Here is a 57,671-nt window from a genome sequence, read left to right as displayed (position 1 = left end):
GCTTCAACTCTCTGACCAAGCACTTGGCCAAGAAGTTCACGTAAGTCATTAGGAGCAACTCCTCCAGCTTGAATAAATGGATCCAGCACCTTTGCAATTTCTACAGGGTCGTGAAAATCCGCTGCTTTAACGGATAACCTTACGTATTTAAATCTTAACGGTTCAAGGAATAACGTATTAAGCGCTCTTGCCAGGGCTTTTCTTTCAGGTTGAAACACTTGCTCTTCCGTAACCTTTCTAGCTGTGTCGGCTGTCGCTCTGTTAAAGTCCTGGGATTCTCCTGTATAAAGTGGAGGTAATCGGAAAGACGACCTTATTTTTTGTCGTGTTTTCTCGTCATATTCTAGAAAAAGGGCATCCTGCTGCAAGATTTCTGCTAACGATTTGATTTCAACCTTTGCAGGCGTTATTTTTTCATCGCCATTAATGATTTTTTCCTCTGTAATCCCTTCCGCTTCTAACAGAAGAAATTTATGAGCGTTTTCAGTACCTGTTAAGTCATTCATGTAATCTTGCAAGGCTTCATAGGACGTGTCATCAAGCTTCCCATTCGATACAGTTATTGCAGCTGGAATATGTCGGCCATTCGTAAAATACGTTAAGTTTAATTCTTCGGCTTTCCTAGCACCGTACAAACTAATGAGATTACCGATCCATCTCGGCTTTCCATAGGTACCAGAACCAATCTTCATATGATATATCTCGGTAGCTCTTAAATTTTCTGGTGTACTATCATCGAATTTGCCTGTTGCTGAATTCATTATTCTTGGATCTCCATATTCTTTAAAGTAAACTTTTTTATTATCGACCATCTGAACATACTTCCTGAATCTTTTCCAGCGTGTTACTTTTTTCTCTTGGCCATTTTCCAACATAATGTATTCAACTTCTTCGGGAACAGTCTTTTTACATACCCTCATGTATTGTGTGTCGGCATATTCAATGCCAACAGGTCGCCCTATTCCATCTCGAATGATTTCAAGATAACCATTGCCTGTCTTTTCACGATCATCAAGAGCGTAACCGATAATAACTTCTGGTGATTCGTCCATATTTAAGTAACGAATAAATTCATCAAGCCTCGTCCACTCCGATTGCGCTTGCTCTTTGATTTCCTTTTGAATTTCATCCGAGTTAATATCAATCTTGTAATCCGCTTCAATGCCAAATTCAACAATATTCGTTTTGTAAGCATCCACACATTGCTGAAGAATGGATGAATACTCACCAATCATCTTTAACTCTTTTAAATTAAATGGCGGCGGTAATATTTCACCGTATAAATTAAAAAAGTCGTCTTTATAAAGCTGTTGAGTGTTCGGCGAAACGGAAGCCTTGAACACTTTCGCTCTTACAGTTGTTTCTGACAAGCTTATCTCCTCCTTCCTCTAGGTCTTTGTCTAGTTGATCTCGATTGGTTTTGTGCTTCATCTTTTAGATCAGTTACTTCATAACCATCAAGCCCGTACCATGCGGCACTAAATGTATGAGGATCAATCGCGAATTCATCCGGGATGATATTTCCGTTTTTATCCTTGGCATAAACAAGGTTTTCCAACTCGTGTATGGTATTCTCGCAAGCATCAGAACAAATGATTTTCTTAAACCGCTTCATCTTCTTAGTGTTTGCAAGGCGTGAACCTTGGTACTTGGTAGCTCCATACATATTGAATCCTTGTTGCCTGTAATATTGAATTGCTTTTGCTTCAGCAGAATCAGCAATTATCCGCTCTCCGCTTTCCTTGAATTCCTTCAACTCTTGGGCAGTTTTATCGTCCGTCATTCCCTTTTTATAATACTCCCAATATACATACAGGTATTGTTTTTCCATATCCACAACCATTCTTAGGATGGCGTTATAGGAATCAACAAACCCAAAGTCCATACCGACTCGAAATAATGGTTTCTTAATAAGGTTAATTGCCTTCATAACTTTCCTGTGTTCCATCGTTTCAAACTGAGGAAGTACTCGGACACCATTAATACCAAATCGACCTTTTCTTGCAATACGATAAAGGTCTGGATCGTATTCTTTCATCTCTTCCAACTGTTCAATATAGCTATTTGGAAGGAACAAGTTGTCATCAGCTACGGAATGATGATAATAAGTATCTCCAATAACCATAGTTCGTTTTTGGTACAGTTCTCTATCATCCAGTACAAAGCGTTTACTCAATTTGTCTTGGAAGAAGTGCAAATAAACCCAGTTATCTTCTCCTACTGGGTTAGTCGATAAAATCATATGAAGTTTTAGTTTCGGGTGACGTAATCGACCTAGTAACTCTTTAAATCCTGCATACTTGATCTCTGAGCATTCCTCTAACCAAATAAGCGAAATGTTATTAATAGACTTTAATTTTGCAGGTTTATCCATCCCTTTAAAGATGATTTTACTGCCATTCGGAAAGCGTATTTGCATAGGGGAACTGACACAACGTATTTTATCAGCCAAACCCATATCCTCAATAATTTCTTCAAAGAGAGAAAATGTAGAATCTCTATGGGTATCATATACTTCACGTACCACAAGCGCTGTTCTTTTTTCCTGCAATAGCTTTAATATAATCTTTAAAGCGATATGGTAACTTTTACTCGAACCATAACCACCCACAAGAACTTGAAACTTCTGTTTCCAATCAAAGAGAAAGTTTTCGAAGTGAGGATTCACTTCTTTCTCTATTCGAATTGCTGGCGCAGCACTCATGAGTTGTCACCTTTTCTTGTGATAACAATTTCAATTGGACCATCACCTTGTGAGTCAGACAGCTTCTCTACTTCTGCCTCGGCTTTTTTAATATCCATTTTCAACTTTTCTTCTTTTAGGCGCCTCTGATTATTTTCGGATAAGAGGTCAAAGTATTTCGTTAGCATATCTAGTGCTTTCATCTTATCTGCTAACTTAACAGATATGCCTTCTCGACCTTGCTTTACTTCTGTAAGTATCGTTCCATCTACTTTTTCCGAGTCAACAAGGTCAACATAAGAAACGTAGTCCATCATAGGTTCACCATTTTCATTAGTTAAAAGCTCACCAGTATCAGAGTCTTTTTGGGCAATCTCCCTCCTGCCAAATGTCACGTAATCCGTTATATCTGCAAAAGCTATGTCGATGTACTTCTGTAGCACGTCTCGAACATTGAGCTTTAGCTCATTAGTTTGTTCCGCCTTCAATTGGTCTATATGTGCTGAAATCTTAGTATTTCTTAGTAGCCCATGACCATTTACCATTGCTGTTGAATAAGCACATTCATACGCCTTCTGATAAGCTTTAGTAGCATTGAAGTATTTAATGTAATAAATACAAAAAAGCCTTTGTTTATCAGTGAGTTCTTCACCTTCAACAATAGACTCATATCGTTCTTTCTTTTTGGTTTCATTCAATTGTTTTTGGGTTGCAACCTTTTCTATTTTGGTTGCATCCTTTTGCGTCGGATCTCTACTCCACTTTTCTCGGCTCTTTCTGCTTTTCAAAGTACCTAGCTTTACGTCATGTTTAGCAGCAAGGTCTTTCAATGTAATCTTTGTTGTTTCCCATTCATTCTTTATTTCATCCCAGTTAGGCATCGTTACATCACCGCCACCTCCGAATTTCAGATATAAAAAAAGCACCTCACCTATGAGTGCTTTTTAGATTCATTAATTTGTTTAATTTGTATTAATAAGCTTCTAAAGTAAACAGCAGTTGCACGTATTCGTCTCTCTTTCTTCATTTTAACAAGTAATGATATGGAAAGGATTGTAGCTAAAACAAATACTATTACTTTGTTGAATATTTTTCCATAAATTCCAAACATTAGCACTACTATAGCGAGTAAGGAAGGAAAAGATTTTGATATATCATAATCAGTTTCAATTTGATCCATTCGAGCTATTCCAAGAATTAATATATCACCTTTTAACTTTTTTAAAGTATTAAAATGGTTCATAATATCGCTAGCTGATTGATTTTTTCCGAAGTGCTTATTAACAAATTCTTTTATTTCTTTATTACTACTTTTCAATATAGCATTATTGATTTCTTTAACTTTCATCATTACACCCCAACAATAATATCGGTTGGAGATACGATCTTCTAAAGGAATAAATATTCAACGAGTTTCGCCTGCCCGTCCTGCCATCCATTTTATCATGCAGAATTTTTATCCAACAAATCATGCAAGAAGTGGCACTTTTGGCATATTTGGCACAGCATATCATCTTTCATATCACGTATTTTATTACGATTAACCCCAAGATGATCAGCGATAGAACGATAACTCATACCCTCCATCATGCAATCTAAAATGATTTGATACTGCACATCTTCCAAGTAGTCAACAATTTTCTCGATAGCTTCAACAATATCGTCAAACTCTTTATATCTTTTATAAAGACGTTCTTCTCGAGCATCCATTGCATCTATTTCAGCTGAGCTTTTTATTGATGTATTAGGTTTAGGTAGTGTAGCTTCAATGCCATATTGTGAAACCATACCAAACGAAGGCATTGAGATTGAACCGCCAAATAGTATATTAAAAATCCTATCTAACTCTCTTTTTCTCCAGTGATATTGATAAATCAGATTTTCCACTTGTTTTTTATTCATATTAGAGCCCCCGCTCGTCATATTTAAAATAAAAAAAGACACCAAACAACGCTTATTGCGTTACTTGATGTCCTCCAGATGGCTGGTAGAACTATCTACTATTAAAGTTCTTCACTTCTGCAAAATTAAAGTCTTGAATTTTGTGCATATACTTTTCAAAAAAGTTGGCTTCAAGGCCTAACAACTCTGACACCTTTGTTATATTTAGATTAAAGGCGTCTGTTAATTCACTTAGTTGAATTGAACCATTATCAAGAACATGTTTAATTAAACTTCTTATTTTTCCTTGACTATGAAATTTCAGTTCATCATCCAGTGGTTCTTGTTTCACAAAATTATATCTTCTTAAGAGTGCATTAAAATGTCTGTATTGCTGATAAGACATTTTATTAAGAGAGTAGACTCTTCTTCCCATTGCTGCTATAGAAACATTCCATTTCTTTTTTAAATCTATATAAGATTTTGGATTAGATATTTTATCTATATGCTTTAAATCATTTAAAAAATCTTCTTTTGGTAATAGAAAACAAGAGGCAAAAGTATGAGCTTCTTTTTCTTTTATATTATAGCTTTTTTTATCTAAAATTAAGAAGTCTTCGTTATAGTGCAATAATAAATGCCCTAGTTCATGCGCTAAATCAAAATTTCTTCTCACAGCTGTTTTCCTGTTTCCATTTAAAACAATATATGGTCTATTATATGTTGTCCATGTACTGTAACCATCTATTTCTACGGACATATTCTTTTCTAGTACGAATGCTCCGCTTTTTTCAACAAGGAACAATAAATTATTGTTATTATTAGGTTCCAGACCAATACTTTCTCTAGCTTTTTTTGCAATTAACTCAATGGTAGTACCTTTATCACACTCAAAATCATTCTTAGCTTTTACATTCAATGCTTTTTCTCTTAAAGATAACAATTGATTAGGCGGAAGTTTAACCGACCTTTCTAATAGAACTAGTATCGCCTCGATTTGTTCCAGGAATAGCTTTTCTGCTAATACTTTCTGTGCTGTGTTTTTATTTAATGATCTATAAGCTATATTTCTTTCTTCGATAACGTTATAAAAAATATTCTCTTTATAAAAGTATTTAGTTTTCACATCGAAAAGCCTTGATAGCTTTAGAATCACTTCTAATTTTGGAGAGGTATATGAATTTTCATATTGCCATACAGCTTGTTCTGTGATGTTTAATTCTTTTGCCAAATCTGCTCTTGACATTTCATGCATATGACGAATGTTGCTTAGCTGCTTTCCTATAAACATCTTTTTTGCCCCCTTATTCTTTACCCTTCTCCTCTCGTAAATCTTCTATCCCATAATCATAAAGTGATTGATTTGGTAGTAGAGGTTCTTTTTCTCCTTTAACAGTTTGTAATTCGTCATTCTCAATTTTTATTGGAGATGAATCAATATATTTAGACCAACTAGCTGATCTGTAAACTACCATTTCATGAGGGTTAGGTAATAACAAATCGATACTAGCGATCATTTTGCTTTCATCAATTGTGTATGACACTATAAAAAAACGATCAAATTTGCTAGTGCTCTCAGTTATCTCTTTCTCTAAATTTTCATCATCAATCGGGAAATCATCAAATGACATTTGTTCACTAACAATATCCTCGCCTTTAGCAGGTGTGAAATCTGCGTTTCTGTTAATCTGAGCTAACTTGGATAAATAATTATTTTCCATATTGTTTTTACGATTGGAAGGGAGTTTCGATCCGCTTTTCATACCATTCTTAATAATAAACAGGATCTTCTCATCATTATATGTAAACTGCAAATATCCCCATGCATATCCTGCTTTTGATATGTTAGTTTTTACTCCAAACTCTTTAATATTTCTTGCAATTGAATCGTCTATATGATTTCCTTTTACCCAAGCATAGGCAGAGCTAATTTTAAGTTCTTCTTTTTTTTCCCTGCGAACAGCCAAATATTCTTTATAACCTAATAGTATTCCATCTACAATTCCTTGAGCTAACTCTTCATCAAATTGAAAATATCTCATACATCTTCCCCCTATTATTATAATAATGACTCTCGATAATTATACATAACAAGAGGTTTTTTTTAAAGTTTTTCTGCAAATACTTATATTTTTTTAAAGTTAAGTCTTAAAATTCTTCCCCCTCATCAAATTTAACCCTCTTAACCTTACCTTGATGTGTGACGATTTTCGTTTCTCCGTGGACTGGTAACTCAGTGAGTTTAGCCTTCCCTTCACATACAACAACTACGAAGTTCTCTTTTTGTTTAAGTAGATCTATTTCCAAAGTCATAGTTTCAGGATTTATTTGAATATCTTTTAATCTCACAAGGATTCCTCCTATGTTATAATAAGTATGTGCTGGACAGGAGGAATCCTGTCTTTTTTATTTTTAAGTCTCTCTAGCTTTTAATTCTTCTTGAATGGCTTCGATTATCGATTCTTGCTTCTTAATATAAACAGGATCCGGATCTCCACCTAAAGAATTAGAACCAATTCTATTAGTTGCATCTTGGTAGAGAATTAACAGATCTTCCTCAGGTAATTTTTTAATACTACCCTTTATTAAATCCATTATTCAGCCACTTCTTTCATTAGGTGCTGGTTTAAATTCCAATTTTCATCATGCAGCAATGCGTTTTCTTCCTGCAGCATTTCTATTTTCTTTTCTTGTTCCTCGACGGTCCTACTTAACTGCTGATATTTAACAACTGAAACAATCAGTAATGCTATTAGACATACAAAAGCAAAACTTCCTGCAATATACCTTCCTTTTGTCAAAGGCTTCACTCCTATTTATTATCTAGTGTTTTCACATCTACTGAAGGCAGCCCTATTCGCTCTCTATTTGTATTTATTCTCTCTTTACCCTTTTGACAATATTCACTTTCTATTTCGAATCCAATCCAGTTGCGATTCGCATTATCTGCTGCAATTGCAGTTGTGCAAGAACCCATGCAATTGTCCAGCACAATTTCATCTTCATTTGTGTAAGTTTTAATCAAGTACTCAAATAAATCTTCCGGCTTTTGAGTAGGATGGAATGTCCTTTTATCACGTGGAAAGGACACAACTGATTTAGGGTAATTCTTATATCTAACCACATGAAATTTATTTAAAGTATCGTTTCTATCCCCTAAAGCTTGCATGGTTGGTTTTCTTTCCCCTCTCGATATGATAATATATTTAAGGGGAACGTTTGTTCTCATTAGTATGGAAGAGGCTTTTTTAAGCCTCTTTTCGTGTTGTTATAACCTGACGTGCCATTTCTCCATAACCTCATCAATAGTTAATTGTTTCTTTTCAAATTCTTTATCCGAGAGAGCTTTTAAATGTTTTTTATAACAAACAGGACCATATCCTCTATCAATGCTTTTGCTATCTTTCAAACGTCTACCGCATGTAACACACATATGCATAGCGATCACTCCTATTTTTTATTAGATTGAGACCTCACGCCGTTTCTGCAGCTATTAATTTATCGACAACACTCAGGTAATCCAACGGCACACCGTTTTCTGAATTGACCAGTTGCGCATATACTTCCAAATCACGAATTGGAATGGACTTTCTGCCGCCTTGATTGGCTTCTTCTGTATACTTTCGAAGCATATTACTCGGAACAAGGAAAACCTCTCCTAACGCCCTCATATCCACGATAAGGAATGATATGGCTCCGAGTTTTTCAGCGTCCGCCAGATATTTAACTTGGTGATCCGATATGATGGACAACGGCAACCGTTTCTCTTTAGTAGACTTGGCTTCAAAAACAATGGATTTACCCTTGTATACACCGTCATAATCGACCGTGCTCTTTTCTTCGTAGAAGCCTTTAAGTACCCTTGTACCTTTTGATTTCAGCACTTTTACTGGCGTAGGTCGTTTATTGATGATGGCTCGTCCTTGATTAAGATATATCTGATTCGTGTAATTTAGTGTGTTTTCAAACGCCATACCTCGTTTTCCTGTGTAAACCACGTTTATTCTCCTTCCTTTGCTTGTCTTGCTTCGAACTGCGGAACTACTCAACGAAACAGCCACAGCCTCCTATATCGAACATATCAATTTGATCTGTTTTTTTGCACTCAACCTCTTCCCTAAGCTGTCTTAGTGTCAAATTGATCTTTTCACCATTCCTGGTACGTCTCAGAATCGATACATCTTTATCTAGAAACTCTCTCATTTCTTGCTCTTTGATTTCGTGATGTTTATATAAATCTGACAATTCTTTGAGCAGGTGAGCAAAATGTCCTTGTCCTGCCCTTACACAAAAACCTCCGCAATTATTATGAGCGAATCCCTTTTTATAAAGCCTTGGTTGCTCAATCCCCAACTCCTCTAATTCGGATATTAGATCACTTTTTGTTCTGAACGGCTCCTCACACATTGGAAACTCAACTCTATAAGATGCGTAATTCCTCAAAGGTGCTTTAGTTCGATGTGATTCAGACCAATCAATCCCCAAATAAAGGATGCAATCTTCTGGTTTAAAATGAGTCTTTATCCAGTCGTTAGCAGGCTTTTGTTTTAAAAGGTGTGAACATTGCGCAATCCTTGAGTTTCCAAGATAACGAACATCTTTGAATACCTCCCAAGGAGTGCGCCCATCTTCTAACCAAATTAAATCTACATCCATCTCCCTCACAGTTTCGTCTATAAATCTATATAAATCGTGGTCTTCAATTAGGGTATCTGTAAAAAGAAGAACTACATTTTCTTTACCTTGTCTGGCAATCACTCTTTTTGCAGTTGCCCAACTACCAATTCCACCACTGTAAAAGACAATATGTTTCACTTGACTGCCCCCTTGCAGCTTATTCAACCAATTTAATTGCTATAGATCTTTGGCTATTCCTGTGTTCTAGCAATAGTTTTCTCGCTTCGAACCAAGAACAATTATGAGTAGCCTGTACTGCCATAACCCATTCTCTCCAACGCATCTGTTGTTTCTTGAATTCCTTCGACTTTACGCTTTTAGAGGATTCTAACGGAGAAATGACATCTTCGGGAATAACTACTGCTTTATTTTCTTTTTGATCAAATAAGCTTAATTGCTCCATTTCTCCACCTACCCACTAGAATATTGTTTAAGCAATTGCTCGAGTTCCTTTTGCTCGTTTGCATCACCGATATTACTCGACTGGCTATCTTTCTGAGCTTTCTGCTGTTGCTTTTGTTGTCTAAACCATTCAGGCACTGGAGCTCCTGGTGCTTGCGTTTGTGGCTTAGAATATCTTTGATGCTTAGCCATCTTTTGGCTTTGGAATTCTATATCTTCCGCCTTTGCTTGCTTAACCGTTTTTATGTTTTTATTCATCCAAGATCTAAGAATTCGTTCTGCATATCCCCAGTTTCTTTTGTTTTGCTTTAATGCTCTTTTCATTGCTTCGATTACTAAATCTTTTCCGACATCATCAACCCAATAACAAATCGATTCTTGCACATAAGAACCAGCTCCCCCAAAGTTCTCTTGATAAAAATTGGCCACTTCTTCCACAGCAGTAGTAGAAGTAGTAGTATATAATTCTTTAATTCTTAAATTCTTTAATTCTTGATCTTGTTCGGACTTCGTTCGGACATCGTTCGGAGTTAGTTCGGCATTAGTTCGGACTTTCTCGTTTAATGTGTTCTTACTTTCTTTTCCTGTGTCCTCTAACTCCTGATATTTCGCATAGTTTACAATGGTGAACAGTGTTCCTAGTTCCGTTTCCTTAACGTTCACCCTTTCAGCCTTAATGAGTTTATTAACACAAGCTTTAACTGTGCTAAGTGAGTATTTTTTATACCCTCTTCCTTCTTTGTAAGCTAGTGCATCTCTTAGCTTTCTGTAGGAACTTACATACTGACCTTCGTTTAAAATCATGCCTTTATATTTAAAGCCGTCTCTATGACTTGCTTTGCCAATCAAAAATATAAAAAGCCGAAATGTGGTGACGTCGTGCCATATATCAGAGTCAAATACTTCCCTGTATAGCTTTATCCATCCATCTCTCATCGTGTCACCTCCTAAGCTATATAGACTACTTTTCCAGTTAACTCTTGAATTTCTTGCTTAAATCGACTTTCATGACTATTGCTATCTGACAAATGAAGTAGGTGAATTTCTTTCACATTCGATAGATCATTAGATTTCAAAAATTCTTTAACATTTTCTAGACTAAAGTGTGACTTTATTAACCTTCTTTTCATCACCTCTGGAATAAGCCCAGATGCAATGTTTTGTTCCAAAATATCCATGCTATAGTTACACTCAATTAATAGGTGTGTTAAGCCGTTGAATCTATAGCGAATGTAATAGGTGTCTGTAGCAAATAGAAGCTTGTCACCGTCCTTATTTTGAAGCAAGAACCCCATTGGTTCTGATACATCATGCTCTACATCAAATGGCAGTATGGACCACGTACCTATATCAAATTTCTTTTTGGACACCACCGTTGTTATACGGTGATTTTTAATACCGATCGCTTCCTTTGTACCCTCTGACATGTAGATATTTAATCCTCGATTGGCCACTTCTTTTACAGCCTTACAATGATCTTTGTGCTCGTGAGTTACTAATACCCCTGCAATATCTGTTGTGTTGAAATCAAGCGCTATTTGAATGTTTCTGTAACTAATACCGCACTCTAGGAGTAAGGGAGTGCTACCGTCAGATATCCAGTAACAATTCCCCTTACTTCCAGATGCGAGAGTTTTAATCTCTATCATATCGATCACCAAGAAGGCATATCATTAATTGTTTGTTGTTGCGACTCTTGTTGCACTTGTGATTGGGTTTCCGCCTGTTTACTATGTTCTGTTTTTTCTTTTGGAGCATCGATAATTTCTTGTTCCGACTCCTCTTTTTGAACATCAGCAAAATCAATTTCTTCAGAGTTTGCATGTTGCTCTATCTGCTGTTGTGCATCTTCAACTGGAGTAACGTCTTTCCGTTCATTTTCATACTCGTTTTCCGTGGATCTATTAATCGCATCAACTAATAAATCACTATCATCACTGGTATTAATAAAAGCTTTCGCAGCTCGGTTAATAACAGTTCGCTTTGCCATTTCTTGAGGGAATTTATTATGCACTGCTTGTCCTTTTGATTTCGACTGACCCCAAGCTGCATGGATTTCTTTCTTCGTCATAACGGTTAGTATTTCCTCGTCATCACTGGTCTTAACGACTGCATAAGCACCTAAGATATCGTTATCCCTGTTTTGGAATTTTGTTTCATGTTTTAATAGCTTTTCACGACCACCATCAATTTCATAGTCAAAAACATCACCATCAAAAATGACATTTGCCCATATATCCTTCACATTCATAAGTCGCTTCAGTACAGCCTGTGTGCCAAAATAAGAACGATTAAGTTGTAGTTGATTACCATAAACGATAAAGTAACATTGCGTTTTGGCAGGACTCAAACCTTGAACAACCATATCTAACAAAGAGTTGGCTACCGATTCCCTCGTACACACTTCCAATGCTGGTTTTCCGTTTTTATCCTTGATTTCTCGTAGTTTAAAAAACGCACTTTTTAAAGCATTACTAGCGTTATAATTTACTGGGAGTTGTAATCCATCATCTTGCAACCTTGTTAAGCTTTTATTTACATCATCTGTAATGTCTTTTTGGATAATTGCTACCTGATTTTTGTTCGTCATGCATTATTCCTCCTTAATTAATCACAATAACTTCTATTACAATGTGGACATCCAGTAACTAATTCACTTCCAGCCTTTTCCACGGTTATACCAGTTATTAATCTTGCTTCTTTTTTAGTAGAAACAGGTACTTTTCTTCCATTTTCAATTTTCCAATAGTGCTGTTCGTATATATTAAGTCCACAATTCCAACAACGGCCGGAAGCCGGAGGAAAGTCAGGACTTCCCGTTCTTTCCAGATATTCTTTTTGTGCTCTTATACTTTCAGATATATCGTATTTAGACATTTAAGCCACCTCTGATTCTTCTTTTGGTTTTGTTTCAACACGTAATTCCTTGTCCTTCTCAGACGCATACATAGCAATCATTTGTGCTACTGGTTCCACTAAGAATTTTGTAACTTGTTCAGCGTTATCAAAGAATATAGGTGCCTGAATACCGAAATGTTTGGACAACACATTGATAATGTCTATACCTACAGAAACCTTCGCTCCGTCATTTAAACCTTCAGAGAATGGAACCCCTTTATAAGTCGGTTCACATCGATCATCTAGACCACCATTGACTTGCTTCTCGAACATTTTGAACCTAGTAATCTCGAAATATTTACTTACTTTTTCATCAATTAATTGAACCTTTTTGTTTGTAAATTCATTAATTAAATAATCCTCATGCTCCATTGATTCGTACTGTTCTGCCAAGTCTTTTTGTTCATTTTCTAAAGCGTTTATTCTCTCCTGAATCTGTTTCGATTGGGATATTTTAGATAGATCAACTTGGAGCTTACCTTGTTCTTCTTTTATACTTTTAATTTCTTCTCGAACTCCGTTAACAGATTCATATACCGACTGTTGCAATTGTTCAATCTGTTGTTCTATCAATTCTTTTTGTTTCACTAATGTTTTATATTCCTGGGTTTCTTCAATCGGGGTTACAGTAGACTCCGCTTTTTTGATTTTTTCTTCCAACTTCTCAATATCTTCCTTTTTCTTACTTCCCTGTTCCGTTATCTTGTCAATGTCAGCTTGTACAACATCGTTTTCTTTCTTTATCTCCTCAACTTTTTTGGCAAGTTCAGGACCTTTTTTATTCAAATCCTCAATACGTCCTTGAATTTTTTCCAAAAGATTTGATTTGTTACGGTTAAAGTTGGCCACTGCCTCTTCAATTTTTTCTTCTGGAAGATCCTGTTCGCAAGTAGGACAAACACAATTACTTTCATGGTCAAAAGTGAGTTCATTCTGCAACCTGTACTGTTCCTGACTTTCTTTATATTGCTCCCGTAGTTCAACCAGTTGGCGTTCGATGTCTTTTATACGTTCATCGTTCGCAGATTTTTGTTGCATCTTCCCTTTGACGTCACCTTGTAAAATAGAAAGATTGGACTTTTCTTCTTGGAGTCTTGCCTGCAACTTAAACACTTCTTGCTTTTCATTCTGAGCATGTTCGTTTCGGATATTGTTTATTTCATAGTCAATATTGCTGATTTGTTTTTTCAAATCGTTGATTTCAGCACCATTTTTAAGTGCGGAAATACGATCATTTTTCAGATCTATTTCACTGGATAATTTATCAATCTGTTTATGAATCTTTTGTTCATCCAACCCATTTAAATCAGGTATGTTAAGGTGATTTTCATTAATTAACTCTGGAATAACTTTTAAGCGATCATTTATTTCTTTTTTCCTACTGGCGATAACTAACTTATGATCTTCAATGCTGTTTCCATTCAATGCGTTCTTCAATTTTTCAAACATAGTTTCACTATCTAAGATTTCCTCATCTGATATATCACCTGTAATTTCCAACAGCAGCTCACGACGCTCCTTCCAGTGCAGACCATCTACAAAGAAATTAGGGACTGTCAATAATTTGAATACATTTTCTACCTTCATTTTCTTGTAACGTTTTAAGAATGAATCTACTTGATCTGTGCCAATAATCTCTTTTATTAGATCGTCATACTCTTTTTTGCTAATAGGAACGTCTCTACTAAAATACTTGGTTGTGTGGCCTGTGAATTCTTTGGTGGCAGAACCTTTTTTCTGTGTCCATTTTTCTTTGAATACTTTTTTCAACTTATACTCTTTTCCATCAACATCAAGCACTGCTTCAACTTCATGATTCAAGTTATGGACTACTTCACCATTACTAATAGTTTTGATGCCAAAATCCTGATTATCTTTGCTCCCTTTGTTGAAAAGTAACCATGTAAATGCATCAAATATTGTTGTCTTTCCGCCCTCATTCTGAGCATAAATATTAAGGTCTTGCCCGTTAGTTGGTAATTGAAATTCCTTAATTCCTTTGAAATTGACTAATTTTAAATGTAACAACTTAATTACTTTCACTTTTTAACCCTCCATTGAGGCCGATTATATAAATGTGGTATAATCGGCTTATAATTGATTTGTTATTCAACTGACACGTTGGCAGACGTGTCTTTTTCTTTAGGTGAACTTAATTCTCTGACACGTTCAATAATAATTTCGTGTACTTTTTTAAACGCCATCCATTTTCCTTCAGCTATTCCAGATTCATAGGTACGATTATCTGGATAATGAACAAGATCTGCTTCCGCAAGAACCTCCTTGCTCAGTTTCAACAACTCTGTAGCAACAGCTTTATCTATTTCATTCATGATTTCCCTCCTAACTAGTAATCACAATTGATACATAAAGAAACACCATCATGACTATAAAAGCGACCCATATCTTAATTACATGTGCTTTATCGCTCATTTGTATTGCCTCTGTATCGCTTCGACGTTAATTTTTCGGCTAGCCAAATCTTGTACAGTTGCATAAAACTTATCTTGGTTGTATTTATGACTGCTCATTTCATTGAGCACTCCAACTGACTTTAAGAAATCCTTGGCTAGCATTTCTGCATCATCGTATTTTGCGTTACACATTGCATTTACAGTTCTTTCTGCAAGATCAATTGCACACATGTATTCCTTACTTGCATGACTAATATCTTTTGGCAGAAAGTGTTCTTCTAAGTTCATGTGATCCCTCCTATAACTTTTCAAATACAAGAAACAAACATAGTAAAATTCCGAATAGAGCAATATAATTATCGTTTGCTTTCATATGAGACCTCCGAATCTTAATACAGTGCCAGTTATTAATTGGGATAATTGCTGTACTGCACTTACTGCATCCGTGTTATAAATAAAAGCTATTAATAAATCATGAGCCTGTGTTTGTTTACACCAATTAATTAAATCTGCAGCTTTTAACTCAAGTTTGTTGCTTTCTAGCCTAGACACATTACTGCGAGACATGTGAAGTCTTTCAGCCATATCTTCTTGACTAAAACCAGCACCTTTCCGCATCTTTTTTAAAACAGCTCCAAATTGCAATTATTTCACCCCCCTTTTTGTGCAAGTAATGCACATGTGCGTGGGTTGCACAGTAATATGATTTTGTGTGTTTTATAATGAAATTACCGACCCCCACTCGGTGTTTAAATAATTCGATAAGGATACCTCAAACCTACCTCCGATTGATTAGCACTCTCGTTTACCCAGTCAAAGAATAATTTAGTTACCACCCGTGGATGACCAAATTCTCTTGTGACTGGGAAGTCCTCTCTATTGAACAACTCATTGCATTTAGTAGAACCTATATCAACAAGCTCCATGAATTGTTTTCTAGTAAGTAACGGAGGTAATTGTTTTTGCTCTAGTTCTTTGATTAAAACTGGCACCAATTGCTTTTTAATCTCGCTGACAAATGATTGAATCTCTTCTTCCGAAAAGGTTGTAACTGGCATTAGATCACCTCCTGCATTGTTTGTTGATTATTAGAATTTTTAATTTCTAACAGAAGCGTTGTGCTTGGTTGCCAAAGTTCTATAAATCGTATTCCTTGGTCAAATTGCTTCTTAGGTAAGTCCCCGTAGCGTGGAATAGTAAAATGATCTTTAAAGTCACGCCAGAAGTTCGAAAATACTTTTCTGTTTAGCTCCTTATATGCTGGCGATTCTTTACCGCCTAAGACTTTCATTATTTTTCTGTTAGCATTTTTTCGGATTCGAAATTCTTCCGAGCCGTCAATACGCATTGTTTCTTCAAGATTAGTAAGTCGTTTGTCGTGTTTCTCAATAGCTTCATTAGCTTCAAGTGTTAGTTTTACTGAAGCCATTAACTGTTCTTTATCCGTTAGAACTCTCGGTTGTTGCAACTTTTCTTTCATAGCTTTGAACTCGCTTAAAAACTTAACTTTCATTTTCATAGCTTCCGGTGTTATATAAGACATTGCTATAATTGCGAAAGCATCTTCAGTTAAATCAAATTTTGTGTACCACTGTTTATTTTGCAAGTGCTGATATTGGGTCTCGCCAAAGTTGGCGGTACTCCATTTTTGCTCACCAGCTTCATGCAACTTAGTGATTTGCACTTTGACATCCCTAACAACTTTGTCGTGAGGTTTAGCAAAAACTTCTGCTACCGTTAAAGTGTCAGTCACTACTTTGTCGTTTTGAATAAAAACTAATTGTTTCATTTGATTACCTCCTAAACGATTTGTTTTTGTAAATCTTGTATAACATTATCAACAAAAAAAATTTCTCGTGGGTCTTTATTTAGAGCCTGCGCTATAGAAAGCATAAGAAAGCCAGAAGGTTCTTGCCCGTGAAGTTCTATATTAGTTATTGTCTGTCGAGACGCTTGAGTTCTTCTTGCTAGTTCAGATAAAGACATTCCAACTTCTACCCGCACCTCTCTTAATCTGTTATTCATGTTTAACACCTCCCGCTTGTAATGTAACGCAAGTATAACAATAATGTCAACAATGATTTACAAAAACACTATTTCTTTTTTTGATTACATATTGTAAAGTAGGTATTACAGGAGTGAATAAAATGTCTGATATTGGGAAGTTGCTAAAAGAATTAAGAGGTAATGAATCTTTAAGAGAAGCCAGTAAGCGAATTGGTATTAGTCATACGTATTTAGATACAATTGAAAAGGGGTTCGACAAACGATCTGGAAAACATGTTAATCCTTCTCCAGATACTTTGCGTTTAATTTCAAAAGCGTACAAATATCCTTATATAAAATTGCTCCGCTTAGCTGGTTACATCGATGAAGCTAACGAAGAAGAGGAATTCGAATCTTTTATAAATGATCCTGAACTTGAACGTTGGTACAGAGAGCTTCCCAAGAACAATGAAGAGGACATTCGCCGATTAAAGAAGATATGGGAAACTTTAAAAGAGTTTGATGATAGGTAATCTCTATGTACTACATAGCTTACAAATATAAATAAAGGGGAGTCTTAAATGGCTGAAAAAGTAAAAAAGCCTTTTTACAAGAAATGGTGGGTATGGTTAATAGCAATTATTATCATAGGTTTTATAGCAATACCTGTGGAAGATGATTCAGCATCTGACGAGCCGAAAAAAGTTGAGGGCGAAACAGAAGAAAAATCTGATGAAAAAGAAGAGAAGAGTAAAGAAGAAGAAGTGGAAAACAAAAAATTTGGCGTCGGAGAAAAAGTAGAATTAGACGGACAGATTGTGGAAGTTACAAAAGTAGAAAAATCAGATGGCAACGACTTTGATAAACCGAGCGAAGGTAACGAATATGTTATTGTGCACGTTTCCATTGAAAATAAAGGTGATGAAAACATCACATACAATCCTTTTAACTTCAAAATGAAAAACAGTGATGGTCAAATTGTAGATCAAGGAATGATAACAGTTGACTCCGATACTTCTTTAGAATCTGGTGAGCTAGCACCAGATGGAAATGTCACTGGAACTATTCCTTTTGAACAACCAAAAGGGGATAAAAGTTTGCAATTAATTTTTGAACCTAGCTTCTGGGAAACTGACCAAATAATATTTAACTTGCAATAGTTATTATTTAGGGCGCGTAATCAATTACGCGCCTTCCCTTAAACCTAAAAACAGAACGTACATTCGAAAAGAGGGTATTCATGTATTACTATTCAAGAACAGAGGATTTCATCAAAGATATGCTTTTAAGCATTAATATCAAGCATCCACACCAATTAAGTATTACAAATATCTCTAAAGCATTAAGAATTCCAGTCCGGTATTGGGAATTTAAAAGTGAGTCCATTAGACATAGTGATAGACAAATCATTTTTTTAAACTTTTATCAAACAACAGAAGAACAGTGGCGAGACTTTGCTCATGAGTTAACTCACGCTCTATGGCATGCTGGTAGACAAGAGTTTTTGCCACCACTGTTTACCGAACTACAAGAGTGGCAAGCAGAACATTTTTGTTACCACTGTTGTATTCCAACATTTATGTTGGACAAGCTATACAACTATAAAATATATGACATTATGCAACTATTTAATGTAGATTATGATTTTGCTTACACAAGATTAGAAATGTACAAAAATAAAATGCTAACAGGAGGTTATTTTAATGAAGCTACAAAAGATTACCTTAAAATCGGGGCAAACTAGATGGGAATGTGTGGCTGACGGACCACCAAATCCAGTTACCGGAAAGAGAAATCAAATTAAAAGACGAGGGAAAACACAAAAAGAAGCCAAAAAGAAAGTATTAAATGAGATAGATAAACAATCAAACACTGGCGTGGATCATAAAGTTACAAAAAAAGTTACATTTGACGAACTGGCAATGAAGTGGCTGGACATGTACAAGCTTACAGGAAAAAAAGACAACACCATTGAAACTAGATTAATACAACTCGACATATTAAATAAACGAATAGCAAAAATCCCAATTGATAAAATCACACACCTTTATTATCAAAATATCATTAATGATATGTCAAAAGAATACGAAAGAAACTCCTTACTTGCCATTCACAGTTGCGCAAGCTTGATTTTTAAATTTGGAGTTAAGTATAAACTTATGATAGAAAATCCTGCTAAAGATATTGTAATACCAAAAAAAGTAAAAACAGTAGAGGAACTACAAAAAGACAGTACAGAGAAAAAATATTGGGAACGAGAAGAATTAGAAGCTTTTTTGGAAGCCACATTGAAATATGGACTTAGATTAGATAAAGAGAGTTTTTTTACATTAGCTTTTTCTGGAATGCGAGTCAGTGAATTGTGCGCCTTGCAGAAAAACGATTTGGATTTTGAAAACAATACAATAAGCATAACCAAAACACTGACTGGTCAAAGCGAAAATATGAGATCCTACAAGATAGGGACACCTAAAAACGGAACTGCCCGTAAAATTGATATGGAAGAGCCAATTATGGACATGCTACGAGAGCTTGTAAGGAAAAATGATGAACATAAAATGCAATATCGTACATTAATAGAGGACTTTCACGACAAAGATTTTGTCTTTTGTAGGAAAAACGGTTACCCTTATTCTCGTGGCTATGTAAACAGCCGAATAAAGCGTATTTTGAAATTAGCTAAAATAGAACGACATGCAACATCACATATTTTTAGACACACGCATGTAAGTATGTTGACAGAAGCGGAAGTAGACTTACCAACGATTATGCACCGAGTCGGACACACTGACCCTAAAACAACATTGGAAATATATACACATGTCACTAAAAAAATGAAAGAAAATGCTTCTTATAAAATTAAAGGTAAGTTTGATAAATTGCTCCAAAAAATAGCTTTTTAAAAAAACGTGACTTTTTCGTGACATTTCTTATTAAAACCTTTTTTCCGGAGCTTATAAAAGCTTATAAATCAATAATCTTTATGATTATTCAACCATATCATGTCAATATGCCAAATTCCATCTTCTAAATAAGCAGGTGACATTTGCTTGAAACCAAATGATTGGTAAAACGCTGATAAATGCTGCTGAGCTTGAATTTTGATATTACTTTTAAGCTGGTTAGCTGTATAATGGATAGCTTGTTTCATTAATTGCTTTCCATATCCTTTTCCACGATAATTATTTGTTACCAACACTCGCCCAATAGACACTTCTTGATATTTACTATTAGCAGGAAGAATCCGAGCATAAGCTACCATTTTTTGATTATCATGCAACCAAATATGTGTAGCTTGCAAATCGAATTCATCTATTTCTGGATAAGCACATTGCTGTTCAACAACAAACACATCTACTCTTGCTTTGAATAGTGCGTATATTTCCATTTGATGCAGTTCATGGAACGATTTATGTAGCCATTCCATATAAAAGCCCCCGTTTCTTTTTTGTTTAGTATAACAGGACTTTCTATCCTTTTGTCGAATGAACATAATATACAGGTTCAAGAAAGGAGGATGTTATTTGCTTACAAAAGATACTCGAATTGGATTTATAGGAACTGGCGTCATGGGGTCCAGTATGGTAAAGCGAATCATGCATGCAGGCTATAGCGTGTACATTTATACACGAACAAAACAAAAAGCCGAAGCTTTACTTAACGCTGGCGCCGTTTGGGAAGATTCTATTGCTGATTTGGCCAAAAAATGTACCGTCATTATTACGATGGTTGGGTACCCAAGTGATGTGGAAGAAGTTTATTTCAGTGATCAAGGCATTTTAAAAAATGCTACCAATGGATCTTATTTTATTGATATGACGACATCTAAGCCTAAGCTAGCAATACGAATAGCGAAAGAAGCTGAAAAAAAAGGTTGCCTTGCATTAGATGCACCTGTTTCTGGTGGAGATATTGGAGCTAAAAATGGCAAGCTCACCATTATGGTTGGTGGTCATGAGCAAGCATTTTATCATGTGCTCGAATTATTTCAAATCATGGGAAATAACATCATTTTACAAGGGGAAGCTGGCGCTGGACAACATACGAAATTAGCAAACCAAATCACCATTGCATCCAATATGATTGGCGTCTGTGAAGCTATTGCCTATGCCAAAAAGACGGGTCTTGACCCTGAGCGTGTGCTAGATAGTATCACCACTGGAGCAGCTGGGAGTTGGTCTCTTTCCAATCTGGCACCACGGATGATTCAAGGGGACTACGCACCTGGATTTTACGTCAAACATTTTATTAAAGATATGAAAATCGCATTGGAATCAGCTGAGGAGATCGGCCTTTCCACACCAGGATTAGCATTATCTTTAAGGCTTTACCAAGAACTGGAAGCAAACGGAGAAGCCGACAGTGGCACGCAAGCATTAATCAAACTGATTTCTACCTAGCAATAGTGCGGAACGAAGACATTTCAAATGAGAAGGGATAATACATGATAGTATGTGTTGCTCTTCTTTTTTGATAACCTATTTTTTAAAAAATTTTAAAAATATATAGCAATCCATTTTAAAGGATGCTACGATTGCAATGTGCAACAAAAAAGAGAGGAAGAAGGAACATGAATAAAATGAAATCAAAAATTGAAATTATCCCTAGTTTACGTATTGCTTTTATGCGACGAATTGGTCCATATGGTCCGGAAAACATCAAAGTCATGGAAAGGTTAAAAAAATGGGCTGCTGAAAAGAAAATCCTTCAATCGGCAACTATTTTTGCTATTCCTCAGGATAACCCAGACATAACTTCACCTGAAAACTGTCGATTTGATGCTTGTATTGTAATCTCTGATGAATACCAAATAATGGACGAATCCATTAACGAACGTAAACTTTCTGGCGGGAAATACGTTGTTTATGAAATCAAACATACAGCTGCACATATTGCAACAGCGTACACGACGATTTTTCCGGACTTAAAAGCGAAGGGATATCAAATAGAAAATAGACCCATTTTGGAAAGATATACTGGTGATATGTTTAGCAATCCGCATTGCGAAATATGTGTGCCCATAAAGTGAATCTTCACTAGCAGGGATTTTCGTTCATCCCCCACTGATTGATTATTAATACCATAATGATATGACCTAAAGGCCGCTTACGAAATAGGGCTGTTTAGGTGCTGTTATCTCTCACTTCGACTTGTCTCGCTGGAACAGTGGTAGTTTTACAGCGTTTTATATACGTGATAAAATAATACGCTTCTTAAGCAGTTTTTATTAACACCAAAAAGTAATAAGTTATCCGTGCAGATAACCTATTACTTGCAAACGTCGTCTATTTATGTGAGCTTTTTTTAAAATTCTCGGCTTCCTCTTGTATGGTAAACGCTAAATCGTCGTTACCAAATAACTGTAGCACTTGAAGAACCGTTTCTGTTGCAATAAAATCGGCTTCTTCTTTCGCAACTGTCTGCTCCATCATTTCTTCCAGCACCTTGTTTTGCTGTTGATAGGGATAGGCTTTGTAATAAACCGCTAACGGGTCTAACTCATTATTTACACACCACTGGGCAAATACAAGAATCATCATTTTTTCATTTTGCTGGTAATGGTCAATGATTATTTTATCTTTGTTATTCATAAAACCTAACCACCATTCCTTAACATAAATATCCATGAAAAAGATACCGCTTGTTGTAATTCAAGCGATAAACGCTCATACATGTTTTTGGTTACACCTTGCTTAAGCACACCATATCCATCCACATACTCTAAATTCAACTCTTTACATAACTGTTGCAATTCCCAAGGCATCATCGTATTACAAATCACTTTTTTTCCATGTAAACGTGGATAGCTATTTACACGCGGACCAGCAGTAGGTCCTAAAATTCCTACACATAAATAGCCGCCTGTTTTTACGACTCGCTTCCATTCTTGTAAGACCTGCTTAGGTTTTTCCGTCCATTCTAAAACATTAATCGCCATTACTGCTTCAAATGCATTAGTAGAAAATGGAAGTTGCAGTGCATCTCCTTGCATAACCATTATATCATTAGGAAGCTGTTGTTTTGCATATTGAACCATTACAGAGGAAATATCCAGCGCAGTCACTTGGTAACCTTGTTCATATAATTTAAAAGTTCCATAGCCATCGCCACAACCAATGTCCAATATATGATCATTCTGACTCATATATTGGCTTACAAAAGGGATAATGCCACTCCTACTACCTGACTCCCACATGTTTTTACTGCGTTCATTCCAAGATTCTGCCCGCTCATCCCATTGTTTTTCCGCTTCCCTACTCCACTTGAAACTCATTATAATTCCCCCCATTGCTCATTCTGATGATTCTATTATGCACTTAATCCACGTCATTTTACAGTATTATCATTCACTTTTTGGTAGCCAACGCGATGCATAGTTATAGATATAATTTGAAGGATAACTTGATATAAAATGAACCTTCATTCCGTAAGAACTTTCTTCCACCTCCTACTGAACTTAGAGGGGTGTGACCTAAAGGCAGCTAAACGAATCGGGCATTTAGGTGCTGTTTTCTCCCACTTAGCCCCTTTTATTTCAACTAAAAATTTTGAAGTGGGAGTCTTACGGCACCTTACATGCAGGGTAAATTCCGATGAGAAGTTGACAGTGCCTCTTTCCAGTGCAATAATTGCTTACAATCAAGGAAACAACAGAAATTATATATGTCGGCATTTATTTTGCGTATTTTAAAAAGGATTGCTGCCCTCGAATTTAAAATTTCAGCAGGTTAGTTACCCTACGTTTGTATTTGTGAAATTAACTGGTATATACATAATAAATGGAAAATAACGTTTTACTCATGTTAACTAAAGGAATATGTCGTAAATAATAAATGTTATTAAGCAATGAAAGGAGAGAGGATTTGGAAGAATTTCTAATTATCTTAAAAGATGTTATCTTGCCTGTTTTTATGATTATGGGGATAGGCTTTTTCTTGCAGCGAAAATTCGATCTTGATTTACAAACGCTCGCAAGACTAAATATTTATTTTCTTGTACCTGGGTTTATCTTTGTTAAACTGTATAATACCGCTTTTTCAGGACAGCTTTTACTACAAATTTTGGTGTTTTTTATTCTATTAATCATTATACTCTATATAATAGCAACCATTACCGCACAGCTTATCGGTTTCGATAAAGGGAGAGCCACTACTTTTTCCAACAGCATCCTTTTCTTTAATTCTGGCAATTATGGTGTCCCTGTGAATGATTTAGTTTTTAAAAGTGATCCACTGGCGATGTCCATTCAAGTTATTATCTTAACTTTGCAAAATATCCTCTTGTTTTCTTATGGCATTTTTTCATTACAATCGATTAAAATTGGTAAACTCCAAGCATTTCTAAGCTATTTTAAAATGCCTGTACTATATGCCATGGTAGCAGGTATTTTGTTAAATATTACAGAAGTTTCCATTCCAACTTTTATATGGGTTCCGGCTAATTATATTGCTGATGCGATGGTGGCCATGGCATTACTCACTTTGGGTGCTCAAGTAGCCCAGCTTCGTCTGAGCTCTAGTCTGCCAACCGTTTATGTAAGCTTAGCTCTCCGCCTCGTTCTTGGGCCACTTGTCGCTCTAGGGATTATATTTTTACTGCAAATGGACGGGCTTGTAGCACAAGCTCTATTTATTGCATCCGCAATGCCCACAGCAGTAAACAGTTCTGTTATTGCACAAGAATACGATAATCACCCAACCTTTGCCGCACAAATTGTTTTATTTTCTACTGTATTTAGTACCATTACTGTAACAGCAGTTATTTATTTATCACGTCTGTTATTTTAATATTAACCAAAGAGGCGTTAGTCCGTCGCTACTGAGAAGAATTTTGTAAAATACGCAGCTAAAATAAGCAGAAGAACACTAATCAACCAGCTAAATAATCCCATGAATCCAAAGAAATATGCCAATATGTTCACAAATACTATCAAAAAGAAACAAATTGGTGTAAGTGCACTTTTAAATCCCGTTACCCCCGCCAGCTTTCTTTTTCTAATGGTAAGAAATACGGCGATAATTAGTATAATCCCTAAGCTACCCCACATTATATCTGCAAACAATAAAAGGATCCTCCCTATAAAGTTAGTTTGATATTTTTTGTAAAGATTGGTATCAGTAAACGACACTATGAAAATAAGCCATACACTATTCGCTACATTGTAACCTAATTTTTATTACAACAACAGGATAATGAGCCGATTTTCACTAGTATAGGTACTATGATAGAGTAGAAGATAACTATAACTGTACTACCACGGTCTATCATCAACCTAAAATTCCCTTTTACTATACCTAAAAATGACAGGGTTCTACTCTAATAGCGTACAATTATACATACTTTACCCGAATCGGACCATAGAGTCTATATATTAGGTTGAAAAGATTTTTCAAGACTGGTTATTGAAGATAGAATTAGGACATTTGTTATCAGATAGACGATGTTTATATTTAAAGAGAATCTTTTGTGTTTATAAACACAAATACCCTTCTTTAATATAAATTTAGTAAATCGTAGACTTCTTGCAATTTTCCGCCTACTCCCTTGCACTTTATTGAAGTATAATACTAGTTCCTATCTCGCTACTTTGATAAAGCGCATCGATCATTTTCGTTACCTTTAACGCTTCTTCAGGCTTAACGACCAATTCATCTGTTCCTAAGCAGGTATCTATAAAATTTTCAGCCTGATGCATCCCAGCTTTAATTAGATCAGCTTTGGCCTCAGAAATGCTATTCATCAGAGTTCCAAGTTTAGGTTGGTACAATTCAAAAGGAAAAACACTTAACCCACCGTGATCACCACTAATACTTAGATGCTTTACATCCTCCTTTATATTTGCTGCCCAAGAGCACTCAAATAATAAGGAGAGGTTGTTTTCAAATGTAATATAGCCCGATACGTGATCATCTACATCGAAAGTTTCGTGATCAAATGGTCCCCAATCATTTATTTGATGTGGTGTTTTACTTAAACGATTATATGTTTTCCCCATTACTTCGATCGGCTTAGGATTACCTAATAGCCAAATAGCTAAATCTAAAAAATGACAACCGAAATCAATTAAACTCCCTCCACCCTGTAATTCTCTGTTCGTAAATACTCCCCAGCCCGGGACCTTTCTTCTTCGCATTGCCTGGATTCTAGTTACTAATGGTTCACCAATTTCATATTGCAGCACAGCTTGTTTAGCAAGCTGTGCTACCTCTGTAAAACGATACTGGTATGCTATTGCAAGCAATCTATCTGCTTTTTGTGCGGCTTGCAGCATTCGTTGGGCCTTTTCATATGTTATTGCCATTGGCTTTTCACAAAGTACATGAACATTCGCTTCTAGTGCTGAAATCGCTATTTCATGGTGGAATTTATTAGGTGTACAAACTACAACTGCATCCACATTTGGAAATAAATCATCATATTGATAGTACACATATGGAATACCAAATTGTTTTGCCACCTCTTGTGCCCGTGTTACATTCACATCGTGCACACCTACTATTTCCACTTTCTCCTTTAAAGCTTGAAATGATGGAATATGTCTACTTTGCGCGATATCACCTACACCAATAAAACCGAGTTTTACTTTTTTCATAGTTAATTTTCACCTACACTTACTATTTGAGTATAATTCGCTTCCCTTTTTATTCCATAGCAGCAATATACCTTGCTCATGCTCGCTAAGGGTAGAGTTTCAATGAACACCAGATATTCTTCACAATGACATGGCGGAATGGACGCTTACAAAATAAGGTATTTAAGTGCCGTTTTCTCCCACTTAGACTTGAAGCTGTACAGATTATCTACTTGCGAAGTGGGAGTCTTACGGCACCTTACATGCGGGATAAATTTATCGTTTCTTGTTTACGATTTGATTCATAAGCAGCAAGCGCGACCTCCATTGCTTTTAAGCCATCCATGCCCGTAATAGATGGACTGCGATTCATTTTTACACAATCCACAAAATCGTTTATTAAAGCATAATCCATGTTATTTCCATAAAAAGCTTGTCGCAACGGCTTGTCCCCATGTTGATACAAGCGAACATGTTCTTGCAGAGCATCTACTTTTACTGTTTTCTTCGTTCCAATAACTTCTATTGTTACATCTCCCCATGTAGGATATTCGGGGAATCTTGACCAACTTGGGTCATGGGAGGCAATAATTCCGTTTTTGAATCCAATTGTTAATAAACCCATGTCATCAATATCGATATCATGAAAAGAAGAATCAACGAATGCTCGAACCTCACTAACTTCCTCACCAGAGTACCAGCGCATAATGTCAACCATATGCACCGTATGATCTAACACGGCCCCTCCACCTGATTTCTGCTCATCAATAAACCAACCACCAGGATTTTGTCCACGATTTGTTGTGCGAAAGGCAATGATTTCTCCTAGCTCGTCATTATCAATTCGTTGCTTTAATACTCTGATAGGTGCACTGAACCTGACTGGAAATGCAATTTGTAAAATAACCTGATGGTGATTACATATATTTATCATTTCAAGAGCATCTTCAACTTTTGTTGCAATCGGTTTTTCACATAAAATATGTTTCTTTGCTTTTGCTGCTTGGACCACCATTTCTTTATGCCTATAATTTTCACTGCAAATGATGACAGCATCCATTTCCTGTTGTAAAAAGGCAGCTTGATCTATAAAGTGAACCGTTTGGTATGTATTCGCAGCAGTAGCTCCCCTCTGTTGATTGTCATCAAATATACCAACCACTTCTACATGAGGAATTGCTTTTAATGCTTTTATATAACTATGTGCATGCATATGAGCCATGCTCATTATACCTATCTTCATAGATTCCAACCTGCTTTCATTAATTGATTTTCCAAGCTATTCATTTTATTTTGTAGTTTACTATTTAACGGCTTACAAGAACTAAGTACAGTATCAATCGTATGATAAAGGGATGCGGAGCAATCTAGAGAAGACGTCGTTTTTATTGGTGCCATCTCATTGCTATCAAATTCTGCAATCGTCCTGTCTCCACTCCAATCAAACGTCAGTTTTTCATAATTAGTTATAGTATATTCCAAGTGAGCTACGGCTCCAGTGGTGAATTGCACCATAATAACAGTGTGTGCCTGTTTAGAGTTGCTCCTATGCTTCACATATAAGTTACATACTTCTCCAAAAAGATAGGTACAAACTAAGATATCTTCTTTACAAACTGGGAAAAATGCTGGTTGTTTCGTTGCACGGTGCAAGCGTAAAACACCTTTTTTCTTAACATCTGCCTCGATAATTTGTTGTAGCTTTTGAAAAAAAGGATATGCAGCTAAATCGAAGTAAACATACATCTCCTTTGCAGACAAAAACTTCTCTGCTTCTGTTGAAGGTGCAATCACTCGATCGGCTTTTTTTACAGCCTCCTTAGCGATTTGATTATTCGCAACAAAAAAGGTATTAACTCTGTCTGTGGAGTCTAATGCTTCCCAGCTATCCACCACTTTATACGAGGCTCCCTCTGATATTAATTTTAGTTTTTTTAAATGATCAACGATAATAAGTTGCATTTTGGTTCCTCCTGTTTACTTATGGCTGGCTAGCAATGAAATAAAAAAATCATGCTAGTCCTCATTGTTCATACTATTTTTTTAAAATGAAGATGAAATAGTTCGATTTTTGCATAAGCTATAACATTGGTGCCACTTTTCATGTTCACTTATCCTCTAAATCCGACCCTTGTATTCTTAGAAAATTTGTTCTTTTCCAGTTTGAGCTGATTCATAGATTTTTTCCAATATGCGCATGATCACAACTCCGTCTGCTACAGGTGCAATTGGCTCCCGACCAGTTTGACAGCATTCCACAAAGTGTGCAATCTCTTTGGAAAATGCAGCAGGAAAATGAAATGAGGAATGGTCTATTTGTGGTTCAATATTTAAGATCGTATCGTGTTTTTCCGTAATAATGTTAAGTCTTGGTTCCAGTTCTGCACCACCCTGGTCACCAAATAACTTTACACTTATCTCATCTTGCTTCAAATGCAGCGTGAAGCTAACATCGACAAATAAAGAGGCTCCGTTGTCAAATTTGATGAATGCACTCGCTAAATCTTCTACATTATTATGTTTTGGGTCATAGTCTGCAGCCTTATAATAAGATAAATTTTCTATATTACTGCGATTCCCCAATTTATGATATGTTTTTCCTACCACTGATACAGGTTTTGGTTTACCCATTACATACCAGCATAAGTCAATCATATGAACTCCTAAATCAATTAGGGGGCCACCGCCTGACTTCATACGCTCACTAAACCAGCCGCCAGGATTCCCTAGTCTTCTTAAGCAAGTTGCCTTTGCGTAGTAGATTTCTCCTATCTCTCCATGGTCCATAAATGATTTAAGCACTTGTGCATTTACTCCATGCCGACGGACAAAACCAACTTGGACTATTTTGTCTGATTGTTTTGCTGCGTTTTCCACTGCGATCGCTTCCTCAACGGTCATACTAAGTGGCTTTTCAACGAGTACATGTTTCCCTGCTTGCAAAGCAGCTATCGTCATTTCAGCATGCGTGTTATTCCATGTACAAATGCTCACCGCATCAATAGAAGGATTAGCTAATAGCTCTTGATAATTGGTATATAAATGCTTTACTTGATATGCCTCTCCTTTTTCTTCTAGCCGCTGTTGATTCATATCGCACAGCGCTAAAATAGTTACTTCTGGATGGTTGAGATATGCATTTATATGCGCCGACGATATAGACCCGACACCGATGATTCCTACATTAAACATAAATAAATTCCCCCTGGATTAGTTTAGTATACTTCTTACACACCTTTAGCTTGGCGATGCTTTAACTCCTATTTGCTTCAAGCAATAACGTTCTTAACCTGGAGACTGCTTTTTGAGTAGCCATCTCTGGGTCAAAGTCCCCTTCATATTCAATCGACAGCCAGCCATCGTAAGGAATCATAGTTAATTGGTTCATAATTGCTCGGAGATCAACAAGACCATCCCCAGGAATGACGCCAATAAACCCTTTTCCTTTTGTTGAATGGAAAGTTCGCGCATGTTCTCCCGCTTGCTTATTACGGAAGTCTTTAAAATGCACATGTTTAATTTGTCTTTTTAATGTTTCTAAAGCTACTAGTGGCTGTTCATGAACTAATAAAAAATTACCAGTATCAAATGCTGCCACAACAAAGGAGCTATTGACCAGCCGAATCATTTCTAAAACTTGTTCTGATCTCCCAGCTAGTAACCCATGATTTTCAATAGCTAAAAACACGCGTTCCCTTTCAGCTACTTCTGCACACTGTTTTAAGCTTTCAACAATGTACGTCTTTGCCTCATCAAAAGAAATAGCATCGTGAGCATTGCCACAAAACACGCGTACGATATTGGTTCCAAGCTGTTTAGCAACATAGATTCCATCCATCACCTTGTTTATTTCATGCAATCGTTCTTCCTTATGTAAACGGACAAAATTATTTGTCACGTCATAAGCAGCTACTTGTAATCCATTTCTTTCTAAAGCTGACTGTACTTGACTTAGCTCTTGTTTTTTATCCTGCCAATATATATCTAGCAGCTCTACACCTGTTATCGAAAGTCTGTTTGCGAAATTCAAAAATTGTATAATAGATAGATTACCCTGTTTTACTTTTGCATGAAGACTGTACATACTAACACTAATTTTCATCGTTATTTCCCTTTCTGCTCTTTATTGCTTAATCGCATAAGCTTGTATTTCTGTCTTGAAAAAGTCATCTTTATGACGCCGTAACAGATTCTCTCTTTTCATATAAACGAAATGTTTTGGAAACAGCCCACATGATGAAGTAGGCAGTCACACTCCCACCAAATAAGAAAATTAATATGGGAATAGAAATATACATAAAATAAACCACAGCACCTATCGCAACAATCAGAAAAATCGTTAGTACCGGATGAATCATACCAATGAGTAATGACCATTTTATATAGCTAAAATTACTCAAACGAAAATGGACATAAATTGGAAAAAAGTAAAGTAACACCATTCCAAAAATGAGCATTACCCCAACTGTGGCAAACATAGCAACAGTATAAGCTGTACCAGATCCTGCTTGGGTAATGCGAAACTCGGTTAATAATAGGTATCCAACTAGTAAGAAAAAAATTCCATGTAAATTCGTTTGCAAAAAGGATTTTTTATACGTTGTCCAAAAGGTACGAAAAATAGGCACCTCTTCCTTTCGTTGTATGACCCATTTCCGAGTAACAGCAAACATAGCTGTCGTTGCAGGCATCAAACCAAACATTCCGAAACCAAGAATCGTAAAACCTATCCACAAGCAATTTAACGTAAATAAACGTATCGCCCAGACACTAAACATATAGTATCCTCTCATAGCTCCTGTCATAAAAGTTAACTCCTTTTGCCGTCAAATAATTTGTACTATTTATTCTTTTACAGAACCAATCAAGACACCTTTCACAAAATATTTTTGCAAAAAAGGGTAAATAATCAATAATGGTAACGCTGATACAATCATTACCGCATATTTTATTAAGTCTGCTGTTTTCACCTGTTCCACTAAGGATCCTGTAGTACCCGCCCCTTCCATCATTCCATCTCCGCTTATTTCATTAACAATTAAAATTTCTCGTAAAACCAGCTGTAACGGATATTTACTTTCATCAGAAAGATAAATGAGTGCTCCGAAGTATTGATTCCACATGCTCACACCATGAAATAATGCCATGACTGCAATTAAGGGAGCCGAGAGAGGAAGAGCAATACGGAAGAAAATAAATATATCAGAAGCCCCATCTATCTTTGCTGCTTCCACTAACTGATCAGGAATACTTTGTTGAAAGAAAGTACGCGCAACTAGAAGCGACCATGCACCAACAACTCCTGGAATTACAATTGCCCACATGGTATCAAGCATACCTAATGATTTAACTACAAGGTATGTAGGGATAAGTCCTCCATTAAATAGCATCGTAAATAAAATAAACCATAGCAAAAGTTTCTTTCCTTTGAGCTCTTTTCGAGATAATGCATAAGAAGCTGGTAATAAAAGTACTAAGTGAATAGCCGTGCCAACTAGTGTATAGATGATCGTATTATAATATCCGCGCCAGATCGCTTCGTTTTGAAATACTTTTTTAAATCCATCAAATGTAATATCGACTGGCCATAACCACATTTTCCCTGTATTAACTGCAGCTGGATCACTAATGGATGCACTAACGATAAAAATAACCGGATATGTAATGACTAATACGATCATCATTACAAATAATATATTTAGTCTATCGAACGTTTTTTCTGAAATACCGCGTTTACCCATCCTGATTCCCTCCTACCATAAACTGTTTTCACTAACTCTGCGTGCTAAATAATTCACCAGGATTAGTAGTATTATATTAATGGCGGAATCGAAAAGTCCGACCGCCGCAGCAAAGCTGTATTGTCCCTCTAACAAACCAGTTTCGTAAACAAACGTTTGAATGATATCAGATGTTTCGGAATTCAGGGAATTCTGCATCAAGAGTACCTTCTCAAACCCGATAGACATAAATTTACCGATATTTAAGATAAACAGAACCACAATTGTAGGTAGAATAGATGGAATATTTATATGCCAAATTCGTTGAAAAGCTGTTGCTCCATCCACCTTTGCTGCCTCATGCAGCTCTGGGTTAACTCCAGCAAGTGCAGCCAAGTAGATAATAGTCCCCCACCCTAATGATTGCCATTCGCCAGACCATACGTAAACATGGCGAAACCATTCTGGACTAGTGAGAAATGGGATTGCTTCGCCACCTAAACCTTTAATAGCAAGATTAACAATTCCAGTAATAGGATCTAGAAAAGCTACGACCATCCCAACCACAACCACAACGGAAATAAAATGTGGAGCGTATGTAAGTGTTTGCGACCATTTTTTAAATGCACTGTTCTTCAGCTCATTCAGCATTAAAGCAAGAATAATTGGCAATGGAAATAAAAGGAGCTGGTATAAATTAAGTAGAATTGTATTTTTTAATAGTCTCCAAAAATAATAGGATTCAAAAAATCGTTCAAAATGACCAAAACCAATCCAAGGGCTGCCAATGATCCCCATATTCGCATAAAAATCCTTAAAGGCGATTTGAACTCCGTACATCGGTATGTAATGAAATATAGTAAAAAAGAGAAGCGTTGGCAGTAATAGTAAATAAAGCTGCCAGTTTCTTTTCATACTTTTCCAAGTTGTTGCCAAACGCTTACGCTTTAAAGTTGGGCCCATTGTTTGTGCCATGAAACATCTCCCTTTTCAAATATTTTGGACGGAGAAGGAGAAGTATTTCTCCGTCCTTTTTAAATCGAAATTATAAAATGAGGTGCTTGGGGATACCAAAATAACCGACTAGCCACGCCCAGCGCATGAGCCCAGCAACGATGCGACTTTAAAAATGCACCATCCGATAAGGCATCATCGGTTCGGAACAAAGAGGAAGGCCGACTAAAAACGGTCTTGCCACTAAGGCGGCGGCATACCTGTTTTTAGTGGCATGATTCCTTTATCTTTCGTTGATTCGTTTCATTCGCTACGTTGCTAAACGGATGACCCGCACCTTTGTTCATCGTCTCCAAGCAAACAAATAATAATTACTTCTCCTGTAGCCGTTTATGAGCTGCTTGTTGAATGTCCATATATTCTTCTAAGCCCATTTTTTCCAACGTTTCTCCATATTTATCCCATTCTGAAAATGGGACATCTCCAACAATAAATTTATCCCGCATTTCAGTAATATACTTGTGTATATCATTACCTACACTATCAAGCACTTTGGTTTCTTCTGATGTAAAAACAAACTCTGGCCAAATTTCTTCAATAATATGAGGCTCTAGCTTTTTAACAGCCTCCTGAGACATCTTCGTGGTTTCTGATCCTTTAAAATAGGCTTCTTTAACGAGAGCAGGATAAAATCCTCCTGGAAATGTTAAATATTTAGCTATCGCTTGTTCAAATGTTAAGCCTTCGGGATTATTTTTAATTTCGTCCACATATTCCAATGAACCGTCCTCTTTTTCCTCGTACGTTTTTCCTTCCACGCCCATGAAAAATAATTTAGCGCCTTCGTCTCCATAAAAATAGTCTACCCAGCGAACAGTTGCTTCCGGATGTTTGTTTGCACTTGTAATAGCAAAAGCTCCTGGTGCCATGACAGGTGAAGTTATTCGCGAATAGAGCTTATCACCAAACGGACCTTCTAAAGCTGATGCTCCTGTATACTTTTCACCAATATCTCCAAAGAGCATATCTGGACTATGATATACGGTACTACCATATAACCCTTTAGAACCATTTGCTAAATATTGGTTGTTTTCAATGGTGAATATATTTTCTTCAATCAAACCTTCCTTATACAATTGATGGATGAATTGCAGCATCTCTTTATATTCATCCGAAGTCGGAACAAAGCGCAATTTGTTACTATCTGAATCTACATCGACATACGGATGTCTGGCGCCCCTATTTTGCAAACCGTATGCACCGCTTAACCAAGCAATTAATCTATCAATAGAAGTTCCCCCAAAAGGAATTTCATCTGCCTTTTTATTTCCATTTGGATCATTTTCCTTTACAGCTTTCAGGTATTTGTAGAAATCATCAACCGTCTCTGGCGTATCCATTTCCAATGCCTTCAACCAATCCTCCCTAATCCACGGTCTTGCCCCAATAAGCACGGAAGTAAACTCGGGTTCAAATAAATAAGGAAATGCATAAATGTTTCCATCAGGCATCGTAATCGCTTTTTTTATTTCAGGATAATCTTCTAAAATTTTCTTTAGATTTGGAGCATAATTTTCTATCAAATCATTTAAAGGAATAAATGTACCCTGTTCACCATATTTTTGTAAATCAGCAAATGATATGCTAGTAGAGTGAAACGCATCTGGCAACGATCCGCTTGCTAAAGCAAGGTTCCTTTTCTCCGCCATTCCTTGCGACGGAACCATTTCCCATTCGATATCAATATTCGTCATTTTTTCGTACTCATTGTATAGTAGTACATCATTCCAATCATCAGCTGTATTAGGCGACTTGTTGGCAAAGAACTTTAATGTAATTGGTTCCTCTACAATTGGCATCTCTGTTTTATTTACATTTTCTGCTGATTTTTTCTTTGCTTCTGACTGTTTATCCTTTTCATTATTACTGCAGGCAACTAGCATCATTACAGATAACATTGTAACGAATAATAACTTTACTCTCATCCTCTGATCCCCTTTGCGGTTTAATTGTGAAACCCTTGATAGCAAATAAACAAGTCTGCGACGTGGTTAAAATCAGTTCCCTATCCAAAAATGACAATTAATCTTCGAAAAACTAATTGATTATAGTCAATTTAATAATTGGGATTTCCTTCATTGACCAACGTCCTAACTTGGTTATAGCATTGGTTCATTCGCTTGGTAAATATGTTGTTTTTTCTAACTATGTCGATCTTAATAAAACTGTTGTTTTTTCTTTACTTTATTGAGGCATGTTACTAATTCTTTTCAGGATTAACCGTTTCATAACCGCGTTTTTTCCAACACCCATAATGGATAGAAAGCTTTAATAGCTTCCTCTTTTTGTTGCAAAAATATTATTTTTAATACCGTATAACGATTTAGTATTTTTTCGCCGTTTATTTTTACCTATTCTTCTTTACTGACACGTAAATTGAATTAGAAGCTCTCCTTAACACATGCCACATATATACCATATATGTATCTGTACACACATGTAATTCTTAATTAATAACTGTCGATTTTTAAGACAAACAAGGCTTATAAAAGTAATAAAACCCAATTTATTTGCATATTTTAAATAATTTTTCAGACAAAATGATTAACTTTTCTTTACTTAAAACAAAATATTTAAAATATATGGAATAATCACTAATTTGCTATACCGCAAAGAAAAAGTCCTTTATAATGAATATAAGTCAGATGGTAACCCGTCTAAACCAAAATAACGACCACTACTGCTGAACAGGAAAATCTAGATATTATTTATGCAACACTAGTGACACAAACGAAATAAATAGCGTAATTCATTAAACAATAAGTTAGGTTCGTAATTTTTTTTAGAACAAAGGTCCATATGACAAAATTTGAGGCAAGTACTAACGACAAACAACCAAATTATTTAACATTGTAAACCAGGTTTTAATTTTATGTTAAAATTCTTTGGCTCAAATAAATAGCTTAAAAATATGCGCTATAGTGAATACATACATGAAAAGTATGAACGGCAAGAAAGGATCGGGGTGGTGGGAATAAAATGCGGCTAAAAAATGGAGAGAAGACACGATTGTTTTACAAATATTTCTTTTCTTATGCAGTTATTTTCTTCATTCCATTTATCACTATTAGTTTTTTCGTTTATAATGAAGCTACTAAAATTATAAAAGAGGAAGTTATTGCCTCTAACATTAGCAAACTGGAACAAGTAAAGGATATATCAGATACAAGAATAAAGGATATGAAAAGCATAGCTACCAATATTGCAACAGATGATAAAATGTCAGCTTTTATGCTTATGCAACCATATGAAAGCAAGCTAGCCATTCAGCAATTAATCAAATATAATGCCAATAACTCTAGTATTGATGGATTATTTTTATATATTGATGGTCACCCTTATATTTATACCTCGAGCGGAACAATCACATTGGATACATATGCACAAAAATCATTTAACTTAAGTAAAAGCGAAACGGAAAATTTAAGGCAAGGTGTGCAAGAAAGTAACGTACCTGTTTTTGATAGACACCAACTTTCATCTACAGACGAACACATTGTTTCTTACATTTATCCTATATCTCAAGGAAATGAAAGAAAAGTTGTTTTTTTAATGAAAGAAAAGTCATATCATAATCTAGTGCAGCATGTGCTAGGGGATTTTAATGGAGCTAATTATATCTTCGATCATCATGAAAATATGATTACAGCGAGCAAAAAAAATAACGCACCTGTTTCTGCTTCTGAAATAAGACAGTTAGCTACCAAAGAGCAAGAGGTCATTCATAAAAAAATGGCAGGAGAAGATTACTCCATTGCCTATATTCGTTCAGATTTAACAGGATGGACCTTTATTACCGCTATGCCGACAAATCAATTTTTCGGTAAATTAGAGGATTTACAGCAAGCCATTATTTACATTTTAATTGCTATTGCAATGATAGGGATCATCATCATAACAATTGTTAGCAGTCGCCAATATAAACCTTTACAAAACCTAGTAAGCCTATTGAGAGCAAAACATATCATTGACTCCAATCATCTTGCTAACCATGCTAAAGATGAACTTACTAGTCTTCACGAGTCCATCTTATATATATCAGATAAAAGTGAAAAATTGTATTTAAAAATGGAGCATCAGGCTCCTTATGTAAGAGAGCAATTATTGTTGCAACTAGTTAGCGGAAATATAGAAAACACAAACGAAATAGTAGCTATATTAGCTGATGTAGGTGTTGACTTTAAGCATAAACATGTATTTGTTTTACTTATTTCCAAGCTTGGAGAAAATGTCCCTTTCTCAGACCAAAGCTCTTTGTATACTAGATTGGATAAGATTGAATTTAAAAATAGCATTGGATATGGTATAGATCTTCCAGACGATAACAGTTATGGTATGATCGTTAGTTTAGATAATGAAGAAGTCCAACACCAATATGTGGATGGAATCATCCAAACAGTAAAAGGTATGATACTCCAAAGCGATTTTTCCATTGGCGTCGGGCAAACCTATAACGAACTAGAAAAAATAAACCGATCCTTTGTTGAGGCGAAAGCTGCAATGGAATATGCCATGATAACCAATCAGGGGATCTGTATTTACTTTGACCAGATTACCCAGCAAAACAATACCACTACCTGGTTTCCTGTAAGCTTGCAAGTGAAGCTTTCGCAGAGTTTAAAGCAAGGTGATTATATTGTTGCCAATGAAACGATAAGTGAAATTTTAAATTATACCATTTCGATTCAAGCCCCTATTTATATGACTAAAGCAATGACGTATGATTTAACCAATACGATGTTAAAAGTGATTGCAGAACAACATTTACTGTACGATGTTACTGATATTAAACGAATTTTTAAATTCCAATCAATCGATGAGTTGTACCACATGCTTGATAGAATTGCCATTTATATTTGTAAAGAAATCAACCAAAAAAAGCGTAACAACCAAAATCTCTTAAATCGGCAGTTACTGGACTATTTACAAAAAGAGTTTACTAACCCTGATTTGAGTCTAGAAAAAGTGGCAGGTTATTTAAATTTATCGGTACCCTATACTAGTCGCTTCATTAAAGAACATACAGGATACACATTTACGCAAATTATTTGGGATATGAGAATGAAAGAATGCCAACGCCTCTTATTAAACACCTCCATACCTATTAAAGAAATCGTTAAGCAAGTAGGCTATTATGATGTTGCTAATTTTACTAGGAGATTCAAGAAAGAAATCGGCCTTACGCCGAGCCAATTTCGAAAAAAGCAAATGAACACTGCTCTTTAATTAGTTATCAATCAGTAGGGGTTTTCATTCATCCCCCACGGCTTGTTAGTACCGTAATGTATAACCTAAAGACACTTACGAAATAGGACAATTAGGTGCTGTGATCTCCCACTTAGACTTCTGCAGTACAGGTGATCCAACTCTTGAAGCAGGAGACTTACAGCATCTCATATACGGGATAAAAATTATACGAAGGTATAATTAATCGGTATTCTGGAGCAGTAAGGTTTCGCTGTATTTTAAGCACTTCTATACAAGAATGATAGAAATTCAAGATAGGTTAAATGGCTTTAGCCCCATGGAATGGATAGCTAAAGCCATTTAAATCATTTTTCACTATCTACTTGGCAGGGGCAATGTATAATTGTTCGCTTGTTTGTAAGAACAAAGGCGCAGAGCGCCCATTTAGCAACGTAGCGACTGGAACGAAGCAACTAAAGTTTTAGGAATCACGGTGAGGTACGAACGAATGATGACTTATCGCAGGGCGATTCGTGAAGTCGCATCGTTGCTGGGCTCATGCGCCGGAGACGTGGCTTATTCGGTTATTCCGTAATCTCCAAGCACCTCATTTTATACTTTTCTTATCTTATTTTAAAAAAATCTTATCATCGCTATGGCAAAACCCTTCGCTATCAGAAGGTCTCCTCAGCTTCTATGGAAAGAAAAGATCACTTTCCTAGGATTCTTCAGCTCGCATTATTCCCGCAGAAGGCAACATATTTTGACTACGATAGAATGGATCACATACTATCATTTTTAAAAAGAAGTAACTTTTCAAATTTCCATTACTTCCATATGCTCCATACACCAAGCTACTTTAGAGGTATTAATAAAACCAGTCTGTTCTTCCATAGCGTTTAAGACTCCCATCGTCAAACCGAATTTCATTAGTTTCTCGCCATCAAGCTGGCGAGTTAAGCCCGTTGCAAAACCGGCAATAACAGAATCACCAGAACCAACTGGGTTAACGGCATTTATTTTCGGAGATCGTACGCGATATACCTTGTCTTTATGTTTCACAACTGCACCTAGCTCTCCTAAAGTCACAACTACCCACTTAACGCCAGCGAACAATGGGGACTGAACAGCTGCTTTAATATCTTCTATACAAAGGTTTTCTTTTCCGATTAAATCAACTAATTCATCTTGATTTGGTTTTATAAGATAAGGTGGTGTCTCACTTTGCAATGCTTGTGCGAGTAAGTCTCCTTTTGTATCTAATAAAACTGGTGTACCAACATCTTTCGCAATGACTAACATCTTCTGATAGTAATCATCAGGTAACCCTTTTGGTAAACTTCCGGAAACTGTGATCCAATTTGCTTGTTCGGCTTGCTCACGAAACGTTGTTAAAAATCCGTTTGCTTCCTTTTCCTGAATCACGGGGCCACTTTCTAAAATCTCCGTCTGTTTTCCGTCATGAATGATAGCAATACAATTTCGGGTATCTCCCTCGATAGCCATAAAATCATTTTGAATATCTAACTGCTTCAGCTCTCCACTAATAAAATCACCTAAACTTCCGCCTAGGAAGCCAGAAGCAACAACCCGCTCATCAAGCTGACGGATAACCCTTGCAACATTAAGCCCTTTTCCACCAGCAGTTTTACTCACATCGTCCACTCGATTCACGGTATTTTCTTTAAAATCTGCCACTCGATATTGAATATCTACTGAAGGATTTAACGTAATCGTAAAAATCAAAAGTCTGCTCCTCCTTGTCTGCAATGTGCTCTAATCTGATATAATCTTACTCCTCCTGAAAATGCTAATTCAATCAGTGGAGACTTATTTCATGCTCTACAGCGTTGAATTAGCACAAAGCCCAAGCCGTTGCAACGTCCTTGATAAAGAAATACACTTTTTCTACGTGCGGTGTTTCATTGCAACAGCTTCCCTGTTCCTTTGAAAAGCAATACGTTTTTTCTGCGTCACACGCCATCCCTGATCGACAACTAGTCGTTGCAAACGAATCAAGCATTTAGATGCGTTTTTTCTCAATGAGGTCTTTTGATATTAACTTACTCTTAACCTAGAATTCACGTCGCTGTATATGGGGTATTTTTATGGTAAAATACCTGCGCGGCTAGCCTATCCAATTACATGAACACCAAGAGCATGCTTCCCACCTCGATTCATATACACCTCTATGCTTTTCCGGCACTCCTACAAATTTCTATTTTCTCTTTCACTGCAACTTTCATCTTTTCCTTAGCTGGAGTCATATACTTTCTTGGATCTGTTTCATTCGGGTGCTCGATTAAGTGTTGCCTAAGTCCTTTAGAAAAAGGAATCTTAAGTTCCGTAGAAATATTTACTTTAGCACAACCGAGCGCAATACATTTCTGAACATCGGCTTTTGATATTCCAGAGGCTCCGTGAAGCACAATTGGGATATCCGTTAAATTTTTTATTTTTTCAAGCCGGTCAAAATCAAGAGCAGGTTCTGCTTCATATAAACCATGACCTGTTCCAATCGCTACAGCTAATGAGTCAACTCCCGTCTTTTCCACAAATTCTGCGACGGTATCTGGATCCGTATATGCAGCATCCTTTGCTTCAACTACTAGATCATCTTCCTGACCTACTAATTTACCTAATTCCCCTTCCACCGTTGCTCCATAGGCATGTGCTTTATCCGCTACTTTCTTTGTAATCGCAATATTTTCTTCAAACGTATGGTGTGATCCGTCAATCATCACAGACTTAGTTCCGAGTTCAAGAGATTCAACAATAGATTCATATGTTTCATGATGATCAAGGTGTAAGGCAATTGGAATATCATGGATCTTGGCTGCTACTTCTGCAATAGCTTGTACATACGCTCTACCAGCGTACTTCATCGTTCCAGGTGTCGCTGCCAATATAACAGGTGACTTCATCTCTGCTGCTGTCTCTACGACCGTCTGGATGGTTTCTAGGTTATGAATATTAAAAGCTGGTACGGCATAACCTTCTTTCCTAGCTTTTATAAGCATTTCTTTTGTATTTTGTACGTATCCCATGCTACATCCCTCATTTCCAGTTGTTTAATTGATATTTCACTTCACCATTTACGGCAGTTGCTTGAATGGAGAGTTGTTTGTCCATAACAACATAATCTGCGCATTTTCCTGGTCGTATACTCCCAATGTCTTGATCGCGCCCTAAACTTCGAGCTGGGCTTAAACTTGCCAGATGCCAAGCTTCATCCCAAGTACAATCAGACCATTGACACAAATTTTTTACCGCATCCTTTAAAATTAACGTGCTTCCAGCTAAGGAACCTGTTTCCGTCCTTGCAATGCCATCTTGCATCACAACAGGGAACTCGCCTAGCTGATAATTTCCATCTGGCATGAGCCCTGCCCGCATACAATCTGTTATTAAAACAACATGATCTTCTTTAGTCCTCCATGTAAAAGCAGCGACATCCGGATGCACATGGTGACCATCGCAGACTAACTCAACAAAAGCTTTCGACATTAAAGCTGCTCCAGCCACTCCCGGATTCCGATGATGAAATCCAGACATTCCATTAAATAAATGAACAAATATATTTGCCCCTTCATGAATAGCCTTTTTACAGCAATCATAATCAGCATCACTATGACCAATGCTTACGTTGACATTAGCGTTCTTTAATGCAGAAATAAATTCCATCGCCCCCACTCTTTCTGGTGCAAGAGCCATTTTTACAATGGTACCATTGGCAAGCTGTTGCCATCTTTTAAATAATTTTAGGTCGGGATCACAGAAGTATTTAGGGTTTTGCGCTCCTTTATATTTTTCTGTGAAAAACGGTCCTTCTAAATAAATCCCTTCCGATTGAGCTCCAGAAAGACCTTCTTCCGTTGCTTCCACAATAGCAGCAATCGATTGTTCCAAACTTTTCGCGGAAGAGGTTAACGTCGTGGGCAAAAAACGCGTAACGCCCAAAGGTACTAATGCGGCCGAAATTCCCTGAACTGCTTCTTTGGTTCCATCCATGATGTCATAGCCATTGACTCCATGAATATGTGTGTCAAATAAACCCGGAGCAATTGTATAACCGCTCCAGTCAACTATTTTTTCCTGAGTAGAAATGGATGCTTTCCATTCCCCAAAACGTCCATTGTCAATGGGAAGATAACCAGAACCTTCCAGCCTATCTTCTAATAAAAATTGATCTGCTTTTATATAATATTGCATCCCGTCCACTTCCTTTAAATTGGATACGAGTTTAGCTCGGTTGCCCTTTTAACTTAACTTGATAGGAATCCATTCGTAGTTTTATTCAAAATCGTAAATCGTTACACCTTGAACCACGCGATTTACTGAACCGTCTGGACTTGGATTATCTGGCGAAATGCCTAACTGAATTGACTTTTTAAGTGCTAAGGTTTGTGCAAATAACGCGTATAGTAAAGATAAATAGATATCGTTACCTAGCAATTGCTTACTGCTGTTAACAACAACTGCCCAGTTTGCATATTTTTTTATTTCTTCATCAGCAGTTTCTGTAAGTACTACTGTTTTGATATTTTTTGGTTCCCCAGACAACTCTTTTAACATATCCATGTCATATTTTCTTGTATAGGCATCCTGAGACATAAACAGTACAACAATCGATTTGTCATTTAAAATGGATTTGGGACCATGTCGAAATCCTAATGATGACTCATGAACAGCCACTACTTTACCAGCAGATAGCTCGAGCATTTTTAAAGCGGCTTCATGTGCAAACTGCCCTAATGAACCAGACCCTAAATAAACAATCCGTTCCATATCATGACTTAACACCTCTTCGATTGGACTCACAAGGTCTTCAACCAAGCGTTCCCCATTCGCAATAACGGTTTGTAGCTTCTCATTTGAAGTTGCATCTTTTGAAAAAACTAAATAACAAATGACCATCATGCTCGTAAAGCTGCTTGTCATCGCAAATCCTTGATCATGCGCCTTCTCAGGAGTAAGAATCGTTATGCTGTTCTCATTATTTTTTGTATTTATTGCCAACTTACCTTGTGGGTTACATGTAATATTTACTTGATAAAAATGATCGATGATATCTGTGGCAAGTTTAACGGCAGCTAAACTTTCTGGACTATTTCCTGACCTCGCAAATGACACAAGAATCGTTGGAGTATCCTTAAAGAGATGATTTGTCGGATTAGAAACAATATCTGTAGTTGCAATCGCTTCAAATTGAATATTTCCTTGATCTTGCTTCTGCAATTCGGGAACTAATATGTCACCAGCAAAAGCTGACGTTCCAGCACCAGTTAAAATCACCCGCACCTTCTCGTGATTGATATATATGGAGTTCAAAAAGTTATAGATTTCCTCCTTTCTTTCCTCAAAAGTAGACAATGCTTCCTTCCATACTTCCGGTTGCTGATAAATTTCTTGTGCGGTGTGACCTGCCAGTCCTTTTTGTAATGCTTGCTTAGATAAATGAAACATTGTTTCTCCTCCTCAATTAATCTGGTTATGTTGTCATTACCAGTTATGTTATGAAAAACTCTATTAAGTTCTATTCTCAATAGAGCTGTTTTTATGTCAGTTCTACTGTATAGTCAAATTTATCACCCCGCGCTATACTAACAGTATACTCAATTAACTGATCATGATGGTAAGCAAATCGCTTAATTAACATTGCTGGTTGCTGTGCTGGAGCATTTAAATAACCAGCTTCCGCTTCACGCAATTGCGTTGCAGAGAATCGTTCCACTGCCTTTGTAACGTGAACCTGGTAATCCTGTAAAAACACATCATACATAGGCTTTTCCATTAATTGCTTTTTCGTTAAATGTGAAAATAACTTTTTTGGTAAATAAGATGTTTCGTACATGAGTGGCTGGTCATCTGCAAGTCGTAAACGAACCACCTCATACACTTCGTCCAGTGGTTCTAAATCCAGTTTGTTTGCAAGTCTAGCTTCAATAGCCATTTCTTTAAAGGATAAAACCTTCGTCATCGGTGTTTTTCCCATTTTTTTCATTTCTTCTGTAAAACTATACAATTTGACTAAGTTTTGTTCAATCGAGGCTGCTGCGACAAAAGTTCCTTTTCCATGCAGTTTGTAAATATACCCTTCTCTTTCTAATTCTTGAAGCGCTTGTCTAACAGTGATTCTACTTAACTTGTACATATCACAAAATTCACGTTCAGAAGGAAGCTTGTCATGTTCTTCATAGGTTTTATTTTCGATCTTATGAATTATTTTCTCCATAAGCTGTAAATATAAAGGCACTTTACTGTTTTTGTCCAAGTTTATGTCAAGCCTCCTTTCACGTGGTCATAACCAGTTGTCAGATTAAGTATATTAGAAATAGTAACAGATGTAAAGTAATTACTTCAAATTGGAGCGTGTCAATGAATTTCAAAAATCAATTCTGGTAAAAACATGCCGAATACTGTAATCACCTTGTACTTCTCCGTATAACTAATTTTGTGGCTATACATATTTTTTTAGCCACTTTCCTTCCTTCAATACGTTCAAGTAACGTATCAACTGCGGTTTCACCCATTAATTCTGTATAAACTTTAATCGTACTTAAAGCAGGATACATATATTTAGAAACAGAAATATCATTCAGTCCTATAATACTTACTCGATCTGGAACAGATATACCTTCTTCATGTAAAGCTCGTAAACTTCCTATTGCCATAACGTCACTACTTACAAAAAATGCTGTAGGGAGATTTTCTTTTAATTGCTTAATCGCTTTTTTCATTAAATTATAACCATCTTCTACTGAAAACCCATCTATAAACACATGACGTTTGTCATATAAGTTTTTTTCTTGCATATATGACTTAAATGTTTTTTCTCGTAAATCCAAAAGCGCTTCTTTTTCCCCTTTTAAAAATTCCCTACCGCCAATAAAACCAATGGTTTCATGCTTCGATTGAAGAAAATAATCAATAACTTTTTTTGTAGCTTTTTCAAAATCAATAACGATAGAATCATATTTATTCTCATTAGGGCTATAATCTACAAATATTACGATAGAGCTAATCGCTTTCAAACGTGTAATTTGCTGTTCGCTAAACTTTCCAATCGCTATAATACCTTCAATATCATTTTTGTCGATTTCGTTAATACAGTTATAAAAATAAACTTCAGAGCTTATATGTAACGCTTTGCAACGCTCTTCTATTCCAAGACGTATAGACAAATAGTATAAGTCATTAAGTTCTTCTTGTTCCGTATACCAATGAACAATTGCTATTTTTTTTTCACTTTTTCTTTTATTTGGTCTTTTTCGATATGAAAGTGCCTCAGCAGCTTCAAATATTTTCTTTTTCGTCTCATCGGAAACAGATAAACTCGCATCATAATTTAGTACACGAGAAACAGTTGCTTGTGACACACCTGCCCTCTTTGCAATATCTTTAATTGTTGCCAAATGATCACCCACTTTGTTCAAAACATTATATAATGCGAGGTTAATCCTATGGTTTATCGGATTTCCCCTACCCCTATTTTAGTATAATTAAAAACGGTACATCATTCAAAAATTCGGGTGTCGTTTGACCACGAATGTTTTACAACTAAACCTTATTTTCTTCCAATTTGGAAAAGGTTAACGATACGCCCCACATTAGAATAAACGCAGTTGCACTTCCTCCAAAAAAGAAAAGAAAAGCTGGGATTGTTTTTATTATAATGAAATAAAAAAATGTTAGTAATCCCAATAAAAACACTGTTAATATGGGATGTGATAAACCTATGATGAAAGTCCATTTGAAGTAATCTTTCTTAGTTAGCTTAAAATGAACAAAAATCGGGAAAAAGTACGCAACTACAATACTGTATAATATAAATTGTGCCATTACACCAAACCTTGCTAAATAATAAATCAACTCTGTTTGACTTTTTAATATTTGAAATTCAATAGATAAAAAGTATCCTAAAAGAAATAACACAACGCCAATTATATTAACCGATTTGAAATCTTTTTTATACACACTCCAAAAAGTGGTGAATATTGGAAAATCTTCAACCCCTCGTTGCCACTTTCGCACGATAGCAAACATTGCTGTAGTTGCTGGCATGAATCCAAAAATGGCTAATCCCAAAAACGTAAATGCGATCCATAAAAGGTTTAGGTAGGCTAGTCTCATTACCCATTCAGATACCCGAAAAAATCCATTGGCAACTCCTTGCATGAATACCCTCCTCCCCTGTGGGTATAGCTTTCTAGAACAAAGGCGCGGAGCGCCCGGTTAGCAACGTAGTGACTGGAGCGAAGCAACTAAAGTTTTGGGAATCATGGTGAGGCACGAACCATGATGTCTTATCGTAGAGCGCATTTTTAACGCCGCATCGTTGCTGGTCTCATGAGCCGGACGTGGCTATTTGGTTATTTCCTTATCCCAAGCACTTCATTTTATACTTCCTTATACTACAAAAAACACTATTCTTTTACAGACCCAATCAAAACCCCTTTAACAAAAAACTTTTGAACAAAAGGGTACACTACAAGCAAAGGCAAAGTTGACACAATAATTACCGCATATTTTACTTGAGAAGCAAGTTTTACCTGCTCAACAAATGACCCAGCTGCATGAGCAGGCCCGCCACCACCAGCAGAAGCTGCTGCTTCATTAACAATAAGAATTTCTCTTAGAATCAGTTGTAGAGGAAATAAATTCTCATCTGACAAATAGATGAGCGCCGAAAAATATTGGTTCCAAAGACCAACTGCATGGAACAATGCCATTACTGCAATTATTGGCATGGATAATGGTAAGACTACCTTAATAAAGATTTTAAAATCACTTGCTCCATCCATCTTCGAGGCTTCCACCAATTGATCTGGTATACTTTGCTGAAAAAATGATCGAGCTACGAGAATAGACCAAGCTCCTACAAGACCAGGTATGACGATTGCCCAAATCGTGTCTAACATCCCTAAGGACTTTACCACTAGGTAATTCGGAATTAGTCCCCCATTAAAAAGCATGGTAAATAAAATAAACCACAACATTATTTTCTTTCCCTTTAGCTCTTTTCTTGACAATGCATACGCACATGGAAGTAAAACGATAAGATGTAGTAATGTGCCTAAAATGGTGTACATAACTGTATTTCGATATCCTAACCAAATTGCATCATTTTGAAACACTAACTTAAACCCGTCTAGTGTAATATCTACTGGCCAAAGCCACATTTCCCCAGTACTTACTGCAGAAGGGTCGCTTATAGAGGCACTGATTACAAAGACTAACGGATACAATACAATTAATACAATGATACCTATAAACGATTTATTTAATAGATCAAATACTTTATCAGACATGTTATTGCCTCCTCACCATAAGCTGTTATTGCTCGTTTTTCTTGCCAGATAATTAACGGTTATTAGTAAAACAATATTGATAGCTGATTCAAATAAACCTATCGCAGCTGCAAAGCTGTACTGGCCCTCCAATAACCCCGTTTCATACACGAATGTTTGAATAACATCAGATGTTTCTGAGTTCAATGAATTCTGAAGCAATAACACTTTTTCAAATCCAATTGCCATAAAGCTACCGATATTCAATATAAATAACACAACTACAGTCGGTAAAATAGAAGGAATATTAATATGAATGATTCGTTGCATTCTCGTTGCTCCATCTACTTTAGCCGCCTCATGAAGTTCTGGATTTACCCCAGCTAAAGCAGCCAAGTAAATAATGGTCCCCCACCCTAATGATTGCCATTGTCCAGACCAGACAAATATATGTCTAAACCAATCAGGATCTGTTAAAAACGGGATGGCCTCTCCACCAAATTGAACAATGATATTATTAACTATTCCTGTAATTGGATCTAAAAATGCAATAATCATGCCTACAAGTACAACTACAGAAATAAAGTGTGGAGCATAGGTAAGTGTTTGTGACCATTTTTTAAAGGGGCCATTCCTCAATTCATTTAAGGCTAATGCAAATATTATAGGTAAAGGAAATAAAAGAATCCCATATAGGCTAAGTAATAATGTGTTTTTTAATAATCTAAAAAAATAATAAGAATCGAAAAAACGTTCAAAGTGGTCAAAACCAATCCAAGGACTCCCCCAAATCCCTAATGTTGCATAGAAGTCTTTAAAAGCAATTTGAACGCCATACATCGGAATGTAATGAAAGATAAAAAAGAAAATCAAAGCCGGTAAAAGGAAGATATATAACTGCCAATTTTTCTTCACGTTTTTATTAAAGTTTTTAAATTTTTTTCGAAAGTTTGTCTTTTCAATAAGAGATCTATTCTTACCGGAATAATCTAACGGTATATAATCATCATTTAGCTTTTCTTCCCTAATTGCCATATTATCCCTCCCTGTTATAAACACCGCCCATTAGCCTCTATTATTAAAATCAACGTATTTAACAATTTTCAAATAAAAAATGTCGTATCTATCTATACGTTTTTTAAAAAATTCTTCTTCTAATTTACAAAATTAAACATATTCTACGCCTTCTGTATAAGAAAAAAGAAACTTAATTACTAACCAAGAGGTCTTCTCATCTAATAGATTTGATTTATCAAATAAGCGCATATCCACTTCTCTATACGGCGTACACATCTTCTATAGTTTATGCGTCTGCAATAAAGCAAGTATTAGATAACTATATAAAAATTCCTTTAACTGCTCTTTTACATTAAACCAGATACCTTACTCTTGATTACAAATATCTAGCGTAATAACTATCTAAATGAATAGACTCCCCACCATTTAGCCTAGATTCTTCTGCTGCGAAAGCCATCAAGTGACTTCGTAAAGACACAGAAGCTGAAGATTTACTTTCTTTTCCTCCATGCTTCTCCATGTCTTGAAGAAAATCCCGAATAATAGCCTGATCTCCCCCTCCATGGCCTCCAACTGGTTTACTAAAATGTATGACGGTTTCATGCTTTGTTAAAAAATCAAATAGAGAAATACTATTTTCTGCCATATTTCCTCGTATTTCTCCTTTTGTCCCCATGACCTGTATCATACGAGTTTGCTCTCTTGTGAATCCACACATGCTAAATGTAGCCGTTGCACCACCAGCAAATTCCATATTGACTACTTGATGGTCAACTACATTATTATCTGATTGGTATACACAGTTTCCATAAGGAGTTTCTTTTAACGCTTTAATAATACCCTGATTAGAAAAATCCTCCGTGAATTTTTTTGCCCACCCTTTACCTTCGCCGAGATAATAACGCCCTGCATGAAAAGGACAATCAGATTCAACCGGACATCCATCTAGACATCTTTTTGGAGCGCCTTTAGGAGCATTTTCTTTCCTGAAATGCATTAATGACCCATATGAACTAACTCGTTCACATTTTTTATCTAAAATATAGCTAATAATATCCATATCATGACATGATTTTTGTAAAATCATCGGACTCGACCGTTCTTTATTATTCCAATTTCCGCGCACAAAACTGTGTGACATATGCATAACCTCTACATTTTCATTAAGTTGTACAGAAGCGACTTCACCAATAACGCCTTTTTGAATAATTTCCCTTATCTTAGACCAGAATTGGGTATATCGTAACACGTGACATATAGTTAATTGTCTATTTTTTTGTTCTGCTACACGCTCCATTTCAATACACTCTTTTGGATCAGGAGACATTGGCTTTTCTAATAGCACATGATAACCTTGTTCCAACGCTTTAATAGTTGGGTTAAAATGTTCTCTGTCAAGCGTACAAATGATTGCAATATCAGCAAGTTTTTCTTTTTCTAATAATGGTTCCCATGAATCGTAGCTATTCTCTTCCATAATAAGATGTTCTTTAACTAGACTCGTTCTTCTTTCTGTATTAGGTTCAGCTACAGCAATGATATTTAATTCATTAGGATATGCTAAAGCATACGGCGCATAAGCTCTTGCTCCTCGATCCCCTGCTCCAATAAGGATTGCGGTTTTTGGTTGCATATGTTAAATTCCTACCTTTCCAATAAATTTATTACATTTCTTCTGTATTGTTTAAATCTATCTTCTTTATGTGCTTTGGCGACATTAACGAATAAGATAGTGTCGCTTGATAGTCGTCACCAAATATATTGTTATAAATGGTTACTTCTTGGCATCCACTAAGCTCAAAAGTGCTCTTACTTACAACCTTGTCTTTATTTGGATCATTCTCCTCCGATTCAATAGACATACCATCGGGTTGATATTTTAAAATTTTATTGCGTGTAAACGTAAGATTACTGACGCTTTTTGCTGACAACACCGATTCATGCTCCATATAAAAACTATTCTCTTTGATGAAAATATTTCTGTGAATGGCATTTCTATTTGGTGGCAATTTCCCCTCTAGCGTAATAGGATCAATTCGTATCGCTGCATTTCTCCATCTTGCATTGCCTACTTCTGTTACATAAAAAACATTTGCTCGAATCGTGACATCACGAACGGGTCCTGACTCATACCAGTATCGCGCATCATTCGAAATATAAATCACATCCATTGCCATGTGACGAAATAAATTGTTTTCTATTACTACTTTTTTTCTCGTCGTACACAAAATCCCACGAGTGGAAATGGTTTCAAAGCGGTTGTTTTTAATATGAACAGTAGGTGTATAAGTAATATTCTCTGCAACAAATAAAGGCTCTCCGTTTAACTGATTTCCTATATCATCAGGCAATGGCTGATTAAAGGTAACGGTCATTGTCCTTAAATCGTTGGCATTTTCTCCAGGGTTTGATACCGCAGTAACGAAATAGCTTTTCCCTTTATCATTACCGTGTACTAAATTATCTCGTCTATAAAAAATGACCTCATCCCCTATGTAATACTGAGGAAATCCCCCTTGTTGAGCTTGTATATACTGAAGCTTAATGGTGTAATTGTCGATCAGTTCTTCCACCCGAGTAAACGTCCCATGAATATTAATGGGGTCATCGTGAGCGTGATTAAAATAGCACCCCTCAATATGGATGTGCCCACTTGCACCAGATACATGTATTGAATCTGCATAACTAGAAGTATACCTCCCACTCCCTTCTCGTGCTGTAAAGTTACAATGATAATAAGATACATTATGTGACATTTGCGTCAGCCAGCCAAATGCATGCATGTAATGTACATTTACCTTTTCAATAATCGTGTCTTCACTTTCCCAAATAAAAGCTCCAGCTGTTTCTCTCCTAGGAGTAGAACAAAATTCAAATACAAATCCTTTTTGATGGAGAAGTGGTCGATTATCACCATAAAAAACTCTTAATGTTGAATCACCAAGCTTTACAACCTTCGTTCTCCGCTCAGAAAAAGGACCTAGCTCAAGCGAATACCGCCTAGTTATATTACTCTCTGGATGATAACCTACTAAAGTCCATGCATCCTTATGGTTTTTATCCACCCAATAATGCTTTCCAGTGGTTGGATCAACTTCACCATACCAATAAACATCTTTTTGATTTTCACCTACAGAATACGGAAAACAATCAGGAACATGAAAATCTGTATAATGTCCGTCGTTATCTTTACCAGTTGCTTTTACAGTCAATTCGATTGTTGTAGGTATAGCAAAATCCCAAGAAAAATCATATAAAAAGATTTCCTTTGACCTAATAATCCCAAGTGCCATACAGTCCCCATGAATTATAAATAAAGAGCCATTCCCATTTAAAATCACTTTTTCTTGATCTTCTAAAAGTAGTGTTATATGTTTTATTGGGTACTCTATACTATTAGTGTTAGAAGTATGGTACACTCTTTTTTCTGCCGCACTTTTTTGCAACTGATAAATTCCGTTTGGGAAATCAACAACTACATAACCGTCACTATATTTTTTTGCTGCTTCAAACGCTTTCCAAATTGCTCTTGTGCTATCTTTTTTTCCTGTTGGATCAGCGCCATACTCTGTTACATTTATCTTTCGCTGGCAATTTTCAATCAGTGTAGAAATATCCTTTTTTGACATAAAAATGCCCCCGTTCTTATAATGAGCTCGCCTTACTCTAAAAGGAGGCTGGAAATCTAGTTACTAGCTAATACGGTTGACAACTAGACTTCCAGCAATCATTAATTAGACTTATATCTCTCTAAAGCCTGTTTCTGAACTTTTAAATAATCCTCCAATCCCATGTCTTTAACTGTTTGGGTATAACTATCCCATTCAGATAAAGGAATGTCCCCCGAAATAAATTTATCTCGCATTTCAATAACATACTTTTGTATATCTGTACCTATAGAAGCAAGTAAATCATTTTCTTCTTTGGTGTATGTGAAGCTTGGCCAAACCTCATCGATAATGTATGGTTCTAGCTTTTCAGCTGATTTTCTGGAATCCTCTGCGTTTTCCAAACCTTTAAAATATTCCTCCTTTACTAATCCCGGATATCCTCCTCCAGGCCATGTTAGGTATTTTGCCAATTCCTGTTCAAAAGTAAGACCGTCTGTACTGTTCGTAATTTTATCTAGGTATTTTAATTCCCCATCTGAAGTTTCTTCGTACGTTTCACCTTCTACCCCCATGAGAAATAATTTTGAACCTTCATCGCTGTAAAAATAATCCATCCACCTCACTGTTGCAGCTGGATTTTTGTTTTCGCTTGTAATTACAAAGCCATTAATGCTAGTAACCATTGGCGTTATTCCTGTAAACAATTTATCTTTAAAAGGACCTTCTAATGCAGGTGCTCCACTGTATTCCTCAACGCCAAATAACTCTCTTGGGCTATGCGAAACTGTACTTCCATAAAGTCCTTCTGTAGAATTGGCAAGGAATTGTCCTGTTTCCATTGAAAATATATTCTGCTCAATTAAACCTTCGTTATATAATTTGTGTAAATACTCAATCATCGCCTTGTATTCTTCTGAAGTAGGAATAAATCTTAATTCTTCTTTGGCTGGATCCATGTCAATATACGGATGGTTAAATCCTCTATTCCCCAACCCATATGCTCCATTCAGCCATCTAATCATCATGTCAATGGAGTAGCTACCAAATGGAATTTCGTCTGCCTTACCATTTCCATTTGGATCTTTTGTTTTAACAGCTTTTAAATACTCATAATAATCTTCTGTTGTTTGAGGCATTTCCATACTCAATGTGTCAAGCCATTCTTGATTTACCCATGGTCTTGGCCCAAGAAGCATCGATAAAAAATTCGGATCAACTACAGTTGGAAATGAATATATATTCCCGTCCGGAAAGGTAATGGCTTTCTCCACTTCTGGGTACTCATCTAAAACTTTTTTTAAATTAGGCGCATGTTCCTCAATTAAATCATTAAGCGGAATAAAAACACCTTGCTCCCCGTATTTTAGTAAATCTACTGTTGGGATAGAAGCTGTATGAAATGCATCAGGAAGTGTACCACTTGCTAACGCTAGGTTTCTTTTTTCCTCTAACCCCGTACTTTGTACCATTTCCCATTCCACATCAATGTTCGTCATTTCTTCATACGTATTCCAAATTAGTACATCATTCCAGTCCTCAGCAGATTGTGGGGTCCGACCAGCAAATATTTTTAATTTAATTTGATCTTCTACAATTGGCATACCTGATTCGGTTAGATTTTCTAAGTTCTCACTCGTTGATCCTTTTTTTAACTTCGCATCCTTATCACTACATGCTGTAATAAATAACAGCGGCACAATTAATAAAAGTAGCAATAATTTGTTTTTTTTCAATATAATACCCCCCTAAAATAATTTGGTACCTTGCTTTTCTTTATTATTGCTTGTTTTTATTCTCATAGCAGCGCCTATTATTCCAGAATCACCTTTATAATAACTAGTAGATATACCACGCAACACATGCTGTTGTTCCACCATAAGAAATCGTTTCAATTTATTCTTAACTAAATTTAGTAAAAATGGTTGATGATTGATAACCCCTCCCCCAAGCACTATTTTATTTGGATCTAATAAGCACACTAAAGCATAAATAGCATGTGCTAAAGATTCAGTAACATCTTTAATGATCTCTTTTGCAATTTTGTTATCTTTATGAAATTCGTTAAATAAATCTCTGGTTGTCATGTGCTTATTACCAAATTGCTTTTGTGCTAGCTTCTGTATCGCTAAACCTGAAGCAACTTGTTCCAGTTGATTAATTCCATTTGGTGATGAATTTGAAATAACTGGATATAATCCAAGTTCTCCTGCAAACCCACCTCCACGCAAAAACGAACTGTGATGTATAGTTGAACAAGAGATACCTGTGCTAACCGTAACGTAGACAAATGTATCCTGTTTGCAAGCGCATAACTTCCTCCATTCTGCGTAAGCAGCCATATATACATCATTATCTATAACAATATCTTGTGTTAAAAAATGTTCCCTTAACCGATCAACTAACGGAAAATTTCTCCAAGGTAAATTATTTTGAAAAACAGCAATCCCCTTTTCGCTGTCAACCTTCCCAGGTACACCAACCCCGATTCTACTAATAGAATCTTTAGTAAGGTTGGAAGTATCTAAAACAGCGTCTATACTTTTAATTACTTGTAAAAACATTTCTTCTTTGCCAATAGGATTACTTATAACCTCTTTTTTACTAATCATACTTCCATATTGATCCACAATCGCGGTGGCAACTTTTGTTCCTCCTATATCCACACCAATCGTATATGTCATTGTTTTATCACCACTAATTCAAATTATGATACTAAAATATTTACTAATCCAAATTGGTTTATTTAATTGCTATAACCTCTCCTCCTGAACGAATTGATTGTGTTGCTGCATAACCTACAGCAACACTCATTCTGGCAGCAAAAGGTGATGTTAAAGGTTGCTTATTTTCCAAGATGAGTGATACAAAATCATTACAGATTCGTGGATCAGCCCCACTATGTGTACCAGGTAATTTTTTAATATCATAGGTTATATTACTCATTTCCTGCCATGAACCTGATTTTCTAGTTTTTACATAAACCTTATCATTAATATCATCATTTTCTATCCTGCCTTTTGTGCCAATTAGAGTGTAATTTCGAGAATAATCAGGCGTAAAATGGCATTGCATATAGGAAGCTTTAACTCCATTTTCCAACTCCATGATGATCATGCTATTATCTTCTATATCAATTTCTTTTCGAAAGGCACATTGATTTAGCTGAGTTGTACTTGCTTCTGGACAGGTTGCTTTCAATTCACAATCTGGACAAGTAAGAGTATTTGGCTTATCTCCACCATAATAGTCCAAACTTCCAAAACCAGATACTTTTGTAGTATAACTATCTGTTAACCAGTGAATAACATCTATATCATGGGATGCTTTCTGTAAGAGTAAAGATGTTGTTTTCTCAGATTTACCATGCCAATCGTGAAAATAAAACATTCCACCAAAACCAACAAAGTGTCTCACCCACACAGCCTTTATGTCACCAACCAAACCGGATTTAATAATTTCCTTTATTGTTTGATACATCGGCATATACCTCATGTTAAAACCAATCATTAAATGAGTTTTAGAATGATTTCCTTGCTCTATTATGCGATCGCATCCCTCAGGAGTAATCGCTAGTGGTTTTTCACAATAAACATGTTTCCCAGCCTTAAGTGCTGCAATTGTATGCTCTTCATGGAGATAATCTGGTGTTAACACTGCTACCGCATCAACATCCCTCCTAGCTAGTAATTCCTGATAGTCTGTCGTAATAAATGCGCTTTCATTTATTTCTTCTTTAAATCTTTCTAAAGAGTGCTGTGATATGTCAGCAGCAGCGTTAACAATAGAATTACCATCTGGTTTATGCCAGTATTTAGCCAAAATGCTTCTAGCTCCAACCCCAATAATCCCAATTCTCAATTGTTTCATTGTCTATATCTCCTTACTACCAAATAATTAAGCTTGTTCTGCCCGCAGTAAAGCCAACTGTTTTTAGTAAATATTTATTAAATTTTTACTAAACATAATATTACCACAAACAATACCAAAATGTCTATAAAAATTCTGAAAAATTTAATTTGTTAAAACATCTAGTTATCCTAAACTACTGTTCCCTTTTCTAGTGCTAGGAGAGTTGGGTAGCTAAAAAAGTTCCTGTCTCAGCTACAGCTTTGGAAAGGTAGAGGGTTGGTTAGGTAAAAGAGATGGTTATAAAGTTAAAAATTGTTGTTTAAAAGCTAAGCTAATTACCCATCTTATTTGACTTGTTCTAAGTAGTAATAGGTAAGTTATTTTTTCACACCAAGCATTTGCTTTAGCTATTCCATCGATAAAACTAACCCCAACTATTTGATGGTTTCCAAAAAAATTATGAATAAGTAAACAAACCCACATAGAACTCCCTCTATGTACTTTCTTATCCTATTAAAAATAATTAAAAGTATCCTTTTTAAGAAACATCTACTTATCCTTCATAGAATCATCATACATTCTTCACGATTTCTTCATCTATAAAGGGTATCATGAAATAGAACCTTCATTTAGCGGAGTTTTTTATTCTTTTGCAAGCACATCCTTCACATCTAGAACGAAATCCACAATTCCCCTTCATGTTTCATGCTTATAACTCCAATTAGGTAGTTGCTTGTCTTAACATGTAATTAAAGAAAAGGCGCAGAAGTAAAACTTACGCTAATATTTTGCTGTAAGAAATGGATGGGTATCTATTATATCCATCGTTACTCTTTTAGGCATAAGCGAATTATTTTATGTTGTTCTCTTCAACCATTGATTTAACAAATCGCATACATACGGAAAGAAAGGAGTTGCACTTCACATGAATGATAAAAAAACTAACACCATTAAACGAAGATATAACCGCATATCGGGTGTTTTTGACATGATGGATAACATGATAAAAAACGATTGGAGAAAAGAACTTATTCAACAAGCTGAAGGAAAAGTGCTTGAAGTTGGTGTTGGCACTGGTAAAAACCTAGAATATTATCCCAACAAAACTGAAGTAATAGGGATTGATTTTAGTCCTGGCATGTTAAAACGAGCTAGGGAAAAGGCAGAACTGCTTGCAAGATCTGTTCAATTACTAGAGATGGATGCACAAAAATTAGATTTCCCCGACAATACATTTGATACGGTCGTTTCCACTTGCGTATTTTGTTCAGTGCCAGATCCAGTCCAAGGACTGAAAGAAATAAAACGAGTAACAAAACCAACTGGTAAGATTCTAATGCTCGAGCATATGCGCAGCGAACATCCAGTTATAGGGAAAATCATGGATGTTTTGAACCCAATTGGACTTCATATTGTAGGCGCAAATATTAACCGTAGAACAAACGATAATATTCAAAACGCAGGTCTAAAA

Annotated in this window: 62 protein-coding genes (2 of these 62 running past the window's edge); 9 read left to right on the top strand and 53 right to left on the bottom strand. The window is 36.1% G+C overall.

Features of this window, described 5'->3' with window-relative positions:
• From D1839_RS05310 to D1839_RS05185, 26 genes are all read right to left on the bottom strand, one after another.
• Positions 1-1,370, bottom strand: partial view of a phage portal protein gene (locus D1839_RS05310; protein ID WP_120378998.1) — the 5' portion only. It extends 166 nt beyond the left edge of the window; 1,370 of the gene's 1,536 nt are visible here — the first part of the coding sequence; its start codon is at positions 1,368-1,370; its stop codon lies off the left edge, out of view.
• A gap of 2 nt (positions 1,371-1,372) precedes the next feature.
• Positions 1,373-2,704 carry a PBSX family phage terminase large subunit gene (locus D1839_RS05305; protein ID WP_207710023.1) on the bottom strand — a complete coding sequence of 444 codons (1,332 nt, stop codon included), beginning with the start codon at positions 2,702-2,704 and terminating at the stop codon, positions 1,373-1,375.
• Positions 2,701-3,564 (bottom strand): terminase small subunit, encoded by an 864-nt coding sequence (locus D1839_RS05300; RefSeq protein ID WP_120378997.1) that lies wholly within the window; start codon positions 3,562-3,564, stop codon positions 2,701-2,703. Before D1839_RS05300 ends, D1839_RS05305 begins: the two co-directional genes overlap by 4 nt.
• A gap of 50 nt (positions 3,565-3,614) precedes the next feature.
• On the bottom strand, positions 3,615-4,031 hold the full coding sequence (locus D1839_RS05295; protein WP_120378996.1) for a hypothetical protein: 417 nt from the start codon (positions 4,029-4,031) through the stop codon (positions 3,615-3,617).
• A 95-nt stretch (positions 4,032-4,126) separates the two neighbouring features.
• A complete protein-coding gene (locus tag D1839_RS05290) occupies positions 4,127-4,585 on the bottom strand; it encodes a sigma-70 family RNA polymerase sigma factor (RefSeq protein WP_120378995.1) in 459 nt (152 codons plus the stop codon).
• A 91-nt stretch (positions 4,586-4,676) separates the two neighbouring features.
• On the bottom strand, positions 4,677-5,855 hold the full coding sequence (locus D1839_RS05285) for a spr1629 family repressor/antitoxin (RefSeq protein WP_120378994.1): 1,179 nt from the start codon (positions 5,853-5,855) through the stop codon (positions 4,677-4,679).
• Between the two features lie 13 nt (positions 5,856-5,868).
• A complete protein-coding gene (locus tag D1839_RS05280) occupies positions 5,869-6,606 on the bottom strand; it encodes a spr1630 family ClpXP-sensitive toxin (protein ID WP_120378993.1) in 738 nt (245 codons plus the stop codon).
• Positions 6,607-6,712: 106 nt separating this feature from the next.
• Complete coding sequence (locus tag D1839_RS05275) at positions 6,713-6,913, bottom strand: XtrA/YqaO family protein (RefSeq protein WP_120378992.1); 201 nt, start codon at positions 6,911-6,913, stop codon at positions 6,713-6,715.
• A 63-nt stretch (positions 6,914-6,976) separates the two neighbouring features.
• The gene (locus D1839_RS05270; RefSeq protein WP_120378991.1) at positions 6,977-7,159 is read right to left on the bottom strand and encodes a hypothetical protein; all 183 of its coding nucleotides are present in this window, start codon (positions 7,157-7,159) and stop codon (positions 6,977-6,979) included.
• Positions 7,159-7,365, bottom strand: a complete 207-nt coding sequence (locus tag D1839_RS05265; protein WP_120378990.1) for a hypothetical protein — start codon at positions 7,363-7,365, stop codon at positions 7,159-7,161. Before D1839_RS05265 ends, D1839_RS05270 begins: the two co-directional genes overlap by 1 nt.
• Before the next feature lie 11 nt (positions 7,366-7,376).
• On the bottom strand, positions 7,377-7,733 hold the full coding sequence (locus D1839_RS05260) for a site-specific DNA-methyltransferase (RefSeq protein ID WP_286168640.1): 357 nt from the start codon (positions 7,731-7,733) through the stop codon (positions 7,377-7,379).
• 99 nt (positions 7,734-7,832) lie between these two features.
• The gene (locus D1839_RS05255) at positions 7,833-8,003 is read right to left on the bottom strand and encodes a DUF6011 domain-containing protein (protein ID WP_166554439.1); all 171 of its coding nucleotides are present in this window, start codon (positions 8,001-8,003) and stop codon (positions 7,833-7,835) included.
• Positions 8,004-8,037: 34 nt separating this feature from the next.
• Positions 8,038-8,562, bottom strand: coding sequence for a Holliday junction resolvase RecU (locus tag D1839_RS05250; RefSeq protein ID WP_199689975.1), 525 nt, complete (start codon positions 8,560-8,562; stop codon positions 8,038-8,040).
• A gap of 43 nt (positions 8,563-8,605) precedes the next feature.
• Positions 8,606-9,379, bottom strand: coding sequence for a phosphoadenosine phosphosulfate reductase domain-containing protein (locus D1839_RS05245; protein ID WP_120378988.1), 774 nt, complete (start codon positions 9,377-9,379; stop codon positions 8,606-8,608).
• A gap of 19 nt (positions 9,380-9,398) precedes the next feature.
• Positions 9,399-9,644 carry a hypothetical protein gene (locus D1839_RS05240; protein ID WP_120378987.1) on the bottom strand — a complete coding sequence of 82 codons (246 nt, stop codon included), beginning with the start codon at positions 9,642-9,644 and terminating at the stop codon, positions 9,399-9,401.
• 8 nt (positions 9,645-9,652) lie between these two features.
• Entirely contained in the window at positions 9,653-10,579 is a 927-nt protein-coding gene (locus D1839_RS05235) for a DnaD domain-containing protein (protein ID WP_120378986.1), read from the bottom strand.
• Positions 10,580-10,590: 11 nt separating this feature from the next.
• On the bottom strand, positions 10,591-11,292 hold the full coding sequence (locus D1839_RS05230) for an MBL fold metallo-hydrolase (protein ID WP_120378985.1): 702 nt from the start codon (positions 11,290-11,292) through the stop codon (positions 10,591-10,593).
• A 5-nt stretch (positions 11,293-11,297) separates the two neighbouring features.
• Positions 11,298-12,233, bottom strand: a complete 936-nt coding sequence (locus tag D1839_RS05225) for a recombinase RecT (protein ID WP_120378984.1) — start codon at positions 12,231-12,233, stop codon at positions 11,298-11,300.
• A gap of 17 nt (positions 12,234-12,250) precedes the next feature.
• The gene (locus D1839_RS05220) at positions 12,251-12,520 is read right to left on the bottom strand and encodes a hypothetical protein (RefSeq protein ID WP_120378983.1); all 270 of its coding nucleotides are present in this window, start codon (positions 12,518-12,520) and stop codon (positions 12,251-12,253) included.
• A complete protein-coding gene (locus D1839_RS05215) occupies positions 12,521-14,584 on the bottom strand; it encodes an AAA family ATPase (RefSeq protein ID WP_120378982.1) in 2,064 nt (687 codons plus the stop codon).
• Between the two features lie 62 nt (positions 14,585-14,646).
• Entirely contained in the window at positions 14,647-14,874 is a 228-nt protein-coding gene (locus D1839_RS05210) for a hypothetical protein (RefSeq protein WP_120378981.1), read from the bottom strand.
• A gap of 96 nt (positions 14,875-14,970) precedes the next feature.
• Positions 14,971-15,243 carry a hypothetical protein gene (locus D1839_RS05205; protein ID WP_120378980.1) on the bottom strand — a complete coding sequence of 91 codons (273 nt, stop codon included), beginning with the start codon at positions 15,241-15,243 and terminating at the stop codon, positions 14,971-14,973.
• A gap of 81 nt (positions 15,244-15,324) precedes the next feature.
• The gene (locus tag D1839_RS05200; protein WP_073010641.1) at positions 15,325-15,600 is read right to left on the bottom strand and encodes a helix-turn-helix domain-containing protein; all 276 of its coding nucleotides are present in this window, start codon (positions 15,598-15,600) and stop codon (positions 15,325-15,327) included.
• Between the two features lie 104 nt (positions 15,601-15,704).
• On the bottom strand, positions 15,705-16,013 hold the full coding sequence (locus D1839_RS05195; RefSeq protein ID WP_120378979.1) for a DNA-binding protein: 309 nt from the start codon (positions 16,011-16,013) through the stop codon (positions 15,705-15,707).
• On the bottom strand, positions 16,013-16,744 hold the full coding sequence (locus tag D1839_RS05190; protein WP_120378978.1) for an ORF6C domain-containing protein: 732 nt from the start codon (positions 16,742-16,744) through the stop codon (positions 16,013-16,015). The genes D1839_RS05195 and D1839_RS05190 overlap by 1 nt, the downstream gene beginning before the upstream one ends.
• A gap of 11 nt (positions 16,745-16,755) precedes the next feature.
• Complete coding sequence (locus tag D1839_RS05185) at positions 16,756-16,980, bottom strand: helix-turn-helix transcriptional regulator (RefSeq protein WP_120378977.1); 225 nt, start codon at positions 16,978-16,980, stop codon at positions 16,756-16,758.
• Positions 16,981-17,102: 122 nt separating this feature from the next.
• Between D1839_RS05185 and D1839_RS05180 the strand changes: the two genes are divergently transcribed.
• From D1839_RS05180 to D1839_RS05165, 4 genes are all read left to right on the top strand, one after another.
• Positions 17,103-17,474, top strand: coding sequence for a helix-turn-helix domain-containing protein (locus tag D1839_RS05180; protein ID WP_120378976.1), 372 nt, complete (start codon positions 17,103-17,105; stop codon positions 17,472-17,474).
• Between the two features lie 48 nt (positions 17,475-17,522).
• Positions 17,523-18,101 carry a DUF4352 domain-containing protein gene (locus D1839_RS05175; RefSeq protein WP_120378975.1) on the top strand — a complete coding sequence of 193 codons (579 nt, stop codon included), beginning with the start codon at positions 17,523-17,525 and terminating at the stop codon, positions 18,099-18,101.
• An 80-nt stretch (positions 18,102-18,181) separates the two neighbouring features.
• Positions 18,182-18,685, top strand: coding sequence for an ImmA/IrrE family metallo-endopeptidase (locus tag D1839_RS05170; RefSeq protein WP_120378974.1), 504 nt, complete (start codon positions 18,182-18,184; stop codon positions 18,683-18,685).
• Entirely contained in the window at positions 18,645-19,844 is a 1,200-nt protein-coding gene (locus tag D1839_RS05165; RefSeq protein WP_120378973.1) for a tyrosine-type recombinase/integrase, read from the top strand. The genes D1839_RS05170 and D1839_RS05165 overlap by 41 nt, the downstream gene beginning before the upstream one ends.
• Positions 19,845-19,912: 68 nt before the next feature.
• Here the strand turns inward: D1839_RS05165 and D1839_RS05160 are convergent, their stop codons facing one another.
• On the bottom strand, positions 19,913-20,368 hold the full coding sequence (locus D1839_RS05160) for a GNAT family N-acetyltransferase (protein ID WP_120378972.1): 456 nt from the start codon (positions 20,366-20,368) through the stop codon (positions 19,913-19,915).
• 97 nt (positions 20,369-20,465) lie between these two features.
• Here D1839_RS05160 and D1839_RS05155 point away from each other — a divergent pair, with 97 nt between their 5' ends.
• Entirely contained in the window at positions 20,466-21,341 is an 876-nt protein-coding gene (locus D1839_RS05155; protein ID WP_199689974.1) for an NAD(P)-dependent oxidoreductase, read from the top strand.
• A 170-nt stretch (positions 21,342-21,511) separates the two neighbouring features.
• On the top strand, positions 21,512-21,970 hold the full coding sequence (locus D1839_RS05150) for an AraC family transcriptional regulator (protein WP_286164727.1): 459 nt from the start codon (positions 21,512-21,514) through the stop codon (positions 21,968-21,970).
• A 256-nt stretch (positions 21,971-22,226) separates the two neighbouring features.
• Here the strand turns inward: D1839_RS05150 and D1839_RS05145 are convergent, their stop codons facing one another.
• Together D1839_RS05145 and D1839_RS05140 are read right to left on the bottom strand one after the other, a co-directional pair.
• On the bottom strand, positions 22,227-22,532 hold the full coding sequence (locus D1839_RS05145; protein ID WP_120378970.1) for a hypothetical protein: 306 nt from the start codon (positions 22,530-22,532) through the stop codon (positions 22,227-22,229).
• 5 nt (positions 22,533-22,537) lie between these two features.
• Positions 22,538-23,215 (bottom strand): class I SAM-dependent methyltransferase, encoded by a 678-nt coding sequence (locus tag D1839_RS05140; protein WP_120378969.1) that lies wholly within the window; start codon positions 23,213-23,215, stop codon positions 22,538-22,540.
• A gap of 589 nt (positions 23,216-23,804) precedes the next feature.
• Here D1839_RS05140 and D1839_RS05135 point away from each other — a divergent pair.
• Positions 23,805-24,728 carry an AEC family transporter gene (locus tag D1839_RS05135; protein ID WP_120378968.1) on the top strand — a complete coding sequence of 308 codons (924 nt, stop codon included), beginning with the start codon at positions 23,805-23,807 and terminating at the stop codon, positions 24,726-24,728.
• Positions 24,729-24,745: 17 nt separating this feature from the next.
• Here the strand turns inward: D1839_RS05135 and D1839_RS05130 are convergent, their stop codons facing one another.
• The 10 genes from D1839_RS05130 to D1839_RS05085 all read right to left on the bottom strand — a co-directional run bounded on the left by D1839_RS05130 (position 24,746) and on the right by D1839_RS05085 (position 35,171).
• Positions 24,746-25,003 (bottom strand): hypothetical protein, encoded by a 258-nt coding sequence (locus D1839_RS05130; protein WP_199689973.1) that lies wholly within the window; start codon positions 25,001-25,003, stop codon positions 24,746-24,748.
• Between the two features lie 489 nt (positions 25,004-25,492).
• A complete protein-coding gene (locus D1839_RS05125) occupies positions 25,493-26,533 on the bottom strand; it encodes a Gfo/Idh/MocA family protein (protein ID WP_120378967.1) in 1,041 nt (346 codons plus the stop codon).
• A gap of 238 nt (positions 26,534-26,771) precedes the next feature.
• A complete protein-coding gene (locus D1839_RS05120) occupies positions 26,772-27,755 on the bottom strand; it encodes a Gfo/Idh/MocA family protein (protein WP_120378966.1) in 984 nt (327 codons plus the stop codon).
• Positions 27,752-28,474: a hypothetical protein gene (locus tag D1839_RS05115; RefSeq protein WP_120378965.1), complete on the bottom strand. Its 723-nt coding sequence runs from the start codon at positions 28,472-28,474 to the stop codon at positions 27,752-27,754. Before D1839_RS05115 ends, D1839_RS05120 begins: the two co-directional genes overlap by 4 nt.
• Positions 28,475-28,651: 177 nt before the next feature.
• Positions 28,652-29,704: a Gfo/Idh/MocA family protein gene (locus tag D1839_RS05110; protein WP_120378964.1), complete on the bottom strand. Its 1,053-nt coding sequence runs from the start codon at positions 29,702-29,704 to the stop codon at positions 28,652-28,654.
• Positions 29,705-29,765: 61 nt separating this feature from the next.
• Positions 29,766-30,614, bottom strand: a complete 849-nt coding sequence (locus tag D1839_RS05105) for a sugar phosphate isomerase/epimerase family protein (protein WP_120378963.1) — start codon at positions 30,612-30,614, stop codon at positions 29,766-29,768.
• A 70-nt stretch (positions 30,615-30,684) separates the two neighbouring features.
• Positions 30,685-31,317 (bottom strand): YesL family protein, encoded by a 633-nt coding sequence (locus D1839_RS05100; protein ID WP_120378962.1) that lies wholly within the window; start codon positions 31,315-31,317, stop codon positions 30,685-30,687.
• Positions 31,318-31,356: 39 nt separating this feature from the next.
• The gene (locus D1839_RS05095) at positions 31,357-32,253 is read right to left on the bottom strand and encodes a carbohydrate ABC transporter permease (RefSeq protein WP_120378961.1); all 897 of its coding nucleotides are present in this window, start codon (positions 32,251-32,253) and stop codon (positions 31,357-31,359) included.
• A gap of 12 nt (positions 32,254-32,265) precedes the next feature.
• On the bottom strand, positions 32,266-33,207 hold the full coding sequence (locus D1839_RS05090; RefSeq protein WP_286164726.1) for an ABC transporter permease: 942 nt from the start codon (positions 33,205-33,207) through the stop codon (positions 32,266-32,268).
• 350 nt (positions 33,208-33,557) lie between these two features.
• The gene (locus D1839_RS05085) at positions 33,558-35,171 is read right to left on the bottom strand and encodes an extracellular solute-binding protein (protein WP_120378960.1); all 1,614 of its coding nucleotides are present in this window, start codon (positions 35,169-35,171) and stop codon (positions 33,558-33,560) included.
• A 1,054-nt stretch (positions 35,172-36,225) separates the two neighbouring features.
• Between D1839_RS05085 and D1839_RS05080 the strand changes: the two genes are divergently transcribed.
• Positions 36,226-38,472, top strand: a complete 2,247-nt coding sequence (locus tag D1839_RS05080; RefSeq protein WP_120378959.1) for a helix-turn-helix domain-containing protein — start codon at positions 36,226-36,228, stop codon at positions 38,470-38,472.
• A 777-nt stretch (positions 38,473-39,249) separates the two neighbouring features.
• On the opposite strand, the gene D1839_RS05075 is transcribed toward D1839_RS05080, so the two are convergent.
• The 14 genes from D1839_RS05075 to D1839_RS05010 form a co-directional block, all read right to left on the bottom strand.
• Positions 39,250-40,179, bottom strand: a complete 930-nt coding sequence (locus D1839_RS05075; RefSeq protein WP_120378958.1) for a hexose kinase — start codon at positions 40,177-40,179, stop codon at positions 39,250-39,252.
• Positions 40,180-40,622: 443 nt separating this feature from the next.
• A complete protein-coding gene (gatY, locus tag D1839_RS05070) occupies positions 40,623-41,480 on the bottom strand; it encodes a tagatose-bisphosphate aldolase subunit GatY (protein WP_120378957.1) in 858 nt (285 codons plus the stop codon).
• Between the two features lie 10 nt (positions 41,481-41,490).
• Positions 41,491-42,645, bottom strand: a complete 1,155-nt coding sequence (gene nagA / locus D1839_RS05065) for an N-acetylglucosamine-6-phosphate deacetylase (protein ID WP_120378956.1) — start codon at positions 42,643-42,645, stop codon at positions 41,491-41,493.
• An 81-nt stretch (positions 42,646-42,726) separates the two neighbouring features.
• Entirely contained in the window at positions 42,727-43,899 is a 1,173-nt protein-coding gene (locus D1839_RS05060; RefSeq protein ID WP_120378955.1) for an SIS domain-containing protein, read from the bottom strand.
• Positions 43,900-43,990: 91 nt separating this feature from the next.
• Positions 43,991-44,707 carry a GntR family transcriptional regulator gene (locus tag D1839_RS05055; protein WP_286164725.1) on the bottom strand — a complete coding sequence of 239 codons (717 nt, stop codon included), beginning with the start codon at positions 44,705-44,707 and terminating at the stop codon, positions 43,991-43,993.
• Positions 44,708-44,858: 151 nt separating this feature from the next.
• Complete coding sequence (locus D1839_RS05050; RefSeq protein ID WP_120378954.1) at positions 44,859-45,848, bottom strand: LacI family DNA-binding transcriptional regulator; 990 nt, start codon at positions 45,846-45,848, stop codon at positions 44,859-44,861.
• Positions 45,849-45,993: 145 nt separating this feature from the next.
• Positions 45,994-46,611, bottom strand: a complete 618-nt coding sequence (locus tag D1839_RS05045) for a YesL family protein (protein ID WP_120378953.1) — start codon at positions 46,609-46,611, stop codon at positions 45,994-45,996.
• Positions 46,612-46,859: 248 nt separating this feature from the next.
• Entirely contained in the window at positions 46,860-47,744 is an 885-nt protein-coding gene (locus tag D1839_RS05040) for a carbohydrate ABC transporter permease (protein WP_120378952.1), read from the bottom strand.
• A 12-nt stretch (positions 47,745-47,756) separates the two neighbouring features.
• A complete protein-coding gene (locus tag D1839_RS05035) occupies positions 47,757-48,758 on the bottom strand; it encodes an ABC transporter permease (protein WP_120378951.1) in 1,002 nt (333 codons plus the stop codon).
• 358 nt (positions 48,759-49,116) lie between these two features.
• On the bottom strand, positions 49,117-50,373 hold the full coding sequence (locus D1839_RS05030; protein WP_120378950.1) for a Gfo/Idh/MocA family protein: 1,257 nt from the start codon (positions 50,371-50,373) through the stop codon (positions 49,117-49,119).
• Between the two features lie 31 nt (positions 50,374-50,404).
• Complete coding sequence (locus D1839_RS05025) at positions 50,405-52,369, bottom strand: glycosyl hydrolase family 28-related protein (RefSeq protein ID WP_120378949.1); 1,965 nt, start codon at positions 52,367-52,369, stop codon at positions 50,405-50,407.
• Between the two features lie 101 nt (positions 52,370-52,470).
• A complete protein-coding gene (locus D1839_RS05020) occupies positions 52,471-54,084 on the bottom strand; it encodes an extracellular solute-binding protein (RefSeq protein ID WP_120378948.1) in 1,614 nt (537 codons plus the stop codon).
• 12 nt (positions 54,085-54,096) lie between these two features.
• The gene (locus D1839_RS05015) at positions 54,097-55,032 is read right to left on the bottom strand and encodes an ROK family protein (RefSeq protein ID WP_120378947.1); all 936 of its coding nucleotides are present in this window, start codon (positions 55,030-55,032) and stop codon (positions 54,097-54,099) included.
• A 58-nt stretch (positions 55,033-55,090) separates the two neighbouring features.
• The gene (locus D1839_RS05010) at positions 55,091-56,218 is read right to left on the bottom strand and encodes a Gfo/Idh/MocA family protein (RefSeq protein WP_120378946.1); all 1,128 of its coding nucleotides are present in this window, start codon (positions 56,216-56,218) and stop codon (positions 55,091-55,093) included.
• A 907-nt stretch (positions 56,219-57,125) separates the two neighbouring features.
• On the opposite strand from D1839_RS05010, the gene D1839_RS05005 reads away from it, so the two are divergent.
• Positions 57,126-57,671, top strand: the 5' portion of a protein-coding gene (locus tag D1839_RS05005; RefSeq protein ID WP_120378944.1) for a class I SAM-dependent methyltransferase. 75 nt of this gene lie beyond the right edge of the window; 546 of the gene's 621 nt are visible here — the first part of the coding sequence; it begins with the start codon at positions 57,126-57,128; its stop codon lies beyond the right edge, outside the window.

Source organism: Roseburia sp. 1XD42-34, from assembly GCF_009917385.1.
In the GTDB taxonomy this organism is placed as follows: Bacteria; Bacillota; Bacilli; order Bacillales; family Amphibacillaceae; genus Virgibacillus.
The sequence above is the reverse complement of the archived record's forward strand: the minus strand, read 5'-3'. Positions and strand labels throughout refer to the sequence as shown.

Coding starts and splice junctions, on each gene's coding strand:
- D1839_RS05305 (WP_207710023.1), bottom strand. CDS start 2,704: ATGAGTGCTGCGCCAGCAATTCGAATAGAGAAAGAAGTGAATCCTCAC.
- D1839_RS05300 (WP_120378997.1), bottom strand. CDS start 3,564: ATGCCTAACTGGGATGAAATAAAGAATGAATGGGAAACAACAAAGATT.
- D1839_RS05295 (WP_120378996.1), bottom strand. CDS start 4,031: ATGAAAGTTAAAGAAATCAATAATGCTATATTGAAAAGTAGTAATAAA.
- D1839_RS05290 (WP_120378995.1), bottom strand. CDS start 4,585: ATGAATAAAAAACAAGTGGAAAATCTGATTTATCAATATCACTGGAGA.
- D1839_RS05285 (WP_120378994.1), bottom strand. CDS start 5,855: ATGTTTATAGGAAAGCAGCTAAGCAACATTCGTCATATGCATGAAATG.
- D1839_RS05280 (WP_120378993.1), bottom strand. CDS start 6,606: ATGAGATATTTTCAATTTGATGAAGAGTTAGCTCAAGGAATTGTAGAT.
- D1839_RS05270 (WP_120378991.1), bottom strand. CDS start 7,159: ATGGATTTAATAAAGGGTAGTATTAAAAAATTACCTGAGGAAGATCTG.
- D1839_RS05260 (WP_286168640.1), bottom strand. CDS start 7,733: ATGCAAGCTTTAGGGGATAGAAACGATACTTTAAATAAATTTCATGTG.
- D1839_RS05255 (WP_166554439.1), bottom strand. CDS start 8,003: ATGCATATGTGTGTTACATGCGGTAGACGTTTGAAAGATAGCAAAAGC.
- D1839_RS05240 (WP_120378987.1), bottom strand. CDS start 9,644: ATGGAGCAATTAAGCTTATTTGATCAAAAAGAAAATAAAGCAGTAGTT.
- D1839_RS05235 (WP_120378986.1), bottom strand. CDS start 10,579: ATGAGAGATGGATGGATAAAGCTATACAGGGAAGTATTTGACTCTGAT.
- D1839_RS05230 (WP_120378985.1), bottom strand. CDS start 11,292: ATGATAGAGATTAAAACTCTCGCATCTGGAAGTAAGGGGAATTGTTAC.
- D1839_RS05225 (WP_120378984.1), bottom strand. CDS start 12,233: ATGACGAACAAAAATCAGGTAGCAATTATCCAAAAAGACATTACAGAT.
- D1839_RS05220 (WP_120378983.1), bottom strand. CDS start 12,520: ATGTCTAAATACGATATATCTGAAAGTATAAGAGCACAAAAAGAATAT.
- D1839_RS05210 (WP_120378981.1), bottom strand. CDS start 14,874: ATGAATGAAATAGATAAAGCTGTTGCTACAGAGTTGTTGAAACTGAGC.
- D1839_RS05205 (WP_120378980.1), bottom strand. CDS start 15,243: ATGAACTTAGAAGAACACTTTCTGCCAAAAGATATTAGTCATGCAAGT.
- D1839_RS05195 (WP_120378979.1), bottom strand. CDS start 16,013: ATGCCAGTTACAACCTTTTCGGAAGAAGAGATTCAATCATTTGTCAGC.
- D1839_RS05190 (WP_120378978.1), bottom strand. CDS start 16,744: ATGAAACAATTAGTTTTTATTCAAAACGACAAAGTAGTGACTGACACT.
- D1839_RS05185 (WP_120378977.1), bottom strand. CDS start 16,980: ATGAATAACAGATTAAGAGAGGTGCGGGTAGAAGTTGGAATGTCTTTA.
- D1839_RS05180 (WP_120378976.1), top strand. CDS start 17,103: ATGTCTGATATTGGGAAGTTGCTAAAAGAATTAAGAGGTAATGAATCT.
- D1839_RS05175 (WP_120378975.1), top strand. CDS start 17,523: ATGGCTGAAAAAGTAAAAAAGCCTTTTTACAAGAAATGGTGGGTATGG.
- D1839_RS05170 (WP_120378974.1), top strand. CDS start 18,182: ATGTATTACTATTCAAGAACAGAGGATTTCATCAAAGATATGCTTTTA.
- D1839_RS05165 (WP_120378973.1), top strand. CDS start 18,645: ATGAAGCTACAAAAGATTACCTTAAAATCGGGGCAAACTAGATGGGAA.
- D1839_RS05160 (WP_120378972.1), bottom strand. CDS start 20,368: ATGGAATGGCTACATAAATCGTTCCATGAACTGCATCAAATGGAAATA.
- D1839_RS05150 (WP_286164727.1), top strand. CDS start 21,512: ATGAATAAAATGAAATCAAAAATTGAAATTATCCCTAGTTTACGTATT.
- D1839_RS05145 (WP_120378970.1), bottom strand. CDS start 22,532: ATGAATAACAAAGATAAAATAATCATTGACCATTACCAGCAAAATGAA.
- D1839_RS05140 (WP_120378969.1), bottom strand. CDS start 23,215: ATGAGTTTCAAGTGGAGTAGGGAAGCGGAAAAACAATGGGATGAGCGG.
- D1839_RS05125 (WP_120378967.1), bottom strand. CDS start 26,533: ATGAAAAAAGTAAAACTCGGTTTTATTGGTGTAGGTGATATCGCGCAA.
- D1839_RS05120 (WP_120378966.1), bottom strand. CDS start 27,755: ATGAAGATAGGTATAATGAGCATGGCTCATATGCATGCACATAGTTAT.
- D1839_RS05115 (WP_120378965.1), bottom strand. CDS start 28,474: ATGCAACTTATTATCGTTGATCATTTAAAAAAACTAAAATTAATATCA.
- D1839_RS05110 (WP_120378964.1), bottom strand. CDS start 29,704: ATGTTTAATGTAGGAATCATCGGTGTCGGGTCTATATCGTCGGCGCAT.
- D1839_RS05105 (WP_120378963.1), bottom strand. CDS start 30,614: ATGAAAATTAGTGTTAGTATGTACAGTCTTCATGCAAAAGTAAAACAG.
- D1839_RS05100 (WP_120378962.1), bottom strand. CDS start 31,317: ATGACAGGAGCTATGAGAGGATACTATATGTTTAGTGTCTGGGCGATA.
- D1839_RS05095 (WP_120378961.1), bottom strand. CDS start 32,253: ATGGGTAAACGCGGTATTTCAGAAAAAACGTTCGATAGACTAAATATA.
- D1839_RS05090 (WP_286164726.1), bottom strand. CDS start 33,207: ATGGCACAAACAATGGGCCCAACTTTAAAGCGTAAGCGTTTGGCAACA.
- D1839_RS05085 (WP_120378960.1), bottom strand. CDS start 35,171: ATGAGAGTAAAGTTATTATTCGTTACAATGTTATCTGTAATGATGCTA.
- D1839_RS05080 (WP_120378959.1), top strand. CDS start 36,226: ATGCGGCTAAAAAATGGAGAGAAGACACGATTGTTTTACAAATATTTC.
- gatY (WP_120378957.1), bottom strand. CDS start 41,480: ATGGGATACGTACAAAATACAAAAGAAATGCTTATAAAAGCTAGGAAA.
- nagA (WP_120378956.1), bottom strand. CDS start 42,645: ATGCAATATTATATAAAAGCAGATCAATTTTTATTAGAAGATAGGCTG.
- D1839_RS05060 (WP_120378955.1), bottom strand. CDS start 43,899: ATGTTTCATTTATCTAAGCAAGCATTACAAAAAGGACTGGCAGGTCAC.
- D1839_RS05045 (WP_120378953.1), bottom strand. CDS start 46,611: ATGCAAGGAGTTGCCAATGGATTTTTTCGGGTATCTGAATGGGTAATG.
- D1839_RS05040 (WP_120378952.1), bottom strand. CDS start 47,744: ATGTCTGATAAAGTATTTGATCTATTAAATAAATCGTTTATAGGTATC.
- D1839_RS05035 (WP_120378951.1), bottom strand. CDS start 48,758: ATGGCAATTAGGGAAGAAAAGCTAAATGATGATTATATACCGTTAGAT.
- D1839_RS05030 (WP_120378950.1), bottom strand. CDS start 50,373: ATGCAACCAAAAACCGCAATCCTTATTGGAGCAGGGGATCGAGGAGCA.
- D1839_RS05025 (WP_120378949.1), bottom strand. CDS start 52,369: ATGTCAAAAAAGGATATTTCTACACTGATTGAAAATTGCCAGCGAAAG.
- D1839_RS05015 (WP_120378947.1), bottom strand. CDS start 55,032: ATGACATATACGATTGGTGTGGATATAGGAGGAACAAAAGTTGCCACC.
- D1839_RS05010 (WP_120378946.1), bottom strand. CDS start 56,218: ATGAAACAATTGAGAATTGGGATTATTGGGGTTGGAGCTAGAAGCATT.